The sequence below is a fragment of the uncultured Pedobacter sp. genome (assembly GCF_913776295.1).
In the GTDB taxonomy this organism is placed as follows: Bacteria; Bacteroidota; Bacteroidia; order Sphingobacteriales; family Sphingobacteriaceae; genus Pedobacter.
Genome location: NZ_CAJYOJ010000052.1, coordinates 57672 through 111295, shown reverse-complemented (window position 1 = coordinate 111295; position 53624 = coordinate 57672). Strand labels below are relative to the sequence as shown.

At 38.4% G+C, this 53624-nt stretch carries 44 protein-coding genes (1 of these 44 only partly in view); 15 read left to right on the top strand and 29 right to left on the bottom strand.

The window, feature by feature from the left end:
* The 5 genes from QZ738_RS10850 to proS form a co-directional block, all read right to left on the bottom strand.
* A partial coding sequence (locus QZ738_RS10850; RefSeq protein WP_293787409.1) for a PKD-like domain-containing protein occupies positions 1-4726 on the bottom strand: 4726 nt, incomplete at its 3' end.
* Positions 4727-5187: 461 nt separating this feature from the next.
* Complete coding sequence (locus tag QZ738_RS10845) at positions 5188-5802, bottom strand: Crp/Fnr family transcriptional regulator (protein ID WP_293787407.1); 615 nt, start codon at positions 5800-5802, stop codon at positions 5188-5190.
* 112 nt (positions 5803-5914) lie between these two features.
* Positions 5915-6760 carry a TIGR02757 family protein gene (locus QZ738_RS10840; protein WP_293787405.1) on the bottom strand — a complete coding sequence of 282 codons (846 nt, stop codon included), beginning with the start codon at positions 6758-6760 and terminating at the stop codon, positions 5915-5917.
* A 210-nt stretch (positions 6761-6970) separates the two neighbouring features.
* Positions 6971-8110 (bottom strand): cystathionine gamma-synthase, encoded by a 1140-nt coding sequence (locus QZ738_RS10835; protein ID WP_293787403.1) that lies wholly within the window; start codon positions 8108-8110, stop codon positions 6971-6973.
* Between the two features lie 88 nt (positions 8111-8198).
* A complete protein-coding gene (gene proS, locus QZ738_RS10830; protein WP_293787401.1) occupies positions 8199-9671 on the bottom strand; it encodes a proline--tRNA ligase in 1473 nt (490 codons plus the stop codon).
* A 196-nt stretch (positions 9672-9867) separates the two neighbouring features.
* On the opposite strand from proS, the gene QZ738_RS10825 reads away from it, so the two are divergent.
* Both QZ738_RS10825 and QZ738_RS10820 read left to right on the top strand, forming a co-directional pair.
* On the top strand, positions 9868-10875 hold the full coding sequence (locus QZ738_RS10825) for a hypothetical protein (protein ID WP_293787399.1): 1008 nt from the start codon (positions 9868-9870) through the stop codon (positions 10873-10875).
* A 21-nt stretch (positions 10876-10896) separates the two neighbouring features.
* Entirely contained in the window at positions 10897-12426 is a 1530-nt protein-coding gene (locus QZ738_RS10820) for a hypothetical protein (RefSeq protein WP_293787397.1), read from the top strand.
* Between the two features lie 191 nt (positions 12427-12617).
* Here the strand turns inward: QZ738_RS10820 and QZ738_RS10815 are convergent, their stop codons facing one another.
* The 5 genes from QZ738_RS10815 to QZ738_RS10795 form a co-directional block, all read right to left on the bottom strand.
* Complete coding sequence (locus QZ738_RS10815) at positions 12618-15041, bottom strand: hypothetical protein (RefSeq protein WP_293787395.1); 2424 nt, start codon at positions 15039-15041, stop codon at positions 12618-12620.
* A 114-nt stretch (positions 15042-15155) separates the two neighbouring features.
* Positions 15156-15815, bottom strand: a complete 660-nt coding sequence (locus QZ738_RS10810) for a response regulator transcription factor (protein WP_293787393.1) — start codon at positions 15813-15815, stop codon at positions 15156-15158.
* On the bottom strand, positions 15808-16593 hold the full coding sequence (locus tag QZ738_RS10805; RefSeq protein ID WP_293787391.1) for a sensor histidine kinase: 786 nt from the start codon (positions 16591-16593) through the stop codon (positions 15808-15810). Before QZ738_RS10805 ends, QZ738_RS10810 begins: the two co-directional genes overlap by 8 nt.
* Positions 16557-17213: a hypothetical protein gene (locus QZ738_RS10800; RefSeq protein WP_293787390.1), complete on the bottom strand. Its 657-nt coding sequence runs from the start codon at positions 17211-17213 to the stop codon at positions 16557-16559. Before QZ738_RS10800 ends, QZ738_RS10805 begins: the two co-directional genes overlap by 37 nt.
* 42 nt (positions 17214-17255) lie before the next feature.
* The gene (locus tag QZ738_RS10795) at positions 17256-18077 is read right to left on the bottom strand and encodes a hypothetical protein (RefSeq protein ID WP_293787389.1); all 822 of its coding nucleotides are present in this window, start codon (positions 18075-18077) and stop codon (positions 17256-17258) included.
* A 353-nt stretch (positions 18078-18430) separates the two neighbouring features.
* Between QZ738_RS10795 and QZ738_RS10790 the strand changes: the two genes are divergently transcribed.
* Positions 18431-18904, top strand: coding sequence for a hypothetical protein (locus QZ738_RS10790; protein WP_293787388.1), 474 nt, complete (start codon positions 18431-18433; stop codon positions 18902-18904).
* 82 nt (positions 18905-18986) lie between these two features.
* Here QZ738_RS10790 and QZ738_RS10785 read toward each other — a convergent pair whose 3' ends face one another.
* Positions 18987-20822: a UbiD family decarboxylase gene (locus tag QZ738_RS10785; protein WP_293787387.1), complete on the bottom strand. Its 1836-nt coding sequence runs from the start codon at positions 20820-20822 to the stop codon at positions 18987-18989.
* A gap of 104 nt (positions 20823-20926) precedes the next feature.
* Positions 20927-21406: a DNA starvation/stationary phase protection protein gene (locus QZ738_RS10780; protein WP_293787386.1), complete on the bottom strand. Its 480-nt coding sequence runs from the start codon at positions 21404-21406 to the stop codon at positions 20927-20929.
* Between the two features lie 283 nt (positions 21407-21689).
* On the opposite strand from QZ738_RS10780, the gene QZ738_RS10775 reads away from it, so the two are divergent.
* Together QZ738_RS10775 and QZ738_RS10770 are read left to right on the top strand one after the other, a co-directional pair.
* Positions 21690-23219 carry a LysM peptidoglycan-binding domain-containing protein gene (locus QZ738_RS10775; RefSeq protein WP_293787385.1) on the top strand — a complete coding sequence of 510 codons (1530 nt, stop codon included), beginning with the start codon at positions 21690-21692 and terminating at the stop codon, positions 23217-23219.
* Positions 23216-23866 (top strand): uridine kinase, encoded by a 651-nt coding sequence (locus QZ738_RS10770; RefSeq protein WP_293787383.1) that lies wholly within the window; start codon positions 23216-23218, stop codon positions 23864-23866. Before QZ738_RS10775 ends, QZ738_RS10770 begins: the two co-directional genes overlap by 4 nt.
* 185 nt (positions 23867-24051) lie before the next feature.
* Here QZ738_RS10770 and QZ738_RS10765 read toward each other — a convergent pair whose 3' ends face one another.
* The 5 genes from QZ738_RS10765 to QZ738_RS10745 form a co-directional block, all read right to left on the bottom strand.
* The gene (locus QZ738_RS10765) at positions 24052-24711 is read right to left on the bottom strand and encodes a CoA transferase subunit B (RefSeq protein ID WP_293787381.1); all 660 of its coding nucleotides are present in this window, start codon (positions 24709-24711) and stop codon (positions 24052-24054) included.
* A gap of 115 nt (positions 24712-24826) precedes the next feature.
* Positions 24827-25522, bottom strand: coding sequence for a CoA transferase subunit A (locus QZ738_RS10760; RefSeq protein ID WP_293787379.1), 696 nt, complete (start codon positions 25520-25522; stop codon positions 24827-24829).
* Between the two features lie 293 nt (positions 25523-25815).
* Positions 25816-26904: a sorbosone dehydrogenase family protein gene (locus QZ738_RS10755; protein ID WP_293787377.1), complete on the bottom strand. Its 1089-nt coding sequence runs from the start codon at positions 26902-26904 to the stop codon at positions 25816-25818.
* A gap of 192 nt (positions 26905-27096) precedes the next feature.
* Complete coding sequence (locus tag QZ738_RS10750; protein ID WP_293787375.1) at positions 27097-29475, bottom strand: endonuclease MutS2; 2379 nt, start codon at positions 29473-29475, stop codon at positions 27097-27099.
* Position 29476: 1 nt separating this feature from the next.
* Positions 29477-30010, bottom strand: coding sequence for a DUF4296 domain-containing protein (locus QZ738_RS10745; protein WP_293787373.1), 534 nt, complete (start codon positions 30008-30010; stop codon positions 29477-29479).
* 93 nt (positions 30011-30103) lie between these two features.
* On the opposite strand from QZ738_RS10745, the gene QZ738_RS10740 reads away from it, so the two are divergent.
* The 4 genes from QZ738_RS10740 (at position 30104) to QZ738_RS10725 (ending at position 33818) form a co-directional block, all read left to right on the top strand.
* On the top strand, positions 30104-30805 hold the full coding sequence (locus QZ738_RS10740) for a YggS family pyridoxal phosphate-dependent enzyme (RefSeq protein WP_293787371.1): 702 nt from the start codon (positions 30104-30106) through the stop codon (positions 30803-30805).
* A 1-nt stretch (position 30806) separates the two neighbouring features.
* A complete protein-coding gene (locus QZ738_RS10735; protein ID WP_293787369.1) occupies positions 30807-31274 on the top strand; it encodes a GNAT family N-acetyltransferase in 468 nt (155 codons plus the stop codon).
* Position 31275: 1 nt separating this feature from the next.
* Positions 31276-32550 carry an aspartate kinase gene (locus tag QZ738_RS10730; RefSeq protein WP_293787367.1) on the top strand — a complete coding sequence of 425 codons (1275 nt, stop codon included), beginning with the start codon at positions 31276-31278 and terminating at the stop codon, positions 32548-32550.
* Between the two features lie 80 nt (positions 32551-32630).
* Complete coding sequence (locus QZ738_RS10725) at positions 32631-33818, top strand: hypothetical protein (RefSeq protein ID WP_293787365.1); 1188 nt, start codon at positions 32631-32633, stop codon at positions 33816-33818.
* 210 nt (positions 33819-34028) lie between these two features.
* On the opposite strand, the gene QZ738_RS10720 is transcribed toward QZ738_RS10725, so the two are convergent.
* From QZ738_RS10720 to QZ738_RS10705, 4 genes are all read right to left on the bottom strand, one after another.
* Positions 34029-34226 carry a cold-shock protein gene (locus tag QZ738_RS10720; RefSeq protein WP_293787363.1) on the bottom strand — a complete coding sequence of 66 codons (198 nt, stop codon included), beginning with the start codon at positions 34224-34226 and terminating at the stop codon, positions 34029-34031.
* A gap of 198 nt (positions 34227-34424) precedes the next feature.
* Positions 34425-35060: a peroxiredoxin gene (locus tag QZ738_RS10715; protein ID WP_293787348.1), complete on the bottom strand. Its 636-nt coding sequence runs from the start codon at positions 35058-35060 to the stop codon at positions 34425-34427.
* 162 nt (positions 35061-35222) lie between these two features.
* A complete protein-coding gene (locus QZ738_RS10710) occupies positions 35223-36317 on the bottom strand; it encodes a serine protease (protein WP_293787346.1) in 1095 nt (364 codons plus the stop codon).
* A 6-nt stretch (positions 36318-36323) separates the two neighbouring features.
* A complete protein-coding gene (locus QZ738_RS10705) occupies positions 36324-36890 on the bottom strand; it encodes a sigma-70 family RNA polymerase sigma factor (RefSeq protein ID WP_293787344.1) in 567 nt (188 codons plus the stop codon).
* 202 nt (positions 36891-37092) lie between these two features.
* Between QZ738_RS10705 and QZ738_RS10700 the strand changes: the two genes are divergently transcribed.
* The 5 genes from QZ738_RS10700 (at position 37093) to QZ738_RS10680 (ending at position 40472) form a co-directional block, all read left to right on the top strand.
* The gene (locus QZ738_RS10700) at positions 37093-37311 is read left to right on the top strand and encodes a hypothetical protein (protein WP_025142863.1); all 219 of its coding nucleotides are present in this window, start codon (positions 37093-37095) and stop codon (positions 37309-37311) included.
* Positions 37312-37457: 146 nt separating this feature from the next.
* Positions 37458-37676 (top strand): hypothetical protein, encoded by a 219-nt coding sequence (locus QZ738_RS10695; RefSeq protein ID WP_025142864.1) that lies wholly within the window; start codon positions 37458-37460, stop codon positions 37674-37676.
* A 132-nt stretch (positions 37677-37808) separates the two neighbouring features.
* On the top strand, positions 37809-38030 hold the full coding sequence (locus tag QZ738_RS10690) for a hypothetical protein (protein ID WP_293787341.1): 222 nt from the start codon (positions 37809-37811) through the stop codon (positions 38028-38030).
* Between the two features lie 456 nt (positions 38031-38486).
* Positions 38487-39833 (top strand): adenylosuccinate lyase, encoded by a 1347-nt coding sequence (gene purB / locus QZ738_RS10685; RefSeq protein WP_293787339.1) that lies wholly within the window; start codon positions 38487-38489, stop codon positions 39831-39833.
* 87 nt (positions 39834-39920) lie between these two features.
* Positions 39921-40472, top strand: a complete 552-nt coding sequence (locus QZ738_RS10680; RefSeq protein WP_293787337.1) for a NifU family protein — start codon at positions 39921-39923, stop codon at positions 40470-40472.
* Positions 40473-40672: 200 nt separating this feature from the next.
* Here the strand turns inward: QZ738_RS10680 and QZ738_RS10675 are convergent, their stop codons facing one another.
* The 4 genes from QZ738_RS10675 to QZ738_RS10660 all read right to left on the bottom strand — a co-directional run bounded on the left by QZ738_RS10675 (position 40673) and on the right by QZ738_RS10660 (position 45281).
* Positions 40673-41461, bottom strand: coding sequence for an inositol monophosphatase family protein (locus tag QZ738_RS10675; protein ID WP_293787335.1), 789 nt, complete (start codon positions 41459-41461; stop codon positions 40673-40675).
* A 58-nt stretch (positions 41462-41519) separates the two neighbouring features.
* A complete protein-coding gene (locus tag QZ738_RS10670; RefSeq protein ID WP_293787333.1) occupies positions 41520-42671 on the bottom strand; it encodes a prolipoprotein diacylglyceryl transferase in 1152 nt (383 codons plus the stop codon).
* Positions 42672-43255: 584 nt separating this feature from the next.
* Positions 43256-44578 carry a tRNA (N(6)-L-threonylcarbamoyladenosine(37)-C(2))-methylthiotransferase MtaB gene (gene mtaB, locus QZ738_RS10665; RefSeq protein ID WP_293787331.1) on the bottom strand — a complete coding sequence of 441 codons (1323 nt, stop codon included), beginning with the start codon at positions 44576-44578 and terminating at the stop codon, positions 43256-43258.
* A 133-nt stretch (positions 44579-44711) separates the two neighbouring features.
* Complete coding sequence (locus QZ738_RS10660; protein WP_293787329.1) at positions 44712-45281, bottom strand: UbiX family flavin prenyltransferase; 570 nt, start codon at positions 45279-45281, stop codon at positions 44712-44714.
* Positions 45282-45973: 692 nt separating this feature from the next.
* Here QZ738_RS10660 and QZ738_RS10655 point away from each other — a divergent pair.
* Complete coding sequence (locus tag QZ738_RS10655) at positions 45974-47806, top strand: ATP-binding protein (RefSeq protein WP_293787328.1); 1833 nt, start codon at positions 45974-45976, stop codon at positions 47804-47806.
* Positions 47807-47845: 39 nt separating this feature from the next.
* Here QZ738_RS10655 and QZ738_RS10650 read toward each other — a convergent pair whose 3' ends face one another.
* The 4 genes from QZ738_RS10650 to QZ738_RS10635 all read right to left on the bottom strand — a co-directional run.
* Positions 47846-48073, bottom strand: a complete 228-nt coding sequence (locus QZ738_RS10650) for a hypothetical protein (RefSeq protein ID WP_293787326.1) — start codon at positions 48071-48073, stop codon at positions 47846-47848.
* Between the two features lie 334 nt (positions 48074-48407).
* Positions 48408-49271: an OmpA family protein gene (locus QZ738_RS10645; RefSeq protein ID WP_293787324.1), complete on the bottom strand. Its 864-nt coding sequence runs from the start codon at positions 49269-49271 to the stop codon at positions 48408-48410.
* Between the two features lie 73 nt (positions 49272-49344).
* Positions 49345-51855, bottom strand: a complete 2511-nt coding sequence (locus tag QZ738_RS10640) for a beta-L-arabinofuranosidase domain-containing protein (RefSeq protein ID WP_293787322.1) — start codon at positions 51853-51855, stop codon at positions 49345-49347.
* Positions 51856-52024: 169 nt separating this feature from the next.
* Positions 52025-53624: the 3' portion of a sialate O-acetylesterase gene (locus QZ738_RS10635; RefSeq protein WP_293787320.1), read on the bottom strand. Its footprint extends 383 nt past the window's final position; only the last 1600 of its 1983 coding nucleotides appear in the window; the start codon falls outside the window, past its right edge; its stop codon occupies positions 52025-52027.

Below are 53624 nucleotides of genomic sequence, written 5' to 3'. Positions count from 1 at the left end.
AAGCATCCAGTTTGTCGGTGATCGTATAGGTCAGGGTATAAACGCCTGCAGGCGTGTTCGGAGCGACATTGATTGCACCTGTGGCCGGGTCAAGGCTTACCTTGCCGTTGCTGTCGTTCGTACCGTTGGTGATCGTTACATCTGTTAAAGCTGGTGCAGTGGTGGTGCCGTTATAGTTGTCGTTCGCCAATACGTTCGCGATGGCTGTGCCGCCGGTCACCGAGTTCGCTGTTCCCGCATCGTCCTTCGCCAGGATTGCGCCGGAAGCTACCGTCACTTTTACCGTTGCGGTAGAAACTTTGGAAGCATCCAGTTTATCGGTGATCGTATAGGTCAGGGTGTAAACGCCTGCAGGGGTGTTCGGAGCTACGCTCACCTTGCCCGTCGCCGGGTCAAGGTTTACCTTGCCATTGCTGTCGTTCGTACCGTTGGTGATCGTTACATTAGTTAAATTTGCTTGCAATACTCCCCCATTATAGGTGTCATTAAGCAAAACATTTGCTACCGCTATTCCGCCCGTTGCTGAATTGCCGATACCGTTATCATCTACAGCTAATAAACAAACTGGAACATTTACAGTAACGGTAAAAGGATTGCCAACGCAGCCCCCCGTTATAGTAGCTTTTGGTGTTACCGTGTATATTATGGTTTGCGCTACATTGCTGGTATTAATTAGCGTTTGATTAATCGTATTACCTGATCCACTTGTAGCACCGGTTACATTGCTATTTGAGTTAATAGTCCATGTAAATGAAGCAGAAATAGCATTTCCACCATTTGTGGTATTATTGATATTTGCATTTTGAATGTCATAGCTAAAATTACCTAAACAATTAAGTGTCTTGGTATCATTAAATCCTTTTGGCGTTTGATAAATGGTTACTGTAATTGAAGAGCGGCTTGCACTTTCGCAGCCGTTTACCGTCTGGCTTGCGTAATAAGTACCATTAGTTAGCGCAGTAGTTGAAGCTAAAGCCGTTCCACCGGTTGAGGTACTATACCACTTAACATTGGTGCCTGATGTAGTAACAAGATTCGCAACAGTAGCATTCGCTACTTCACAGAAGGTCTGGTTGCTAACCGTTGGTGCAGGAGTGGCGGTGATGCTTACCGTGATCGCTGCACGATCACTTTCGCAGCCGTTAGCGTTTGTTTGGCTCGCATAATAATTACCGTTTGTCAAGGGAGCGGTAGGTGCCAAAGCCGTTCCACCAGTCAATGTATTATACCATCTAATATTACTTCCTGAGGTAGTAACCAGGTTCGCAACCTTAGCGTTCGAAATCTCGCAGAACGTTTGGTTGCTAGCTGTTGGTGCAGAAATTGCTGTTTTTACAATAACATTGAAACTAAAAGTTGCACCGCTACAGCCATTGTAGATCGGTGTTACAGTGTAACGTACAGTAGCATCAGCTCCGGAAGTATTTGATAAAGTTTGAGAAATTGGCCCGGCTACAGCTGTAGATTGGTCTGAAAAGCCAGAAGCAGTTCCAGTTATCAGCGCAGCTGTCCAAGTGTAGGTTGTTCCATTTACATTGCTATTGGGTGTAACACTAAATGCTGAAGATGAACAAATGGTTGTTCCGGTTGCGGAAGCCGTTAGTGTAGGCACCACATAAACCGTAATAGTAAAAGTATTCCCTGCGCACGAAGCATAGGTTGGGGTGACCGTATAGGTTGCAGTTTGCAACGTTGTACCCGTATTGGTTAAAGTTTGATTTACAGCAGACTGACCCGTGCCAGCTGTTCCGCCAGTAATATTTGATGATGACAGTGAAGGAGCCGACCAGGTGTAAGTTGTTCCGTTCGGCGCATAAACCGGGTTAAAGCTAAAACTACCAGTTTTGCAGATATAATAAGTTTGGTCTGCAATTACCGGCCGCGGCGTTACCGTTACGGTTGCGGTTCCAGAAATGGCGTTGGTACAACCCCCACCAGAAACAATTGCACGGTAAATAGTGGTTGCCTGAATATTGGAGTAACTTAACGTTGTAGTGGTATTAGTAATCGTTGTCCAATTGATATTATCGGTTGAGGATTCCCAACGCACGACAGTTGTAGGCGCACCTGTTAAAGTGAGGGTCCCGTTGGATCCGGAACATACCGTTCCTGATCCAGAAATGGTTCCGGTTGGGTTAATAGTTACTGTATAATTTGCGCTTCTACTTCCACAAGGGCTAGCTGCTACGGCTGTTATGGTTGCCGTACCATTATAGTTGGCAGACCAGGTTACAGTTCCTGTTGCCGCATCGATAACACCCGAATTCGCCGGACTGATACTATAGGTGATACCTGTAGTACTGGTTGCAGTGGCAGTATAACTTTCTACACCAGCCCCCTGGCAACGTGTAGAACTTAAGTTTGCTGCAAATAATGGGGTTGAGGCAGGAGGAATAACCGTTACCGATCCAAGTGTAGTGGTAACGGTAGAGGAAGCATAAGTTGCTTTTATCGTATAATTGTAGGTTCCAGCTGTTGACAGTGTACCACCGTTAATGGTTAAAATGGTATTGCCATTAGAATTACTGGAATTAAAAGTTAAACCCGCAGGTAAACCAGTAACCGATACAGTCGGTGTCCCTGTAATGAGATAGGTAATTGCACTGGAAGTACTGCCTACACAAATCGATTGTGCATCTGTTCCTGCTGCCGATGTTAATGTGATACCAGCCGGAACAACACTCACTGATGCTGTATTGTTCGATAATACGGGATCAGCCTGAGGACCGGTAACCGTAGCTGTATTATTATAATTGCCTGAACTCTTTACAATAGCTTTTATGGTTAATGTTACCATTTGACCAGAAGCCATACTTCCTATTGACCATAAACCTGTTGTTGGATTGTACGTTGTTCCAGCAGTTGTGGTGTTCGAAACATAGGTATATCCTGAAGGCAGAATATCGGTAGCTGAAACACCGATGGCATTACCCGTGCCTGTTACGGCCCCGGAAGCTATATCCGAATTTTTCACTGTAATGGTAAAAGTAACCGTCGACCCTTTTGCAGGTGTTGGATTGTCAACGCTTTTATTCAGTATCAGATCAATATTACACAAAGCAAGTGTTACCGGTAGCGACTGCGAACTCACGCCACATTCCAACATTGAAGTAACGGTGTAAGAGCCAGATAATGGGGCGCGATAGGTTGATGAAGTCTCACCAGGAATTTCAACACCATTAAAATACCATTTGAAAGGAGCAACACTGATCGGATCGGCACTCAATAAAGCAGATGCACAATTTTCTATTATGGATGTCGGTTTTAAAGTTTTCTCCGGAAAGGGCGTCAGAAAGTTCGACATCGAAAAATTGCTACCCGATTGCACCATGGCAACCGTTATCCTGCTGTTGCTGGTAATGAAGTAAGAATTTGGATTACCAATGTTACTATTGTTAAAATTAATGGCATAAGCGCCTGTGCTTCCCAACTGCCTACGCACATTTATTCCACTGATGGTTTCAATATCGGTGTTGGTATAAACCGGATTACCACCAGTGGTCGTGATATAGACTTTATCTGTGGGGCTTTTAGTAACCAAGTAAGCAAAATAAGGCAGGTCTGTCGAGCCATTGGATCTGAATTTTGATGTTTCAGCCTTTAAAGAGCCTCCGCAAGAATTTAAAGGTGACAGTGTAGCAATATCAACCTCACATTGGTCAGCTGTTCCGGAATAAGCCACAACATTTTTTGTAGCTACAATTCTTGATCCCGAAAATGGGTCACCTACCTGAACATTTCCAGTACCATTTCCGGTAGAAATACCATTAGGAAAAGTAATAAAGCTCCCTGCTGCAATGAGGTTATAATTATTGGTTGTTTGAAGAACACCGTTATGGTCAAAATTCATAACCGATACGTTCGTATTAGGCTCAGTGGCAATTACGGTTGTTTGCTCAGCTGTTTTATTACCTCTACCCCTGATTACCACATAATCACTTCCCAGCGAGCTTACCGGTGGAACGGGATTATAGGCACCATCACCACAGGCTTCAGGCGCATCAACATTTATTCCTGTATTCATTACTGCCGGACCAGATGTTTCCACCAAACTACCCATTGCAGCCTGCAAAATATAACTCTGGCCAGCATTCAAGGTCGTAATAGCAGTACCGTTCAGTTTAACCGTAGTATTGTTCTCAATGGCCATTACGCTATAAACCGGCCTAATGGTTGAAACATTAGACGCAACTCCGTTCAAATCACCATCCCTATAATACCCTACTCTAAAGTTATTGCCAATAGCTGCATCTCCAAAACTAAATAGTGAGGCATTTCCTTTAATATACTGGTCATTTACATCATTATAATTTCCTACCGGAATATTATCTGATGCAATGTTTCGCACATTAACAGCGATTGGATTATTCCCTGATACAATAATTCCAGCGGCATCTAAAACAGTATTGATGCTATTTTTTAACAGCCCTATCGGATCTCCAACAAACCTGTAAACTGCCGGATTGCCGGGGGTAGGATTTAAAGTGGTAATCAATGTACCATCACTTTTCTTTACCGTGGCCGTGGTACCAGCAGTATTGGTAGATACAACAATCTCGTTCGCATTACTCCAATACTGCCATGGAGCCGGAGCAATATAATGTGTTTTGTAAGTTTGAGCATGAACTGAAAACGCCGAAAACATCAAAAATAACAATAAGGATGTTAATTTGAGATAGTTTTGTTTGAGGTAACTTGAGTAGAGGAGCTGTGTAAAGTTATTCATTTTCCACTATGGGATATTGGGTAATTATTGCTTAAATTTTTCTTGTTTAGTAGGTAATATATTCACTAAAAAGCAGGGCTTTTAAAACAAATCCCCTGTTTGGATGTTGGCATATCATGTCTGATTCTACTGAAAATGAAAACACTTGTAGGAGGATGTAATTGTCTTAAAAAAACCAGTTTTGGAGATTGAAAACGGATGCTATTTCAAACGTAAAAGCCCAAAAACTGTCTTTTCAATACTACAAAGTAAATGAAAAAAGATAAGATGAAATCATACTTCTGGTCATAGAAGGATGTATGGAAGTGTTTTATTGACAAAAATCAACAGGAACTTTTTAAATGTCTTACTAATAATACATTTTAAAAATGAATTTAACTTCCAAAAATGCGAAAACAGACAAGACAGGACGTCATTTCTGGTGTCTGGATTAGAGTATCTTAAAAGCCTATTGAGGGAGCTTAGATCTTACTCCGGATACGACTCAGTGTTTCTAACCTAATGGCCAGAAAGGAGGCAATATGCTTCAGTGAAACACGATTGATCAAATCCGGAAAAGAATCCAGGAATCGTTTGTATCGTTTTTCTGCAGAAGAAATTCTACACAAATAGGCCCGCTCCTCTGCAGAACGGTAATATAGTTCCATCATTTTTCTGCCCACAATGTTTGCTTCTGTAAAGTTTTCATACAGATATTCTGATAAAACATGCGGAATGGCAATTACGTCAACATCTTCCAATGCCTGCAGATATTCTTCCGATTCGCTCTCAACCCACAAATTACGTATTGTTCCTACTACTTCGTTTTCCTTTGCAATCCAGGTGGTAATTTCGGTGTTTCCATCTTTTATAAACCCCCTAACCACTCCTTTTACGATCAGGAACAGAAATTTATTTCGATCAACCGGCGAAATGAGGTATTTATTTTTTTTATAACTAACCGGAAATGTATGCTGATTGATGCGGCTCTCTATCGCATCATTTAACGGATGAAACTTTTTAAAAATATCGATCAGCGGGGAAAAATTATTGTATTTCTTCCACCTGTCATCATCAGAAAAATTAACTGCGATCATAAAAATTACGGTTGAGATAGACAATTTTCTCTTTTCAAGAGATTACCATGTAATTATAGTAACAATGATGTTAAAAAAGAAGTTTTTATTCAGTTATAATTTTTTAAAAACACTAAAATGTCTTCTCTACACCAAGTCCAAATAAGGCAAAGTCATACTTCACCGGATCCAGTGGGTCGAATTCTTTTAAACGGCCAGTTAACTCTACAGCGGTTAACCAATCTGTTTGCTTTCGGTTAATGAGGCCGAGCAATCGTCCCACCCTGTCTACATGCACATCGCATGGACATATCAAGTCTTTAGGCTTCAGGGTATCCCAGATCCCAAAATCGACACCTCTGTCATCAGCTCTCACCATCCACCTTAAAAACATATTTAAACGCTTGCAGGTTGACTTTTGCTGTGGTGAAGAGATGTGCTTTTTGGTACGATGTGGAAAGTCATCCAACGAAAAGAAATACTTCCTGAAATAATTGAGGCATTGTTCAACAGAAAGCTGTATCTGTCTGGATAAACAGATTTCCGTAGCAGCATCTGTCATTTCATCAGCCACCTCCGGGCAGGCCGTAAGAAATTTGTTCTGCTCAGGTAAAAAAGCCTGTTCTAAACTATCAAAACGGCCGTAATGCATCTTAAAGAACGCAATAAAGTACAGTAAATCCGTATCGTTAAAAGTGCGGTGCTTGAAATCCAGTAAACGCTTTAAATCATTGTCACTATGATTGAGTATAAAATCATGAGGTGCATTATCCATCCGGCTAAGCAACTCGCCGCATTTGCTGATAATCGTTTTCCGCTGCCCCCAAGCCAAAACCGCAGCAAAAAAACCAGCAATTTCGATATCCTGCTTTTTCTCAAAAAGATGCGGAATACAAACCGGATCGTTAGCGATAAAATTTGGCCTGTTATACTGATCAACTTTACTATCAAGGAAATTCTTCAGTTTCAGAAATTGCATACAAGTAATTATTTAAACGAAGATAGCAGCAGAACAGCAACTACCTAAACCGGATTGAAACGGTATCCTTTTTTGTTTTTCAGCTGAATGAATCAAGCATTTTAACAAAAAAGATATAGTGTAAAGCCGGACGAACATCAATATTAGAACTGCCCTTGCTTTTTACAAAAAAAACCGGGCAAATGCTATGCATAATGCCCGATTGAAATTTTAAGCCAATGCCTTTTCGAGATCTTCTAAAAGATCGTCGACATCTTCTACCCCAACACTCAAACGAAGCAGGTTGTCGGTTACCCCAACCTTTTCTCTTTCTTCTTTTGGTATAGAACCATGTGTCATGGTAGCCGGATGATTAATTAGTGATTCAACCCCACCCAACGACTCGGCAAGGGTAAATACTTTAAAATTAGAGGAGATCCTAAAGGTTTCTTCCAAATCTGCCCCTTTCAATGTCATGGAAATCATGCCTCCAAAACCACGCATCTGTTTTCTGGCCACATCATGATTGGGATGATCTTCGAAACCCGGCCAATAGATTTTGTCAACCTTTGGATGTTTTTTTAAATAATGCGCGATACGCTCCCCATTTTCACAATGTGCTTTCATTCGAAGGTGAAGTGTTTTAATACCCCTTAAGACCAAAAAAGCATCTTGCGGACCGGGTGTTGCACCACACGCATTATAAATAAACCAAAGATCTTTATACAATTGTTCGTTGCTGGTTACCAAAGCCCCCATAACTACATCAGAGTGCCCGCCAATATATTTGGTTACCGAATGCATGACAATATCGGCACCCAAATCGATAGGATTTTGCAGATATGGCGATGCAAAAGTATTATCAACGGTTAAGATTAAATTTTTCTCTTTAGTAATCTTTGCTACCCCCTCGATATCAATAATCTGCATGGTTGGGTTGGTAGGGGTTTCTATCCAGACCAATTTTGTCTTATCATTAATGTAAGGCAGCATATTTTCCGGCTTTGAAAGATCGAGAAAATGGAACTTGATTCCGTATTTGGCATAAATTTTAGTAAAAATGCGATATGAGCCACCATAAAGATCATTTCCGGTAATTACCTCATCGCCCGGTTGCAATAATTTTAATACCGCATCAGTAGCGCCCATCCCGCTGGAAAAGGCTAAGCCATATTTGGCATTTTCTAAAGCAGCTAAACAATCTTCCAGGGCTTTACGCGTTGGATTGGTACCTCTTGAATACTCATAACCCTTATTATCTCCGGGAGATTTTTGCCAATAGGTAGAGGTTTGGTATATCGGTGTCATTACCGCACCGGTGGTTGGATCAGGCTCCTGGCCCGCGTGTATGGCTTTAGTGGCGAATTTCATTTTTTTTTAGATTTGAGATTTTAGACAATAGATGTGAGATACAAGACCCGTTTTATCTCGAATCTTATATCTCACATCTAAAATCTACCTAATATGCTCTTGCAAACAATACCCTCTGTGTAGATGCCTTTCCGGAATAGATACAAATACCATCTTCCAGTTTATTGTTTAACGGAATACAGCGTATAGTTGCTTTTGTCTCTTCTTTTATTTTTTGCTCTGTTTCCGGTGTTCCATCCCAGTGTGCCGAAATAAAACCAGCTTTGGTATCTAACAATTCCTTAAATTCTTCGTAACTGTCCGCTTCAGTGATATGCTCATCACGGTAAGCCAATGCTTTATTAAACATGCTTTGCTGGATATCTTCCAATAATTTGGCGATGTAAATGTCCAGGCCTTCCTGTGGTACCGTTTGTTTCACTTTGGTATCTCTACGGGCAATTTCTACCGTTTTGTTTTCCAGATCACGACCGCCAATCGCAATGCGTACCGGCACACCTTTCATTTCATAATCTGCAAATTTAAAGCCCGGACGTTGCGTATCGCGATCATCATATTTAACTGAAATACCCATACCTCTCAAACGTAAACTTAATTCATTAACGTATGCGGAAATTTTGGAAAGATCCTCATCGCTTTTATAAATCGGAACAACAACCACTTGCACCGGTGCCAATTTTGGTGGAATAACCAATCCGGAATCGTCACTGTGCGCCATAATCAGCGCGCCCATTAAACGGGTAGAAACCCCCCATGAGGTAGCCCAAACATGATCGAGTTTTCCATCTTTGCCGGTAAACTTAACATCAAAAGCTTTTGCAAAATTCTGACCTAGAAAGTGTGATGTACCAGCCTGTAAAGCTTTGCCATCCTGCATCAAGGCTTCAATGCAATAAGTATCCAGCGCACCTGCAAAGCGCTCATTTGGCGATTTGCGCCCTCTGATTACCGGAACAGCCAGCCAATTTTCCGCAAAATCAGCATAGATATGCAACATGCGTTCCGTTTCCTCAATTGCTTCTTCTGCAGTAGCATGGGCTGTATGCCCCTCCTGCCATAAAAATTCAGCCGTACGAAGAAACAACCGGGTACGCATTTCCCATCTTACCACATTTGCCCATTGGTTAATCAGTATAGGTAAGTCGCGGTACGATTGAATCCATCCCTTATAGGTATTCCAGATGATCGTTTCTGAAGTCGGACGTACGATTAATTCCTCCTCCAGTTTGGCAGTTTCATCGACCACAATATTGCCATTGCCGTCATTTTTTAGTCGGTAATGTGTTACAACGGCACATTCTGTCGCAAATCCCTCAACATGAGATGCTTCCTTCGAAAAAAATGACTTTGGAATGAATAAAGGAAAATATGCATTTTGATGGCCTGTATCTTTAAACATTTTATCGAGTATGGCCTGCATTTTTTCCCATATGGCATAGCCATTAGGCTTTATCACCATGCAACCACGCACAGCAGAATGCTCAGCCAAATCTGCTTTTAACACAATATCATTATACCACTGGGAGTAATCAGCTTCCCTACTTGTAATTTCTTTGCTCATCTTATGTATTTGGAACGTAATTTGTACGTTAAAAAGTGTAAAATTAGATGGCAAATTTATAAATTTATGCCTACAAACGATTAACAACAACCTGAAATATTTTACAGCTGTTTTTCCATCAAAAAAATAAGCAATAATTAGCTACTTTTGATTTGTTTATTAAAGAAGTAAACGCACACAACTAAATATAAACACAATGAAACCAATTAAATTTTTACCCATTGTCATGATTGCCACCGCAGGAATGGTGGCCTCATGCTCAACATCAAAATTGGCTCAAACTAAGCCGACTGACGATGTGTATAATTCTGTAGCGAAAGCCAGAGAGGTAGAAGTTGTTCTTCCTTCCCCAAATCAACAGGCACAGTATCAAAACAACAATCAGGAAGAATATGACGAATATTATGGAACCAGCAACCCATATTACGACATGGATTATGCTTCCAGGATCAACCGCTTTCACAACGGATATAGTTTCCAGGGTTATTATGATCCCTATTTTGACAACTATTATTACGGAAACAGTTACGGACCTTCCAACTATCTCGGTTTTGGTTTAGGCTGGAGCAGTGGTTATGGTTTAGGCTGGGGCGGTGGCTTCGGTTATGGCGGAGGATGGGGCTTCGGCAGCATCTGGAATAATCCATTCTATTATGGTAACTATGGCTTTGGCTGGAATAATCCTTGGGCATGGAATGCCTGGGGACCTTACTCCTATTACGACCGCTATGGCTGGGGCGGTGGATATTATGGCGGAGGCTGGGGTATTGGAGGCGGATACTATGGTGGTGGCGTGTATACCAATAACAACTTCAGACCAAGACCAGGAAGTAATGACAGAGGTACACCTCGATATGGCAATGGCACCAACATAGGCAGACCCAGCAGAAGTGGAATGGTTAATCAAAACGGTGGAGTATCCTATGCACCAAACAACAATGCTGGCAGACCGGTAAGAAACCAGGGGGGCTACAGCCAAAATGATGGCATGCAAAGTGGCAGACCAACCAGAAATAACAGCTATTCACCTCAAGGTTCACAAAGCAACAGGCCGACGAGAAACGAGGGTTATACTCCTCCCACCCGAACAGAAAGCAGGCCAACTTATTCGCCTCCACCATCATCTTATGGAGGCGGAGGTGGCGGCTCTACCGGTGGTGGAGGCGGCGGTGGTTCAAGACCATCAAGAGCTGGAAGAGGTTAATTATAAAATCTAAACACACAAATGAAAAAAATAATCCTGGCGTCTCTAGTAGCTACAGTAGCTGCTATGGGAACAACATATGCTCAAAGTTATGCACCAGATGCATTCCGTTTCTCTCAAACTAATTATGGTACTTCCGCTCGGTTTAAGGGAATGGGTGGCGCTCAAATTGGTGTTGGTGGCGACATTGGTTCTATTAATGCCAATCCTGCTGGTTTGGGCCTGTTTACCAAATCAGAATTCAGCATCACGCCTGAATTTAATTCCGTATCTAACAATAGTGCATACCTGGGAAATAATACGAAAGCCAATAAAAGCCAGATTAACCTGAACAATATTGGTGTGGTGTTTTATAGCCCCGCGGCTAAAATGAAAGGAGCTGATGTAGACAAAGGTTTAGTTAGTACGGTATTTGGTTTGAGTTATACCCGTAATAATGATTTTTTAAATAATATCAGCTACAACGGTACCAATACAAACAGTTCTATCAGGGATTCTTATGTAGACCAGGCGAATAATTTTGGTATTAGCAACAGTATTGCCGGCGATGCGTACAATAGTTTTCTTATCAATAAAAATACACCGACTTTTCCAAACCAATATTCTGCAGAGCCTTACAATAATGCCAGTTTTAAACAAAACTGGGATGAATCGCGTTTAGGTTCGACTTCAGAATTTAACGTGGCTGGCGCATTAAATTTTGGAAATAAGGTATATATTGGTGCTACTGCAAGTTTTGTTAATGTACGGTACACCAGCGACGCTGCCTTTACTGAATCAGGTATTGTTAATTCCTATAACGACGGAGATACCCCCCCTACTTATAACGGTAATGAAAATTATACCCTTAACCATTTTAGAAACCAGGAAACTAAGGGTGGTGGATTCAATCTAAAATTGGGTGCTATTTTCAGACCGGTTAGCGAATTAAGGATCGGTTTAAATTTTCAGACTCCGACGTGGATGAACATTGAAGATAACACTAGTGAGACCTTACAGGCTACTACTGCGGGAAATGCCAATACCGGACCAACCAAGTCAAACAATCCAACTCAATATTATACTTTCACGTATAATTTACGTACGCCGTTAAAAGCTTCTGCAGGGATCAGTTATGTAATTGCAAATACTGCGTTAATATCTGCTGATGTTGATTACGTAGATTATTCTTCCATGCGCTTTTCTGATTCTAATGGATCTGACCGGACAACCATCAGTGACAATAATGCATTTATTAAAGCATCTTATAAAGAAGCGATTAATTATAGAGTTGGTGCTGAGGTAAAAGTAACTAATGAATTAAGTTTACGTGCAGGTTATGGAGTAAATGGAAATGGTGTTAAAGGTGGAGACAACAATTTCTTTAAAGGTCAATACTACACGGGTGGTATCGGATATCGTATAGATAATTATTATTTCGATGTTGCATATCAAAACTACAAAAATAATTTTTACTCAAGTCCATACGAACTAAACGATGGAACTGAACCCCTCGCAGAGGTAAAAAGTAACAGAAATAATGTATACTTCACTTTTGGGGTGAGGTTTTAATTATAATTTTAATTCACTAAAAGCCATAAGACTTCAGTTTTATGGCTTTTTTTATCGGATCTATATCTCTGGAAATTTATGAACTAAAAAATTGTAAATATTACCTATCAATGCATTTTAACTATTATTGCAGTTAATAGATATTTGATGTAAAATACAAAATCTGTTTCAGCTTAAAAACTGAGAACGTTTTATCTATTCTTTACTTCAATCTCTTGGGCTCCGTAAACCACTCCCCCATCCGTTACCCCTTGTACAACAATTTTAAATACACCGGTTAAATCGCCAGTATTAAAACTAAGGGGTGTTTCACCATTAATCATTACCTGATAATTCCAATAAATGGTTGCGAAATTGATCGGTTCATTTTTATTATTGATATCAGATGTATAAAATTCTTTGGGCAGACTAATTCCTTTTAATATCAGCAGATTCAATTTAGATTCATCATCCATACAGCCCTGGTAAATAACTGAAATACCCTTTCCCCCGTCCAAATATTTCTTTCCTTTAATTGGCTCACGAGCATCATAATCCCCTAAATGATTCGGACAGTTTAAAATATTAAACCTGCACACATAATCGCCGCATCTGTTAACTCCTCTTTTGCCAAAGCTGGTACTGTTATCTTTAGTTTTATTTATAACTACGTCCCTCAGCTTAATGCCTACAGCTGAAGTAATGCTATAGCTATTTTCATTGGCGACTTCAGATTTAGTTACGGGCTGAATAAAGGACTGTTGCCGCAGATAAGTTTTAATATCTTTTTGTGGTTCATTAACCTTCAGCTCAAAATTTTGATAGTCGGGCGTCCCCATACTTAACCACACGTTGGGCTTGGGGTTACTGGTAAGCAGGTTAGCGAAAGGGATACTGAACTTACCACTACTATCGGTACTCAAAATATTAATATTGGTACCGGCAATGGTATTTAAACTCATTGGGACTTTTAATATTTTATTTTTTTTAGTGATGCTCCCGCTATACTCCAAACTTGACAGTAACTGAGACTTTTCAGTTTTTTTTAATTCAACCTCGGGCCAATTATACTTCCGCCAGCCTTTTACCAACAGTATGTCGTTTAAATAATCTTTATCATTAAATTTTAGCCCAAAGCTATTGTTTGGAAAATCGCTGAGCTTGTTTAAATAATAAGCATCGATAATGTTTATATTGTTTGCTAATAGTAACCGGTTTGCCTGTACACAAGCAATCGAAACTAGCCCGGTTACTGGTTTATTACTCTTATCGGTTATTTTCAATTTAAGATTGACCTGATCACGCGTTTGGTATTCAATTTTATCAGGTATAACTTTAACCTGATTAATCTGATCGTAATGTGCAAAGAAGATTCGTTCTGCAAGGGGTTTATAGTTACTATCTAAAACAGTTATGGTATGTAGGCCCACCGGCACTGAATCTAAATTAAACTTAATAGGCTGTATTTTAGCTTGCTTTAACGCGATAGTAGTTTGCAATAAAATAGCAGAAAAATTATGCACAAGTAAGTGTACATTGGTATTGAAATTAGCTTCCAGTTGTATTTTGATTTCATCATTACTGATAGCCGATGGCATACTTAAAGCCACACCTTTATTTAAGATAAATGGTAAAGGGTAGGAAATAGCCTGCTGACCATCCGCCAGCAATTTAACTACATAACGACGTGTTGATTTCGGCATCAGATAAAAGGCACCAATTCCCATCGAACTACTGGAAATGGTATCAACGGCTGTATCATCCTCGTACAACACTCCTCTTGCCTTTACTCCGGCTCCTGCCTTGTCTTTTATTTCAAAGCAGACTTTAATCGTTTGATTGTTAACCAAATAGCCACCTTCCGGATAAAAACTAACCCGATACTTTGGGCTGTGCATAACCGGAAGCTCAAATTTAACATAACGTGTATCGTTTCCTTTCTTAATACAGATGCTCAGCAAATTGTTTTCTGCAGTAATTTTATCAGCAGGATAATCGATCATCAATTCTCCGATTACACTGCTTTTGCCTACCGCCGACTTTAAAACCTGTTTATCGCGGCCAATCTGATATTTAATTTGAGCATCTTCCACAAAGCGGTTTTCACTAGTCAAAACTTTTAATAAAACAGTACCATTACCAGTACGCTCATCAAAAGGCTTGAAAACAGATACTTTATTTATTAAGGGGTTTAACGTCGTAGATTTGATGGTAATCAATTGAATAAATTCGGCATCGGGCTTCCCATTTAACATGATGTTTGTATTCGCGACAAAGCGATAATCTCCACCCTCTAATGAATCGGGTAGGTTAAAAGCGCCATAACAGATACCTTTATCTATTAAAAAATTTCTCTGATATACTACACTGCTATCCCTATTATTAATAAGAGACAAATAAAGCGTATGGTACGCTTCTCTATCGGCTACCGCTTTCAGCAGGTAGGCAGTAAACCATACCTGATCATTATTCGTGTATACATTCTTATCAAAATGTACAAATAGGCTGGATTGCAAATTATTTAAACCATAGTTAGTTAGGTTTATAGCCACACTATCGAGTTGATGATTTTGCGCCTTTGCTGATACCCAAAGTAACGATAATAAAAAAGTAATTAGCCAGGGTTTTAAACGCATTATATAGTATACTAAAAAATCAACTTTTTATTTTAATTATTCAAATAGATTTAAATCGTTTGCATACACAAATTTCTAAATCCTGTCTCAGTAATATGAACCGTGGCAATCTTCCTAAATTTTAACTATTCCATGCTTTACCGCATACAAGGCCAATCCGGTACGGCTTTTAAGCTGCAACTTTTCACACAGCGAATTTCTATACCCATCAATGGTACGCGGGCTTACAAACATCTCGGCTGCAATTTCATTATAAGTTTTTTCAGTACAGGTATATTTCAAAAATTCCATCTCCCGTTCTGTCAATTTTACAAAGTCAGCTATCGTTGAACCAGATGATAATGCACTTAAAGATTGCATAACCTTTCGTGTAACCAGATCGTTGTAAAAGTATCCCTTGCTGATTACTTCATCAAAAGCTCTTTTAAGTTCATCAGGTTCAGCATCTTTTAAAACGTACCCTTTAGCGCCATTGGTAATCATCTTAATAATGGCTGTTTCGGCATCCATCGTACTTAAGGCAAGTATGTTTACTTCCGGATGATTGATATGCAACCACGAAGCTGTGCTATACCCATCCATTTCGGGCATATTGATATCTAACAAGGCAATATCCGGCACACCATATATCGCTAATTGTCTGATAAAATCTCTTCCGTTGGCGGCTTCAAATAAGATATTGTAGCCTTGAAAATAGCTGATCAATGCGGCCAGTCCTTTTCTAAATAATACATGATCATCAACCAAGGCGATCTGTTTAATCTGTTCAGACATAAGGAATAGTTAAGGTAATTTTTGTTCCGTTATTAATCACACTGTCGATTGTCGCTTCTCCCATAATCAATCTGGCACGTTTTACAATATTTAAAAGACCAAGCCCGGTATCAATTTTTGCTTTTTCAACGGTGCTGAATCCAACACCGTTATCCGCAATAGTTATATTTAGCTGTTCAGCAAAATCAAATCCAACCTTAACTTCGGTAGCCCGGGCATGTTTTAAAATATTCTGTAAGCTTTCCTGCACAATTCTGAAAATGATTATTTTCCGTTGTTCAGCAATTTGATGCTCGGTACCATTTAACTTAACTTCGCATACAATATCCCCTGCCCTGTTTATGCGTTGCAGCTCCTGCTCAACAGCCTGCACCAGGCTCAACTCCTGGATACGGCTTGTACTTAAACTTTTCGCAATATCGCGTAAATCGGTCAGGGCATTGCCAACATTTCCCTTAATCTCGGTGATCAACGATTTGTCGTTTACTTCGTTCTTTTCCAACAAACTTAACTGCAGTTTAGCCAAACTTAACAATTGGCCAACATTATCATGTATTTCCTGACTTATGGTATCAAATGTCTGCTCCTGCATTTCCAAACGCGATTGCAGCAATTGCTCGCCATACTGTTTTTCCAGTTCACCTTTTTCTTTTGCATACTGAAATTTTTTTTTCTGAAAATAGAGCATAAAGAAAACAATCGCACTACTTAGTGCGAAAAAAATGATGATGCTGGGAATAATTACGAAGAGTACTTCTCTGTCTTGATCATTTTGCATAAAAAAGCGTAAGCAAACAATGAATACATGATGATATTGGTGATCAGATTTAATTTTTTCAGCTTAACCGCTAACTGCTCATAATTTGCGGTTAAATAATGGAACATTCCCATATATGGTACAACGCAGGTGTAATACACAATTAAACCGATAGCAACCCAAAATTCACCTTCGTTTAAAAGTGAAGTTGTTTCGTTTGAGGTTAATTTCTCGTAACAATAGATAAGTGCAAAGAAAATAATAATTGTTCCGCCAAATACAAAAGAATAGCTACTCCACTGCAATATATTAAAGCAATAAAAACTGAATACGTACCAGAGCACCGGAAATATAAACAAGAACAAGTTTATCGCTTTTAGCACATAAATATTTCTAACGACCTGCCTGAAAAAATAAGCATAAAAAACAAATTCCACCAAAATAAAAAAGTTATACTGTGGTAATACATTTCCGTCATAGCCAAAATTTTGCCTGAATAAAAAAATACTCAATTCCAGAAAAAAAGTATAAGTGCATAACAAAGCAACTGTTTTGAGTTGCTTTGTTATTTTGTTTATCTGGTAAATACCGGTGAAGGCGGAAATACCAAGCGAGATAAGATATAAATATTTTAGATACATAAAATTTAAATATGTAACTAAAATAAGTATTTACTATTGACCTTAAACATCAAGTTTAGCTTTATCATCGGTTGATGGCGGTGGAGTCGGATCTCCGGTATCGAAGGTGTCACCAATAAATTTATCGACAGTTAACTCATACCTAAAATTAAACTCTTGGCTATCAATATCCTCAAGACCAATATCCCTAGTCTTGTTCATAAAGGTGAAACCGATGGTTAAACGCTGTTTTCTATCTTCAGCTCCTGATACCGGTTTTGGAAAAGAATAGGCTATGTTCGTGTATGATACAAAACGGATACCAAAGCCAGTTACCACACTGCCTGTCTTATTTTTTTGGTATATCATTTCATCACGAGTTTGCGTCATCTGCTCTGAACTAAACCAAACGTGCTTTGTCTCATGGATAAAATTAGTTCGATCATAGTCTGATAACGTTTCAAAAAGAATGTTACGTTTTATATTTTGATAATTATGAACCCAAAGCCTGGCTTGATCCTCCTCAATTTTATCGAAGGTTTTTCCATTGAAAGCATAATAAGTCTTATCATCAATGTGATTTACGCCATTAGTTTTGACAAAAATGAGTGTAAGTACGCCACATTTATCTTTATATACATTTCCATCTCTTGATGGAGAGGCAAAATATACTCTCACGCCATCATTCTCTTTAATCCCATCGGTTAACTCGGTAAAAAAATCAATCGCTGCATCTATATTCACGAAATCAATCTTTCTGGTTTCCTGTTCACCTTCCTGCAAAGATGTAATGACGTTGAGTATTGGGTACTTGTAATTATTAAACCATAGTTCTCGATAATTACTTTCCTGCTTCGTAACGAATGTTTTTGGTAAAGGTTTCATAGCTTTTTAATTTAGTTTGGGGTTTATAAAATAATTTATAACTAAATATACATCATCAGGATTTTAAATCTCAAATTCTCAAATCACTGATCAGCGCAGGAAACAACACCCTATTTACCTGAAAACAAGCCTTAAAAGCATTTACAATAACTTTTTATGCTGATCAATCTCTGGATGTTTATTTTAAAATACCGCGATTTTACGGTAGGGCGTTGCGCTTTTCACGCGTATAAATTCTAATGTTTTCACGCTTGATTTGGATATCATCTCCAGGGTACTTTTGAATGAACAATTGATCTAATGGGGAAGCTGAAAACCAAAAAGAGTAGGCACTATAATTAAAAATTAAAAAAATGAGTTTAATTGAAGAATTAAATGAAAAATTTGACTTAGATGCATTATCTGAACAGCTAAAAGCAACCGTTGACTCAAAAGATCCGGTAGGATATATGCGAAGCAACATTAACTGGGAAATTGATAAGGATTTAAACGACAAACCAAATTCGGATAGTATTACAAATATGATGAGCATATCATATTCATCAAATATTGGATACGAAATGTGGAATCCATTTCGAAGATTCCTTGAATGGCTGGGCAGAAATAAAACGGCAAGCCAGATAAAAAAAATTCTTTGTAAAATCTATGCTGAGATACAAAAACTGATTGACGAAGAAGCGGGATTGAAAAAAATACTAGCTGTTGCATTATCGGCAGTGGCTGCCACAATCGGGATCGGCGCTATCAATCCAATGATTGCCACTTTGGTTGTAGGTTTTCTTGCAACAATGATTTTAAAAGGTGCAGCCAATTTTTGTGGTATTTAAGTTTTATTTTATTACATCAATTATAATAAAACGACTCCTAAAAACCACTTCTTATGCTTTCATAAGAAGTGCGATTTTCAGGTTATATAATTCCAAATAACATCCCACCCTCTTCACCCATCTCATCTATCTTAGCCTCTACCGCTGCATCTTTAACCAATTCGGGTGCGTGGTGGGGCTTTTTTCGTGCATCGATAATCATCGGGCCTTTACATCCCCAGTGTTTATTGATTGTAAAATCGTTAATGCCGTAAATATCTGCTGCAGGATTACTTCTGGTAAAAGCTATCCAAACCAGGTTATCGATATTTGCAGCGGTAAATTCAGCATCATCAGCGAGTACAATAAGGGGTAAGCCCGAAAGATCTTGATCAATTAAAGCTATATTTAACTGAGCAATTTCTGCAGCTGTCTTTTCCGCACCAAGGTACTTATCACATTCTATTACTAAAACGCCGGGAATAGCAAGCTGTGATTGATAACAACCATCGCCAAGCTTTATTCCTTTAGGAAGCGCACTCCATAACGTTCGCTTCTTTTCTCCTGCTGCAGCAATAACAACTTTCGATCCACTGTTTAACCTGTCGCCACTGTAATCAAGCGTATCAATGGTGGTATTGGTATGAAAATGGATATCTCTTGTTAAATCTACACGTTCCAGGATATGCATGATAAAATCTTCAATATGATGGGTACTTAAATGCTGATCGTCTTCTTTCGCCGCAATAAAAAGATATTTAGCAAGGCTCAACTGGTTTTTACCTAAAATATGATTGGCAATGGTTAAAATCTCCTGCGGCCTTCTTTCCTTCAAATATGGTGTATAACGTTCGCTGCCTATGGCAAAAAGCAAAGGATGAACACCCGCAGCATCAACGGCATGAACTTCCTTCAAACCATGTATTTCCTGCGGAATGGCCGAACCGGTAATCTCATGGATCAATGCCCCAAAACTGGTATCCTCTTGTGGAGGGCGACCTACTACCGTAAATGACCATATGGCATCCTTTTTATGATAAACATTGTGTACTTTCATTAAAGGAAACGGATGTGTTAAGCTATAATACCCTAAATGATCGCCGAAAGGTCCTTCTGGTTTATTTTCATTTGGATAAACGGTTCCTGTGATGATGAAATCAGCATCTGCAGAAATGCAGAACCCTTCGTCATCATAAAAATAGCGGAAGCGCCTGTCGCCAAGCGCGCCGGCAAAAGTCATTTCAGATAAACCTTCCGGTAAAGGCATCACAGCAGCCAAAGGATGTGAAGGCGGCCCACCTACAAAAATACTCACCTTTAAAGGCTGTCCCAACGCATTCGCTTTAGACTGATGCACACCAATGCCCCTATGGATCTGATAATGTAACCCAATCTCTTTGTCCAGGATATAATCATTGCCCGCGAGTTGAATCCGGTACATACCTAAATTGGCATTCATTACACCAGGCTTGTCTACATCCTCGGTATATACCTGTGGCATGGTCACAAAAGGCCCGCCATCCATAGGCCAGTTTACAATCTGCGGTAACTGACTGACGCTTGTTTTTTGAAACTTATTTTTCGCGGATGGTGTTTTCAGGGGAAGTGCAGATAGAGCCGACATCGCCGTACCGACATATTTTAAAGGATTTTTTAAAGCTTTTATGGGGTCGTTTCTTAACGCAACCAATTGCTGTACTTTAGGTAAGGTATCCCTGAAAATGAACTTTGATCTTTCTAAGGTTCCAAATAAATTCGAAACTGCAGGAAAAGGGCTTCCTTTTACCTTTTCAAACAGGATAGCCGGCCCTCTATTTTCGTAAACCCGTAAATGGATGGCTGCCATTTCTAAATAAGGATCTACTTCTTCTTTTATTCTGATCAGATGACCATGCTTTTCGAGATCTGAAACACATGCCGCTAAACTTTTGTATGCCATGTCCAAAGATAAATAATTAGACTTTCTATGAAACAAAAAAGCCTCATATAAGCAGATTTTACAATAAATCTACCCATACAAGGCCAATAACCTACTATTTGTTACTATCTTTTACCGGCGAAAGAACGCAGCATCCAGGTGTTTTTTTCTTTAAACTGCATAAACTTATTTACCATATCGTTAGTTCCGTCATCACCCGCCTGTTCAGATGCTTCCATTACTTCGCGCTCTAACTCGATCAGCGTAGCCATATCATCTAAAATAGCTTCAACCATATCCAAATCTTTCATACCAATGGTATCCACTTCCTTGATTTTCGATTCTTTGATGTAATCCGCAAAGCGACTGTGCGGTGGTTTGCCCAAGGTTAACACGCGCTCTGCAATCTCATCGATGGTTAACTGCGCATTGGTATATAATTCTTCGAACTTTACATGAAGCGTAAAAAAATTCTGTCCTTTAATGTTCCAGTGACAGCCTCTTAATTTCTGATAATGGATGTGGTAATTAGCCAGGTAATCGTTTAAAAGATCTACAACCGGTTTAACCTCTCTTTCGTTTAAGCTTATTTCTTTAGCGTCCATTTTATTATGATTTATAGTGTTTTTGATGTGAACCTAACAAACAAGAGTTATAAAAGTTTTGCTCAAATTCGTCTTTTGAACAATACGTGATTTATTAAATCGTTTAATAGCTAACAAATAACAAAATGAGGATATTACAAGGTTTTGTAAATGAATAATATAGCAACATAATAAAGTTAAAATCATCATATTTTTACTGACAATCCAATAGTTCAGCGTAACATGTTTAGCAATATTATTCGTATAATTGCGCTCCTTGATTTAGAAATTTATATAAAAATAAATGCATAAAATATATTTATCTGCTGTTGTATTATTTGCCTTGAACGTGGCAAATGCGAAAGCCAATACAGCAAGAGACTCTATCGGTGTAGAAAATAATAATGGCAAAAAACTCATCGTCCACCAAACTGTAGCAAAAGACACTTATTATTCTATAGGGAGAAGATACAATGTATCTCCAAAGGATATTATGGCTTTTAACAACAATAAATATTTACAGGTTGGAGTAATCATCAAAGTGCCTACCAATGTTCCCTTTACAGCTGCCGGATCATCGAATACGGAAACAACTTCAGCTACCGCCAATGTGATTGAGCATACCATTAAGCCAAAAGAAAACTTAAATATGCTGGCCGAAAAATATGGCACCAGCATCAATGAGATTAAGGCGTTAAATCAGTTAAAAAGCAATAATCTAAGCATCGGGCAAGTTTTAAAAATACCGGCAAAAAACGGAATCCAAGCTACAACAGCTGAACAACCTGTTACTCAACCGGCAAAAACCAATACAGAACCAATTACAGGCAATACCCCACCGGCCGATCAAACCATGATCGAACATACTGTAGCGCCAAAAGAGTTTCTAGGAAAAATTGCAGAGAAATACGGAACTACAGTTGAAGAAGTAAAAAAGGCAAATAATCTGTCAGGCAATAACCTTCGGATTGGACAAAAACTTAAAATCCCTGCAACTAAAAATATTGATGAAAACAAGGTAGTAACTGCTGCTGAAGAAAAACCGGTACAGGAAAGCAAATCTGCAGATGCTGCCGGCACACATACTGTTTTAAGGAACGAAACGATCTTTACTATTGCCAAGCAATATGGTGTTACGGCCTACCAAATCAGAAAATTAAACAATCTTCCTGATAATGCCATTAACATTGGCCAGGTTTTAAAGGTGCCTGGAGGACTTGTTACCGATGTGCAAGTGCCTAAGGAAAAACAGGCTGAAACAACAACAACGACAAAGGAAATTCCTGCAGTCAGTAAAGAAGAAAGTTTAATCCATACCGTAGCTACTGGTGAAAACATTTTTTCGATTGCTAAAAAATATAATTTAACTGCTTATCAGATCAGAACGGCTAATAAACTGGATGACAATAACATTAAAGTTGACCAGAAACTAATTATTCCCAAACCCCCACAACCTCGATCGGTAAATGATCTGTCGAAGGAGGAACAGGAAAATGAGCCAGACAGCACCATGATTAAAGATCCCAAACTTCGCCGTGATCCAAGCGTATATGGCTTAAGCCAGATCGAAGAAAAAGGAACAGCGGTGTGGATTACAGACCAGGATTTAGACGGAACAAAAATGTTGGTTTTACACCGAACAGCACCAGTGGGCAGGGTAATCAAGATTACCAACCCGATGACCAACCGCACGACCTTTGCAAAAGTTGTTGGTAAATTTACAGAAAACGAATCTACAAAAGACGTTATCATAGTAATGACAAAAGCAGTAGCCGATTCATTGGGTGCTTTAGACAAACGTTTTTTCTGCAATTTAACCTATAGTGCTCAATGAGTGTAAACAAAAAGCCATTTATAATCGGCATCGCAGGTGGTAGCGGATCAGGTAAAACATTTTTCTTAAACTGCTTTCTTCATCATTTCAAACAGGATGAAGTAACACTCGTATCACAGGATGATTACTACATTCCCGCTGGAGATATGACGCAGGAGGAAAACAAATTATACAACTTTGACTTACCCTCGACCATTGATAGCGAACAGTTTTTGAGAGACATTAAACAACTTATTAACGGTGAGGTTGTTTATAAAAAGGAATACAACTTTAATAACCCACTGGCTGTTGTAAAGATCCTGGAAATTAAATCTGCGCCTATTATTATCGTTGAAGGGCTTTTCATTCTTCACTTTAAAGAAATTGCAGCATTATTGGACCATACTATTTTTGTTGATGCTGATGAGCAAATTGCTTTAGACCGGCGTATTAAACGTGATGGCCTGGAACGTGGTTATCCTGAAGATGACGTACTTTACAAATGGCATAACCATGTGGTACCTGCTTATAAAGAATACCTGCTACCTTACCGCGACGAGTGCAATAAGGTGGTGATGAACAACACCAACGAGCCTGATGAGATTATTGCCATTACGGAAGATATTTCAAATGATCTGAGGAATAGTGTTCTGGTTGATATACAATAAAAACGAAAGAAGTCAAGTTTCAAAAACTTGACTTCTCTTTTTACTAAAGAATCCTAATTTTGAAATGATCAGGAATCGTAATGCCATGATAGGCTTACAGAATGTATTAAGATTCCCACCTGCGAGAGAATGATGATCATTCCATAGAATCAATCGCCTTGATTTGTGTCCCCACAAACCACTGATCAATCCAATCTCATCTCAGGAATTTCTCCTTCAACAACTAATCTTCCAGCGGTAGATTGTTGTATAAATTCGATACTTACACCTGGCGCCCGTTCTAAAAGTTTAAAACCACCTTCAGGTAAAATATCTAAAACGGCCAGTTCGGTTACAATTTTTTTAATGCATTTCACCCCGGTTAGCGGCAAGGTACATTTTGGCAATAATTTACTTTCTCCAGCTTTGTTAATGTGCTGCATGGCTACAATAATATTTTTGGCTGAGGCCACTAAATCCATTGCTCCCCCCATTCCTTTTACCATTTTGCCCGGAATTTTCCAATTGGCAATATCTCCGTTTTCTGATACCTCCATGGCACCCAAAATGGTTAAATCTACCTTTTGCGCACGGATCATCCCAAAACTCATGGCCGAATCGAAAATAGACGATCCTGGCAAAGTGGTAATGGTTTGCTTTCCGGCATTAATTAAGTCGGCATCTTCCTCACCTTCATAGGGAAATGGCCCCATGCCTAATAAGCCATTTTCTGATTGCAATACCACATTAATGCCATTTGGAATATAATTGGCTACCAGCGTAGGTATGCCGATGCCCAGGTTAACATAGTATCCGTCTTTTATTTCTTTAGCAATGCGCTGCGCGATCTCTTCTTTTGAAAACATAATTTTTTAGTGACTGAATGTAAAGTGATAAAATAAGCGACAGATCAAAATCTGTTACCCGACTTTGGCCTTTTCGCTTTGGGCCTCTGACTCCCGACTTCTGACTTAGGACTCCTTACTTCCTCACTGTTAGTTGCTCAATTCTTTTCTCATAGTTTTTACCCTGAAAAATACGGTGAACATAAATACCAGGGGTATGGATCTGATCGGGATCCAGTTCACCTGCCTCTACCAGTTCTTCTACCTCTGCAATCGTAATTTTACCGGCCATAGCCATTACCGGGTTAAAATTCCGGCTGGTGGATCTAAAGATCAGATTTCCTGCGGTATCCCCCTTCCAGGCTTTAACAATAGCGAAATCAGCGTCAAATGCATATTCCATCAAATAATCCTTACCATCAAAATTACGGACTTCCTTACCTTCTGCCACTTCAGTACCCACACCTGCAGGCGTAAAAATTGCAGGCATACCATAGCCGGCTGCTAGGCAACGAGTGGCCAAAGTACCTTGTGGAATAAGCTCCACCTCAAGCTCACCGCTTAACAATTGCCGTTCAAATTCAGCATTTTCACCTACATATGAAGAAATCATCTTTTTGACCTGGCGTTGTTTCAGCATTAAACCAATACCAAAATCATCAACACCAGCATTATTGGATATACAGGTTAGGTTTTTAACTTGCTTCGCTACCAGGGCATTTATGCAATTTTCCGGAATCCCACAAAGCCCGAAACCGCCTAACATCACGCATGCACCATCTGATATATCTTTGATAGCCTCTTCAGCTCCAGATACCACTTTATTTATCATCTTACGAATTTTTGGTTAGTTCGCTAAATTACAAATTGCCTTTAAATTTGTAGTATCTAAAATTTTAAATCTAGCAGGAATGTGAATTGATTGGAATTAATCTAAATAACTCTTAACTTTGTGTTGTAATGATTTACGAGAGAGAAGAAAGCATATTCCTACTGCCCACCGATCCTGAATTTCAAAAAGGTATGGGTTTTATTTTCAGTTGTACAGCTGAACACAAAAAATGTTGCGAGAAATTCAAAAAGGGCAAACGCTGTAAAAAGTGTCCCGGGCGGAAAAAATAACCGCTATTTTGCTATCTCTACAATTTTATCATCGTTTCCATTACTGGTACAGATGTAAATTTTGCCTTCCGGCGATTGGCAAACAGCTCTCACCCTGCCATAAGTATTTACATAAAAATCTTTTGTTCCGGTAATTTTGGTTTGGGTATCGTCTAATTTCAATTGCATCAACTTTGTTCCCTTCAACACGGCTAACAATAAAGAATTTCTAAACTGCGGGATATAGTTATTGTTATAATAGGCTAAACCACTCGGTGCAATCGTTGGTGTCCAGTTGATGAGTGGTTCTGCTACGTTGTTTGCGTTGCAAAAAGACTGCTCTCCGCTTTCATTGCAGAAACCTTTGATATTTGGCCATCCATAATTTCTTCCTTTTTCAATCACATTAATCTCATCATCCGAATCAGGTCCATGCTCTGAAGAGAAAATTTTATTGCCCACCAGGGTCAAACCCTGTGGATTGCGATGCCCTAAAGACCAAACGGGATTGTTTGGATAAGGATTATCGGAAGGGATAGAGCCATCTAAATTTATTCTTAAAATTTTACCAGCCAAAGAATTAACATTTTGAGGAAGATTGGTATCAGAAGCATCGCCAGTACTGATAAACAGTTTACCACCGCTGATTAACAAGCGAGAACCATTATGAATGGAGGCAGCTGGAATCTGATCTAATAAAATGAATGGACTGGTTAAATTTCCTCCTGCGTAAGTGTAGCGAACTACCTTAGCTTTATAGGTACTTCCATAACCATACACTACATAGACATAAGGATTGCTGGTAAAATCGGGATGTAGTGCCATTCCAAGCAAGCCACCCTCACCATTGGTGCGTACCTCGGTTATGGTTAACAAGGAAGTTACCTGACCTGTAGCAGGATTTAGCCTGCTGATTTTACCAGCTTTTTCCGTAAACCAGATAAAATCATCAGGCCCATACACCATTTCCCAGGGCAGGCTCAACCCGGATACCACTACCTTTGATTTTAATTCCACATCTGGCAGGTTACCCGGTTCTTCATTACCATTGTCAGTTTTTTTGCAAGTTGTGGTAAACAGTACCACAAAAAGGCAGAGTAATACTTTTTTCATAATCGTAACGTTTTAAAAATAACACAGTTACAGTTATAAAGTTTGATTTACTGCCAGATGTTTCCATCTGAAAGGCTAAATGCTGCGCTTGCGCTCGTTTTTAACGAGTGCATAAATAGAGCTGCGATTTTATCTTAAAAAATATTGTTTAAAGCATCGGATGGTAACATCCGACACCACTGGAATCTCACATCAATTCAGATACACATAAGTGATGCCATCGCCGCCCCTATCGGCATGTTCATCTTCCATCCTGTTTATCTGACTATACTTGCGTAAATATTCCCTGATCATTTTCCTTAAAATACCGTCGCCTTTACCGTGAATCAGTTTAATGGATGGAAAACCGAGCATAATTGCCTTGTCTAAATACTTTTCCACTTCGAACAACGCATCTTCCGTACGTTTTCCACGAAGGTCAAGCTCTGCCCTGAAGTCAGAAACCGCGTCGTTCATCCGCCCGGCGAAAGAATTGGCACTACTTTGAATCACTTTTTTGGCTTCGCGGTTACTCACCTTCTGTACGCGGTTCTTTTTAACCGTTGATCTTAAATCGCCAATAGCTAAAATCAGTTCATTGCGGTTAATTTCTAAAACCTGACCAATGGTTTCACTATCATTGAATTTCACCAAATCGCCAATTTCAATTTCGCCGCCAACCACTACAGGCATCGGTTTAGGGCGGTCTTTTGGCACCGTATTTTTAACAAGTTCTTTTTGCAAATTCTGACGAAGTTCTTTCGTTACCTCTTTATTAGCTTGCTTTTCCTTGATCTCGGCGATTGTATTTTCTACCAGCTTATTGGCGTTTTTAATAATGTTTTGTGCCTCTTGTTTGGCCTCTCTAATCAAGACCTTTCTATTTTCTTCTAAAAAACTTTTTAGCTTTTCATTTTCGGCAACCAAATTTTTTGCCTTATTCTGCTGGTTGGCCAAACTTACTTTGGCATCATAAATATTTTTCTTTTCGCGCTCCAGATCAACAAGCATCGTATCTACCCTATTCTGGTTAGAACCTGTTTTTTCTTTGGCAAGCTGAATAACCTCTTTTGGCAAACCAATATTCTGTGCGATTTCAAATGCATAAGAACTCCCTGGTTTACCCATTTCTAACACATACAGTGGTTTCATTTTCGCATTATCAAAAAGCATGGAAGCATTTTCCAAACCCGCTGTATTACCTGCAAATAATTTTAAATTGGAATAGTGTGTGGTGATTACCCCTCTTACTTTTTTATTATTCAACACTTCCAAAACAGCTTCAGCCATTGGTCCGCCAAACTGCGGGTCGGTGCCCGTACCAAATTCATCAATCAGCACCATTGTTTTTGGCGAAGCATGTTCTACAAAATAGCGCATCTTCTTTAAATGTGCACTATAAGTACTTAGATCACTTTCTATCGATTGATCATCGCCGATATCGGCAAAAATGTTTTCAAAAATGCCCACTTCACTATTGGCATCAACCGGAATCAACAGTCCGGTTTGTAACATAATCTGCAAAAGACCAACCGTTTTCATACAAACCGATTTGCCACCCGCATTTGGTCCGGAAACCAATACCAAACGGGTCTCGGCATCTATATGGATGTTTAACGGTGTAACACTTTTCTTTTCTACGGCGAATGAGATGGCTAATAAGGGGTGTCTTGCGTTAATCAGCCTGGTTTTAGGCTCTTTTAGCAAACCTGGCATTTCAGCTTCAATATCCATCGCAAATAATGCTTTGGCACGCACAAAATCCAGTTTAGTTAAGAAACCATGGTAAGAAAGCAATAATGGAGAATATGGTCGAAGATCATCCGTTAAGGCGATTAAAATTTTGATAATTTCACGGCGTTTGTCAAATTCTAAATCGCGCAACTTATTATTTAAAGTAAAAACTTCTTCTGGTTCAATATAAACCGTTTGGCCGGTTGCCGACTCATCGTGTACAAACCCCTTCAGTTTGCGTTTATTCTCTGCCAACACCGGAATACACATCCTTCCATCGCGAATGGTTAAACTACCATCCGCGACCCAATTATTGGCTATAGCCTGTTTATAAATAGCATCCATGCGTTTTCGCACATCTTGCTCTGTTTTCGATATAGCAGCAGTTATTTCCTGCAATTCTTTTGATGCATTAGGTTTAATCTTTCCTTTGGCATCAATTACGTTTTCGATCTTCCGTAAGATGTTCTTTTCAATTGGCAGGTGTTCAAATAAAGCTTCCAAAGTAGGATATACTTCTGCACGTTCCTCAAAAAAACGAAGTACAGAAAAAACAGTTTGCAACGATGTATATACCTGAAACCATTCCTCTTCCAAAAGGTAAGTGCCCTCTACCCTGATTTTTTCAACCAGTGATTTGATATCGAAAAAAGTATTGATCTGTAAAGGCTCCTGATTTTGCAGGATGCTTTTAAATTCGTTGGTTTGACGTAGAAATTTATCTATCTGATCAAAACGGTTCATCACCTGCATCTTTTCCACCATGGCCTGGCCCATGGGGCTCAAACAATGTTTGCTGATCAGTTGCCTGATCTCTACAAAACCTAAACGTTCTAAACAATTATCGGGATATAACATATTATGGTACTGCAACTGGTGTGGGCACTGTACTTACCGCCCCAGCTTTTTTTATATTAATGAGTGAATCGGCCTCTTTTTTCTTCTTGGCAATTGCTGCCACAGCTTTAACTTTTGATAAAGAATCAGGTTTCATTTTTTTTCTAATCGCAAGAGAATCGGCCTTAAATTTCTTTGCTATCACCAACGAATCTGCTTTAAACTGTTTTTTCTTGATCATTAAATCGGCTAACGCTGTTCCTTTTTTTTGTTTGTCCAGCATTTTCTGTACGTTTTTATACACTGCTTCCAGTTGCACCGGATTGGTATTATACCAAAGCAAACTTTTATTGTACTGGGCGGAGTCTGTCCCAAACTTTTTATAAATTCCCCTATAATAAGCTGAAGCTACCTTCTTCGCTGAATCTACTACATAAATGCTGGAAAGATATCCGTCTACAATGTGCATATCATATAAAATCTTTTCCATTTGATCAGGTTTGATAATGTCATCCGGTATGCCAGGCTTGCAGCCTAACCATAATATAGCTGTCATTAAAACCCATATTAATCTCTTCATCCTTAATTTAAATATTATTTTTTGCCCAAATTGCGGCAAGGTTATTAATTTTACCAAAAATAGTTATAAATGAGCATAGCTGATAATCTTAAACAATATAAAAGCGAAGTTGAATCAGACGGGGTTAAACTCATCGCGGTTTCAAAAACACAACCTATAGAATCAATTTTAGAAGCATACAACGCCGGACAACGTATTTTTGGGGAAAACCATGTACAGGAAATGGTTGAAAAAGAGGCGCAACTTCCTAAAGATATCGAATGGCATTTAATTGGTCATTTACAGAGCAATAAGGTAAAATATATTGCTCCCTTTGTTAAACTGATCCATGGTGTAGATAGCCTGAAATTACTGCAGGAGATCAACAAGCAGGCGGCGAAAAACAAACGAATCATTGATTGTTTATTACAGGTTTACATTGCAGATGAAGATACTAAATTTGGACTTGGCTTTGATGAAGTAGTTGAACTCTTACGCGCAGAAGAGTTATCCGAATTGAAAAACATCCGTATTGTAGGTTTAATGGGAATAGCAACCAATACCAGGAACGAAAAACAGATTACCACAGAGTTTAACGAGTTAAAGGTATTTTTTGAGGGGATTAAAGTGAGCTTTTTCCGCAAAGATGATGCTTTTAAAGAAATATCAACCGGAATGAGTGCTGATTATAAAATTGCGATTGAAGAAGGAAGTACGATGGTACGCATTGGTAGCAGCATTTTTGGCAAAAGGGTAATCAAACATTTTAAAAACGACATTTCGGCCAACTAATATGGATTTCAATATCAGATTTGCAACTGCAGAAGATTGTCCAAGAATATTGGAATTAATTAATGAACTTGCCATTTATGAGCGTGCGCCAGAGGAAGTTACCGTTACTTTAGATCATTTCATTGATGCTGGTTTTGGCAAAAATCCAGTATGGAAAGCTTACGTAGCAGAAGTAAATGATACTATTGTCGGATTTGCATTATATTATACACGCTATTCTACCTGGAAAGGATGCAGATTATACCTTGAAGATTTTATCGTAACGGAAGAATTCAGAGGGAAGGGCCTGGGCAAAATATTATTTGAAAAAGTGATAGAAGAGGTTAAAAACGGCAACTATAGTGGTATGGTTTGGCAGGTGTTAGACTGGAACGAGCCGGCAATTAACTTCTATAATAAATATAAAGCACATTTAGAAAGCGGATGGTTAAACGCATCACTATCTAAAGAGCAGATCAAGGCATTTTAATATGGATATTTTTAAATTTGGAGGTGCCTCGGTAAAAGATGCAGCAGGCGTAAAAAATCTGGCAAATATTGTACGAGACTACAAAAAAGGAAATCTGCTGATCGTTATTTCTGCAATGGGCAAAATTACCAATAGATTAGAGGATCTTACCTACGCATTTCTCTCCGAAAATGACGAAGCCTATGCCATTCTTGAAGAAATTAAACATTTTCATTTCAGCATTATAGATGAACTATTTCAGGGAAAACACCATCCTGTTTACGATGAGGTAGCCAATACCTTTGTTGAAATTGATTGGTTGATTGAAGATGAGCCTGATCACAATACGGATTATATTTATGATCAGATTGTATCTATCGGTGAGATCGTTTCCACTAAAATTGTAGCGGCGTGGTTGAATGAAACGGGCAATAAAACCCTATGGGCTGACGCGCGTAACTATATCCATACCGACAATACCTATAAAGAAGGAAAAGTGGACTGGGTAAAGACTAATCAGAACATACAGAAAGATCTAAAACCACTTTTAAAAGAGCACATCATTGTAACGCAAGGATTTATTGGCGGTACGAGTGAAAATTATACTACCACATTAGGGCGTGAAGGTTCTGATTATTCGGCAGCAATATTTGCTTCCTGTTTTGATGCTGATGCCTTAACCATCTGGAAAGACGTTCCCGGGGTATTAAATGCAGATCCGAAATGGTTTGATGAAACAGAACTGATTGCCCAACTTTCTTATCACGATGCGATAGAACTTACGTATTATGGTGCAACGGTAATACACCCAAAAACCATAAAACCCCTTCAAAACAAAGGAATACCGCTTTTTGTCAGATCGTTTATCCAGCCGGAAGGTTCAGGAACAGCAATTACCAAAGAAAACAACCCAATACCTGTCCCATCTTTCATTTTTAAGATAAACCAGGCATTGATTTCTATTTTCCCAAAAGACTATTCTTTTATTATTGAAGAAAACCTGAGCAACATTTTCGAGCTTTTCCATACGCATCGGATCAAAATCAATACAATGCTGAACTCTGCTATCAGCTTTTCGGTGAGTGTGGATGATCATCCTGTTCAGATTGCAAAACTGATCAACGATTTATCGGAAGAATTTACCATTAAATATAATAAAGGACTTGAACTGGTAACCATTCGTTATTACAATCAACAAACCATTGATCGGGTAACCGTTGATAAGGATATTTTATTGGAAGTGAAGAGCCGGCACACTTGCCAGATGGTAATGAAGAATAAAATTACTGACAAGTAATTAGTATCAAGAATCAAGATTGAATACTCCCCTTGATACCTGCTATACTCGCTACCTGATACTTGATACTATGATAAACAATGAACAATAAACTTTTAGCTAAAGCCGTACAAGATTACATCAATGCAAATGTAAATGCCGATGTAAATCAGATTGCTTTGGCAAAAAGTATGTTTGAAGGGATTAGTCCCGCAGAGCTGGCTACACAAATTGCCGCAAAAAAGAAATCTGAGAAGAAGTTGCCTACCTGGTTCCATACAGAAAACATTTATTACCCCCCGATGTTATCCATCGAACAGACCTCTTCTGAACTCACTGCAAAATACAAATCAAAACTGGCTAAAGGTGATACCCTGATTGATATTACCGGGGGCTTCGGAATTGACAGTTATTACTTTTCACAAAAGGTAAAAAAAGTAACGCATTGCGAAATCAATAATGAACTATCTGCAATAGCCCGGCATAATGCAAAGGCTTTACAGGCAACAAACATAAAATTTGAAGCCGAAGATGGCATTGCCTATATCAAAACCAATGATAAAACTTTCGATACCGTTTATGTTGATCCTGCGCGGAGAGCCGAAAAGGGCAAAGTTTTTATGCTCAAAGATTGTACACCGGATGTGGTAGGCAATCTGGATATATTATTGGAAAAGTCGTCAAGAATAATCATTAAAACTGCCCCATTACTGGATATCGCTGCTGGCTTATCAGAACTGAAACAGGTGAACGAAATCCATATTGTGAGTGTGAAAAATGAATGTAAAGAACTGCTATGGGTAATCGATAAAGGTTATGAAAACGACACCAGAATTAAGGCCGTAACTTTAAACAGCGGTATAGAAAAGGATTTTTCTTTCTACAGATCATCATCCAATGCTTCCGTGCACTTTACAAACCATTTGAACGTTGGTGAGTATCTGTACGAGCCTGATGCCGCATTATTAAAATCTGGTGCATTTAATTTGATTGGTGCAACTTATGGTCTCTTAAAGTTACATCCTCAAACGCAATTGTTTAGTGCCGACCATGTAGAAACAGATTTTCCAGGCCGTATCTTCAAAATAGAGTCGATACTGAATACTGGGGAACTGAAGCGAGATATTAATATAAAAGGTAATGTAATTGTACGCAACTATCCTGCAAAATCAGAAGATTTGGTGAAGAAATACAAAATTAAAGCCGATCAGGATCAGTTTTTGATTTTTACAAAGATTGCCAATGGAGAGAATGTGATTTTGAAAGCGTCGATTATACAGTATTATTAATACGGGTTCGTTTCATAATGTGCGCTTAAAAAATATTCTTCAGATACCAGATCAGCATAACCATGAAAATAGTACAACTATTAAGGGTAAAATAAACCCAACAGATAGCGTAATCCCGATTTGGTTATTATTTTATCTTGAGCGGATTTCAAGTACAAAAGCCCTTCTCTCGAAAGGCTTTGTAGAATGAAAAAATATGATAACTAATGCTTAAACTTTCTTAACGTTCACCGCTTGCAGACCCTTTCTGCCTTCTGCCACTTCAAATTCTACCTTATCGTTTTCCTTCAAGCTTTCAATTCCGCCTAAAACATCTTTAAAATGCACAAATAAGTCTTTATTGTCTTCCTGCACAATAAACCCGAAGCCTTTTTGCGTATTAAACCATTTAACTTTTCCGATTGCCATAAAAAAAATAAATATTGTATAAATAAAATAAACCGTTACGCCTTGATCAGCATTTATTTTAAACAATTGCGCATTAATTTAAACAAAACAACCAGTTTAAGCATGAATATTGAAACAAAACTAACTAAATATAATAATTTTCACCTATAACGCAAGTTATCGCACCTTGTTAAACAAGAATGTTGCGCTAAAACCGAATTATTTATTTGGCTGAGGTGTTGTGCGTAGATAAGGTTTAATGACCTGGTGTCCTTTCGGAAATTTGGCCGGGATATCTTCTGTCTTAATGCTATTTACCACAATTACATCTTCGCCATCTTTCCAATCGGCCGGAGTAGCTACGCTATAATTAGCGGTAAGCTGCAAAGAGTCAATCACACGCAATACTTCGTTAAAATTTCTTCCTGTAGATGCCGGATAAGTAATCATCAATTTCACCTTTTTATCGGGACTGATGACGAACAAAGACCTAACAGTTAAGGTTTCTGAGGCATTCGGGTGAATCATATCATAAAGGTTAGCCACTGTTTTATCCGGGTCGGCAATGATCGGAAATTCTACAGTAGTATTTTGGGTTTCGTTGATATCACTGATCCATCCTTTATGCGAATCGGCAGAATCAACGCTTAGGGCTAAAACTTTAACGTTTCTTTTATCAAATTCACCTTTTAAAGCTGCTGTTCTACCCAATTCAGTGGTACACACAGGTGTATAATCAGCAGGGTGCGAAAACAACACGCCCCAGCTATCGCCTAAATAATCGTAAAAATCTATTTCGCCAATAGAGGTATCGGCCTTGAAATTCGGTGCGGTATCGCCTAATCTTATACTCATGATCTTATTAATTTAATTTTGATGATAACAAATCTAAACAATAGTATAGTAAATACATAGATTTAATATTAATTAAAGACTTCCAAATTACAATTCCACAAAAAAACCCTGACGAATAGATCCACAGGGTTTAAGAATATTAATTTGTTTGGGGTATTGCTTTTAATATGCTTTGATCATAAATACGTAATCCTGTATTTTTTCGATCTGTTTGGTACGTTTTAAACCAGAAAGCAAGCTTTTTTTATTGGCAGTAAGTTTGTTTACGCCCAGCGAATCCTGAGGAATAGCCCTCATCGCCTCCAAAATATACTTTGATTTAATAGCAAAAGCTGCGCCTTCAGTTTGATCTGGCTTACCGCTAATGATACCAACTAAATTTCCATTGTTATCTAACACAGGGCCACCACTATTACCTGGGTTGACCGAAATGGCTACCTGATACTGGGTAGTATCACCTACAAAACCATTTTTGGAACTTACATAACCTTCTCCAAGCACCGCATCATCTTTCGGATAACCTAAAGTATACACCATTTCGCCAATGTTACTGGTATTTCTTTTGATGGTATAAGGAATAGAAGATAAATTATTAAAATGTTTATCGCTTATTTTAAGAATGGCAATATCATTCTGAGGATCTGTGTAAACCGATTTTACTTTAAACGATTCTCCTTTGCTATTTTGTACGTATAACGAATCAGCACCATTAATAATGTGCAGGTTGGTTAGGATGTAACCATTTGTAGAAATGGCAAACCCCGTACCACCAAAACTATTTTGATTATTTGGCTTATCAGAAGTGGCGTTATTGTGCTTTATATTTCTGATTAAGCTATTTTGTGTTTTAATGGCATTGTTTACCCGGTTACTTAACTGCCTGTAGCGCTCGGCCTGTTGAGTGCTGTGCTGAATAGAGTAGATAGAGACCAAAGAAAGTACGACAAAAGATGCGGCAACGGCAATGGCAGATTTATGTTTCCGCCATAACTGAACCACACGCGAAGGATGAGGTCTCAGTGTAGCAGCCAAACTTTCCACATCAATTTCGGAATGGATATGATTCAACTGTTCCTTTAAACGTAACTGTTCTGCAAATTCATCCATAGAAGCTAAGAAGAACTTGTGCGATACTACCTTGTGATCTACTGTAGCATCGTTAAGACGTAACTTTTCAAAAGCATCTACTTCCTGCGCATTAAGTTTACCTAACAGATAATCTTCAATAATTGCATCTAACTCCAAATCGTTTCTCATTTCAAATTATGGTTGAAAAAATATTTTCTTTAACCTTTGCAAACATTTATATTTCTGCGTTTTTGCATTATCCGTATTGGTATAACCGAACTTTTCGCAGATATCCTGCATGGATAAATTATGAATATAAAAATCCTGAATAATGGTTTTACAGGGTTCACCAAGATGATCAAGTGCTGATTGCATTTTTTCAAATGAAGCATCTTTTTCTTCGTGGTGTTCCAAATCCTCTTCTACAGCAAAAACATCCTCATAATCAGTAATACTGCCCGTCTTTTTACTATTTAAGCTGAGCTTTTTTAGCCAAATACGCCGGCAAACTGAATAGATATAAGTTTTCAGCTTGCTGCTAAGTTCAAAATTACCTGCCTTAATTTTGTTATATAAAACGATTATGCCTTCCTGATAAACATCTTTTGCATCATCTTCATCACCGTTATTATTCAGGATAAACTGCAAAACCATCGCGTAATAAGCTTTGTATAACTTGTTAAGTGTATCTTCTGAGTTATTTAGAATACCTAAAATAACCTCTCTATCTGTTGGAACTGAACTCTTTAAACCGTTATTCACTAGTTAATACATTTTTCTGTAAATAGTAACCCAATATTAGACAAAAAAATTTATAGCCACTATTTTTGTTTAATACAAAGATCAGACAAACGGTAACCCAAATTCCGCCAAAAAAAATATTTTAACTTTCCTTCAAATTTTCGGGTTACCTTTTTACCTTTGCGGCATTAATAAGAAATTAAATACTTAAAAAAATTCAAAAATGAAAAATGCATTCAAATTAGGCTTTTTAGCTTTAGCTTTATCTTTATCAGTTGTTGCTTGTAATTCAGAGAAAAAAGCTGAAGGTGCTGATACTACTTTAACTGACTCTTCTACTATCGTTACTGATACTACTGCAAAAGATACTACAGTTAAAGATTCTACAGTTAAAGATACTACTGTAAAAGCTACTACAACTACAACTGAAGTTAAACACTAGTTTAACTTTACCATATAAAAAAGTGCGTAGAATTTAAATTCTACGCACTTTTTTATTTTTATTCATTTTTTTTATTTTTTTTGGGTTACCTTTTTAATTAAGTGGTATTAACAGGTAAATTAATTAATTACTTAAAAATATTCAAAATGAAAAATGCATTCAAATTAGGCTTCTTAGCTTTAGCTTTATCTTTATCAGTTGTTGCTTGTAATTCAGAGAAAAAAGCTGAAGGTGCTGACACTACAGCTACTGACTCTTCAACTGTAATTACTGATACTACTAAAAAAGATACGGTAGTAAAAGATTCTACAGTAAAAGATACATCTGTAAAAACTACTACAGAAAAAACTGAAGTTAAACACTAGTCTAACTTACTTATAAAAAAGGCCTTTGAAATTCATGTTTCAAAGGCTTTTTTATTTTAGCAGAAAAAAACAGGTTACCTTTTTAAATTCCCGGTATTAAAGATATACATTAACCCTAAAACATATATCAAGATGAAAAATGCATTCAAATTAGGTTTTTTAGCCTTGGCTTTATCGCTAACAGTAGCTGCTTGTGGCGAGTCAACCAAAAAATCAGATGGCGCTGATACAACAATTACAGATTCTTCTACCATTATTACCGATACCACAAAAGTTGATACCGTAGTAAAAGATTCTACCGTAAAAGACACTTCGGTTAAAGCTACGACAGAAAAAACTGAAGTTAAACACTAATAAAATTTGCTTATTGCAGTGAGAAAAGGTCAGGATTTTAAATCCCGACCTTTTTTATTTAATAAATCCGGGTTACTTTTCAATCTTTTTTTGGTATTAGCAGTTAATTAATTTTTGAACAAAACCAATCAAACAAGATGAGAAAGGCATTCAAAACAGGCTTTTTAGCATCAGCCTTAAGTTAATCAGTTGCAGCTTGTAAATCGGAGAACAAAGATAGCGGAACCGAGTCATCTAAAGTTGATTCTGCCATTCTTGATACTGCAATTAAGGATATTACTGCAAAAGATACAACTATTAAAGAAACGCTGGTTAAATTGATACCACTGCCATAAAAAACAGGGCAATTAAAGCTTTTGAAAAAGACTTAGGTGAGCTCAGGCTTTTTTATTTAGGCATCTAGGCCTTAAAATCCATCAATTGTAGTAAATTTGCGGCAAAAATATAATCCGCATAATGAATTTAACATCGCTACAAGCTATTTCACCTGTTGATGGCCGTTACAGAAAAACTACAGAAAGTTTAGCCGCTTACTTTTCTGAAGAAGCCTTAATTAAATACCGGGTTTTTGTAGAAATCGAATACTTTATCGCACTTTGCGAAATCAACTTGCCGGGCTTAGCAAATTTCGATCGAAATCTTTATGCTGAATTACGCAAAATCCACCAAAATTTCTCAGAAGCTGATGCTTTAGAAATTAAGGAAACCGAAAAAGTAACCAATCATGATGTGAAAGCGGTCGAATATTTTATCAAAAGTAAATTCGATTCATTATCACTTCAAAACTATAAAGAATTTATCCATTTTGGATTGACCTCTCAGGATATCAACAATACTGCCATTCCTTATTCCATTAAACTGGCCTTAAATGAAAGTTATTATCCGGCTATTAATGCCTTAATAGAAAAAATAAATGCCCTGGCAACGGAATGGAAAGATATCCCGATGCTGGCACATACCCACGGTCAACCAGCCTCCCCTACCAAACTGGGTAAAGAGTTTTTGGTTTTTGCGGAGCGTTTGGCTATTCAGGTAGAAAGTTTAAAAAAAATTCCGAATAGCGCAAAATTCGGTGGAGCAACCGGAAACTTCAATGCACACCATATTGCTTATCCTGAAGTAAACTGGGTTGATTTTTCGAATCAATTTGTCAACGAAACCTTAGGTTTATCACGGTCGCAACACACTACACAGATTGAGCATTACGATCAGTTTGCTGCGCAATGTGATACATTAAAACGCATTAACAATATTATTATCGATTTGGACCGGGATATCTGGACTTATATTTCCAAAAACTATTTCAAACAGAAAATCAAAGCCGGAGAGATCGGCTCATCAGCAATGCCCCATAAGGTAAACCCGATCGATTTTGAAAACGCCGAAGGGAACGCAGGTATTGCAAATGCACTTTTTGAATTCTTTGCGGCTAAATTACCCATTTCGCGTTTGCAGCGGGATCTAACGGATTCCACTGTTTTAAGGAATGTTGGCGTGCCTTTCGGACATACATTAATTGCCATTAACGCTACATTGCGCGGATTAAACAAGATTTTATTAAATGAAACTGCTTTACATGCAGATCTGGATGAAAACTGGGCAGTTGTTGCTGAGGCCATTCAAACCGTTTTAAGAAGAGAGAACTACCCTAATCCTTACGAAGCGCTAAAAGAACTAACCAGAACAAATGCTAAAATCGATGCAGCAAGCATTGCAGAATTTATTGAAGGTTTAGCCGTTTCGGAAGCAATAAAGGCGCAACTCAGAACCATTTCACCTTTTAATTACACCGGCGTTTTTTAGTTCAATTAAATTGACGTTGAGCAGACAGCCAGCAAAGGTTTTATTAACAAGTAATTGTTAATTTTGTCTATTCAAATTGATTAAGACATGACGATTAACGTATATACAGAACAGACTCCAAATCCAGCTACCATGAAATTCATGGTAAACAAGCTGTTAATAAATGGCAGTGAGGATTTTGCGACTAAAGAGAGTGCCGAACATTCGCCTTTTGCTAAAGAATTATTTAAATTCAACTTTGTTTCCGGTGTTTTTTTCGCCAGTAATTTTGTGACCATTACTAAAACAGATGATGCAGAATGGGCAGATATTGAAGCCATTTTAAAGGAATTTGTTAAAGGTGCGGTAGAATCTGAATTAAAAATCAAAGAATCGGCTGCTGAAGAAGCGCCTACATTTGAAGGTACGGAAACTGAGATTAAAATCCAGCAGATTTTACACGATTATGTACGCCCTGCCGTTGAACAGGATGGTGGTGCAATTACTTATAAATCTTTTGATGAAGGTGTAGTTACGGTAGAATTACGTGGCTCTTGCAGTGGTTGTCCGTCTTCTACCATCACACTTAAATCAGGAATACAAAATTTATTGCAGAGAATGGTGCCAGAAGTTACGGAAGTAGTTTCTGAAGCAGTTTAAAAATGAGCATTTTTCATAGTATATATAGTGAAAAGGTCGCGATGGGAATCGCGACCTTTTTTTTGCTATCTTCTGCTCTCGTCATGCTGATCCGATAGTTATCGGCTTTACTTCAGCATCTTTCCTGATAAGCCAGGCCGTGAAATAAATTTACTACGTATCTTCCCGCTGCGCTACAGGTCAGGGTGACGTTACGATTATTAAAAATACTTTTTAATTGCTTCCAGCATTTCAGCTGTAAGTTTGCCATTGGTAGCCAATATTTCCCTTTTTTCAAAGTAATTATCGCCCCCGCCAAAATCATGCACCTCTCCGCCAGCCTGCTGCACAATAAAACAGCCAGCCGCAAAATCCCATTGTTGCAGATTATATTCAAAAAAGGCGTCAAAACGTCCACAGGCTGTGTATACCAAATCGATCGCCGCAGCACCAATTCTACGTACGCCATGACTTTTCTGCATCATTTCGGCTAACAATTTTAAGTACCGCTCTTGTTTATCAAACTGATAATATGGGAAACCTGTAGCCAGCAGGCTTGATTTTAAATCAGGATTAACAGAAACTTTAATCTCTTTTTTATTCATCAGAGCAAGTCCACCTTTATACGAATAAAACATTTCTCCCCTATTTAATTCATAAACCACACCAATTACAGGAAGTCCATCCTCATAAAGCGCTACACTAATGCCATAGGCCGGAATACCATGAATAAAATTGGTTGTACCATCTAGAGGATCGATAATCCAGGTGTAGGTTTTTCCCGTGCGGTTAATGGTTTTTTCTTCTGTGATAAAACCTGCATCAGGAATTAACTTTTCAAGATTTTGAACAAGTTTCTGCTCTGCTGTTTTATCAACATAAGAAACCATATCATTTAATCCCTTATATTCTATTTTCTGAACATCAAACTGCATGGCTTCCTTACGGATGAAATTTCCGGTAAGCTTAACAATTGAGATCACTTTATTGCATAGTAATTCGTAATTCATAACTATTTAAACAACAGAATAAGGCTGTTGTTGGATTTTAAATAAACTTATAAGGTTCTTACCGGGCAAGCTGGTTCTTATTTCTTAAAGCATAAGCACTTAGCGCAATCCCCCCAACAACTAAAAAAGTAGAAATCATTTCTGCCTGTGTAAAAGATAAACCAAAAACATGGTATTTAGAGTTTACCCGGATCAACTCTATACAAAAACGTTCCACACCATTTAAGATCATATAAATGCCGAACATTAAACCAGGTGCTTTTATTTTATCTCTGATGCTCCACAAAAAGGCGAAAAGGATTAAACAGATAATTACTTCATAAAGTGGTGTAGGGTATACACCTTGAGCCAATTCGTTACAGAACTTACCCGTACAACCCGGAATAGGGATCCCCTCGCCTACCACGTTATTTGGGTATTTGTAAGACCACAACCAATCTGGCAACCACGAAAAGGGTTTTGGGTTAGGGTTCACGATTCCCCAGTCGCCATCACCCGCCATATGGCAACCAATACGGCCAACAGCATAAGCCAGCATCATGCCCGGCCCGCCTACATCAAGCATATGCAGGGGCTTAATGTCATTTCTCCTGGCAATAATCAACACCGCTGCGCCACCACAGATTAAGCCACCATAAAAGGTTAAACCGCTGAACGATAATAAGCGTTCTATAGGGTGTTGAACAAAATCATCCCAATATTCCAAATTATCAAAAAATTTTGCACCTAAAAATCCCCATATCGCGGCCCACACAATCAGATTACTCATAATCTGGTACGGATGGACGTTTACCTGTGTTTCTTTTGGTTTATCCAGTTTATGTTTGTTCTTTTCAGTATAATCCCAATACACAAATAAACCGGCAAAAAATAAACCACCTATAATATTTCCCTGGGTCGACATTAAAACCGACTGTGCATCATTTACAAAAAGTTTGTAGTTTAATAATGCGTACACCAGTTTGTAACCGATAACAAAGCCAAAAAGGCCATTCATGATCAATTCTGATGTAGTAGCAGGTTTTCCAACTATGATTGTCTTTTTGATGGGATGGAGTATTCCTAACGCTTCTTTACGTTTAAGCTCTTTGGTAAAAGCCCAGTAACCGGCAACAAATGCAAGCGCTACAAAAACACCGAATGTATTAAAGGGGAGCGGTAAATTAATGCCGAACAGGTATTCTAAAAAATGTGAAACGGTAGGAAACATAGAAATATTTTGTTGCGAAGATAGGAAAGAAAGACTAAAGACCAAAGTGGAAAGACGGAGGTCCGAAAGTCAGATGTCTGAAGACTAAATGCAAATGGCCAAAGTGAAAAGACGGAGGTCCGAAAGTCAGATGTCCGAAGACTAAATGCAAATGGCCAAAGTGAAAAGACGGAGGTCACGAAAGTCAGATGTCCGAAGACTAAATGCAAATGGCCAAAGCAGAAAGACGGAGGTCCGAAAGTCAGATGTCCGAAGACTAAATGCAAATGGCCAAAGTGGAAAGACGGAGGTCCGAAGACTAAATGCAAATGGCCAAAGTGGAAAGACGGAGGTCCGAAGACTAAATGCAAATGGCCAAAGTGGAAAGACGGAGGTCCGAAAGTCAGATGTCTGAAGACCAAATGCAAATGGCCAAAGTGGAAAGACTAATCTATGAAATATTTCGTATCTCTCCCATCACCCGATTTATACCTGCCCTTTAAAAGATTCTTCACTGCGTTCAGAATGACAGTAAAAGATGTCTGATTGAACTAAGGACTTAGGACTGAGAACTGAAGACTAAGGACTTATAACCAAGGACTAAACTAATGATGGGCGTAAGTAGTTTCCAGCTCAGCCACTTCCACTTCTCCATCCGCTGTAATTTCCAAAAGCTTTACGGCTTTCAGTTCATTTACCAAAACCGGATCGTATTTGGCACGTACTTTTACATAGTTTTTGGTAAAGCCGTGCATATAACCAGATTTCTGATCCGCTTCAAAAAGTACTTCTCCAGCAGTACCAATTTGCGATTCATAAAAAGCCCTCCGTTTCTTATCAGATAAGATATGAAGCATTTTACTGCGCTCATTCCGTTCACTTCCTGCTACAACGCCTTTCATTTCGGCTGCCGCCGTTAATTCGCGTTCAGAGTAAGTGAATACATGTAAATAAGAGATGTCCAGCTGGTTTAAAAATTGATAGGTATCCAGAAAATCTTCTTTCGTTTCGCCTGGGAAGCCTACAATTACATCTACGCCGATACAACAGTCTGGCATGATCTCCTTAATTTTAGCTACACGCTCGACATACAAATTACTCCGGTAACGTCGGCGCATTAACCCCAAAATTTTATCAGAGCCAGATTGTAAGGGAATATGAAAATGTGGGACAAACCTTTTTGAAGTGGCCACAAACTCTATAATTTCATTGCTTAACAGATTAGGTTCTATAGAAGATATCCGGATTCTTTCAATTCCTTCTACTTCATCCAATGCTTTAACCAGGTCGAAAAACTTGTCTTCCCGCTGTCCGTTTCTGATTCCGAAATCACCAAGATTTACGCCCGTTAATACAATTTCCTTAACACCGCTCTCAGCAATCATTTTTGCACGGTTTACCACATTTTCGATGGTATCGCTACGGCTTGCACCACGTGCCAGAGGAATGGTGCAGTACGTACAGGGATAATCGCAACCATCCTGTACTTTCAAAAAAGTACGTGTTCTATCACCAATAGAATAAGATGCAATAAAGTTGTGGTTAACTTTTTCGATATTTTGCTGATGAACAAGTGTTTTTGGCTGTTTTGTCAAATCGGTGATATACTCAACAATTCTGAATTTTTCTGCTGCGCCTAAAACCATATCAACACCTTCTATTTCGGCAATTTCCTGTGGTTTTAACTGGGCATAACAACCTACAATGGTTATAAAGGCATTTGGCGAATACTTTAAGGCTTCTTTAACAACTTTACGACATTTTTTATCGGCATGCTCGGTAACAGAGCAGGTGTTAATGACGTAAACATCAGCCTGGTCCTGAAATTCTACAACGGCATAACCGGCATCGGTAAATAACCGACCAATAGTGGAGGTTTCGGAGAAATTGAGTTTACAACCTAATGTATAAAATGCGACTTTTTTCATTGAAGCTGCAAAGATAGGAAATTAGATTTGAGTATAGAGATATGGATTTGGAGATTAAATGTAAATTACAGTCTATTAACAAACCCGTTGGCAGTTTTAAGTTGATTAGAAACTGTGAATTGCAAGCCGAAAACTATTTCTCCTGCCACCGGTAACTTTCCTGCTCAAAACCTGCCAGGTCCAATACCCTGCTTACCACCGTTCCGGCCACTTCTTCTATGTTTTGGGGTAAACTATAAAACGATGGGTTGGCTGGACAAATGATCCCTCCGGCCTCAGTAACTATTTTCATATTGTTTATGTGAATCAGGCTAAATGGGGTATCTCTCACTACGGCTATCAATTTTCTGCGTTCTTTTAACACCACATCTGCTGCTCTGGAAATTAAATCATTAGATATTCCCTGCGCTACCCTACCCAAGGTACCCATTGAACAAGGGATGATAATCATGGTATCGTATCTGGCAGATCCTGATGCAAAAGGTGCATTAAAATCGTTTTTGTTATAAAAGGTAAATTCTTTAAAATGGTTATAATCCTGATTCCCCAGCTCGAATTGCCAAACTGCTTTTGCATTATCGCTCATCACTATGCCAACGGCTTCAATCTGGTCTTTCAATTTCAATAACTGATCAAACAAAACCTTTGCATATATCGCACCACTGGCACCTGTAACCGCAACAACCACTTTCTTTTTTTTCATAACCACAAAAATAGCTTATCTAAATCTATTAAAGCAAAAAAGGGCCAGAACAATGTTCTGACCCTACATCTACCTATGAAAAACATACCCTCGAAAGGGTAAGAACAAATATATATAATTTTTTAAAAAAATATAAATGAGAAACATTAAATCGCTTAAATCAAACAATTTAGCTAAAATTTAAACACATAACACTGATTATCAGATCAATAATTTTTAAAATAAATAGTAAAAAACTTTCTACAAACCTAAAAAGACATTATTTTCAGTTAAAAACCGATCTATTTGGTATGATAAATCAGTCAGGTTGACCAAATAAAGTCAATTATAAGGAAGTCATTTATATCAAATGTCTTTAAAATTACATTTTTTGATGTTACCTCACCACCATCTTATAAAGGGTAGTTAAGTTTCCCTCTGCCATCATCCGGAAATAAACTTTTGACATGTTGTGCGAAATGAAAATTACAATCACGTTGCTAAGCCTGCCTATGTTTTAATGATCTGTACATGCATTTATTTTAAACGTTTTGTTGATGGTTTGCCGAGCGTCTCAGTGATAGCTATCCAAAAAGAAACCATTTATCATATAATTCTGACCATATCGTATGATAAATATGATGAATTCATCATAAATCAATTGGAATTCATTGTTTAACGGTTATATTTGAGAAAGTGTCATCTCAGATTTTATGATAGATTTAGCTTCTCCATTTTTAAAGGCATTATTAAAACATTCTACTAGCCCGGTAGTCATTTTTAAAATAAAGCCAATATTGGTGGTGGTAGAATATAACGACGCTTACCAGGCTCTAATCACACGTTCAGGCGGAAAATCAAAATTCTATGATATTGATATTATTCCCAATCTTTTATCTGATGATGAAAAAATTACGCTGATTAAAACAGTTCAAAAAGTAAGTGAATCCAAAACTAAGCAGGCACTGATTATTCATCCTATTTATTCAAACTCTCCAAACGTAAATTGGGAACTGGAATTCTCGCCGGTATTGCAAAGCGATCGCCCGGTTGAGTACCTCATTTGTTCTCTAAAGGAAGTTCTAAATGATGAGCATGAGCTTTCGCATATTTTATTTGAGCTTTCAGAAAGTGAAGCACGTTTCAGGGGCTTTTTTGAACAGGCCCCTTTGGGCATGTGCGTTTTAAAAGGCATAGAATTGATTACAGAATATGCAAACGATAACATATTAAAACTTTGGGGCAAAAACAGAAAAGAAGTTATCGGGTTACCGTTGGAAAAAGCAAGGCCTGAACTCGAAATGCAGCAGTCGCTTATAAAAGATATTTTCAAAAATAAACAGCCAATAACCATTAATGAACTTAAACTCTCTACACCAGTTTCAGATGGCTATTTTATCGCTCTTTACGAGCCTTTAAAAAATGACAAAAACGAAGTAACCAGAATTCTGGTGATTATTAAAGATATTACCGAGCAGGTTAACTTTAAAAAGGAGCTTCTGAAAGCGAAAGACATTTTAAAAATAGCTATGGATGCCTCTGAAATGGGTTCGTGGAATATCGACCTGTCGCAAAAGCAAATACTTTTATCTGAAAGAGCACAACACATTTATGAACTTGAGCACAACAGGTTAAATATAGACGAAGCCAAATCTATGATCCGCGCTGAAGATATGGCAAAGCTTACCAGAGGTATTACACGTGCCCTACACAATCGCGACGCTTTTAACATAGAATACCAGATTAACCTGAAAGGTATCAATGCAAAGCGTAAATGGATAAGAACTGCGGGAAAGGCCTATTATAACGAAGAAGGGAAACCGATTTACATAGCCGGAGCCATTCTGGATATCACAGAAAACAAACATGATGAAATCAGAAAAAATGATTTTATCAGTATGGTAAGTCATGAGCTTAAAACCCCTTTAACATCGTTAAGCGCCTATGTACAGCTTTTACAACATAAATTTAAAGAGATAGATAACGTTTTCCCTGCGCAGATCCTTGAAAAGATAAATGTTCAGTTAAAAAAAATGGCGTTAATGATTGATGGTTTTCTGAACGTTTCCTTATTAGAATCTGGAAAAATACTATTGAACAAAACAAACTTTAACCTTATTGAACTGATTAAGACCATTACAGAAGAAACCAAAATGGTTTCGCCAAGTCATTTTATTCAGGTAATTGGTCCGGAAAAAATATTCGTAAATGCCGACATGGACAAAATCGGTAATGTAATTAATAACCTGATTGGTAATGCCATAAAATACTCAAAAAAGGAATCGCTAATTGCAATCAAATGCGAGATAAAAAATAATTATCTGGTGGTAAGTGTAGAAGATGAAGGTATAGGCATCAGAGAAAATGATATCACCCGACTTTTTGACCGTTTTTACCGGGTAGAGAGCCCTGATACCAAAACCATTGCTGGATTTGGAGTAGGCCTGTATATCTGCGCTGAAGTAATTGAAAGACATCAAGGAAAAATATGGGTGGAAAGTAGATTAGGAAAAGGTTCTACTTTTTATTTCAGCCTACCGCTTTAAATGAGCAATGATTCCACAACATTCTTATTGTTTAAGTCTTTAACTAAATGTGTTAACCCTCATTCCTCCCAAAGCTAATTTAACATTAACTGCCACCAAACCGCACGCCTGCAGTTCAATTTCAAAAACTATTTTTGAATTTAAAGTAATCTGATCAGATACATGATCTAATTGAAAATGAATATCCTGGTCGTTTTCATCAGTAATGATTCCTTGTCCGTATTCTAAATCAATTTTTGTAACATATCCCTTTCTTAACTCGCCCATTACAGATATTGTTTTATAAATAATGCGCAATTATAGCTAATTTAAGTATTATTAAAAATACATAAAACATATTTTATGAACAATTAATGATAATAATTGATATAATTTTACTTACTAAAACGAATTAATAGACTGAAATGAAAGATTCTGATATTATACGATATAAAATAAATTTTATACATTACAGTGCGTTCAATGATCTTAAAGCTAACCACTTAAGTGTGAACGCTGACTTCAAACCTGTAAATGATATCAAAAGAAAAGAATTTTTTTGCATAAAAAAGGGCTGGAATTAATCTTCCAACCCATTATATAAACAATACCTGATGTTTATTTATTTTTGAGATTGCTCAGGCGCTTTGCCAATCAAATCCATAAACTGATCTAACTTAGGTGTTATGATGATCTGTGTACGTCTGTTTTTCGCTTTTCCACCGGCGGTTGCATTATCTGCAATTGGGTTAAACTCCCCACGTCCACCGGCGGTTAAACGTTTAGGATCTACAGCATATTTGTTTTGTAATACCTGCACCACAGATGAAGCACGTAAGGCACTTAAATCCCAGTTATTACGGATATTTGGTTGAGAAATAGGTACATTATCGGTGTTACCTTCTATCAGTACATCATACGTATCATAATCTTTAATAATCTTGGCAATCTTGCTTAATGTTTCACCAGCTTTATCTGATACTTCATAGCTGCCGGATTTATACAGCATGTTATCCGCTAAAGAGATGTACACCACACCTTTTAGCACTTGCACATCAACATCACCCAATTCTTCCCGGCTTAATGAACGTGTTAAATTATTAGTTAGCACCATATTAAGCGAGTCACTTTTATTTTTGGCGTTAATCAGTTGTTTGATGTACTTGTTCGAACTATTAATCTCGTCAACCAGCTTAGAAATATTCACGTTACCCTGGCTGCTGGAATTTAAACATTTATTTAACGCATCCTGTAATGCTACAACATTGGCTTTTTCTGATGCAATCTGCTCTTCTAAACTTTTAACCCTGCTGGTACTTCCGGTAAGTTCGCGTTGACTATCCTGATATTTATTGCTAAGCTCCTGATTTCTTTCTCTTAACTTTGCATAAGTATCCTGAAGTTCGGCATATTTTTTATTGCTTACACAGCCTGCAGCAAGTGTAAGGGCAAAGAGCATTATGGGAATTGATCTGTATAATTTCATAATATTACTTTATTTGTTATTACAGCATCAGCAAATTCCTTGCCGTAAAGTTTCAGATAGCCAGATACTGATGTTAAAAGGTGTTAACTTTTACCGAATCGAAGCTTGCCAGTGCCTTATATGTTCTTAATCCTATACTCCCTGAATGATATTGATTATCTGAAGCCGAAAGCACAGGATTGGCTGATCCGTTTATAAATACATCAAATTTATCACCCTTAGCTGCTACCTTTAAGGTATATATCCTATTCATTTCAACGGGAAATTTTTCTGAACTGATTACCGTCCATTTTTGTCCGTTAGCTTTTCCAAACACTATGGTTCCATTAAGTTGATCTAAGCCTACATAGTAGCCCTGATAAGCATCAGGCCCTATGGCAGGTTTAATTGCCCTGAACATTAAACCAGCATCGCCTTCAGTGTTGATTTTGACATCCGCCTGGTAAATAAAATCCTTAAAGTCTGTACCATTGGCTACATATTTAGATCCATTTATACCATAACCACCAGACCCCGGATTTGAAGAAACATGCATCTGACCATCTTTCCAAAACCAGCCACCGCCATAAAAAACCCAGTTGCCGGCCATTCCCTGATCAAAATTTTCTACCAAAGATTTATTGATCATTTTCGGTTCACCGATTACAGGGAAACAGCTTAAACGAATATTTTCGGATCCGTATGGCACCAATGTAATTTCTTCAGGCACTTCTGCTGATGCAATTGGACCGTATGGTACATCAAAAGCGGCAACCCTGCTGTAATCTAAGCCCCATGATGGAATCTTTTTAGCCAGGGCCTTTATTTTTAGTGGCGCATCAGCTGCTATGAACGGGTTCTCCGGCATCTCCGATCGAAGTAAACTGGCAGTACTTAAACCACTTTTATCAACTATTAAACCGTAATTCCATGCCGATTGCGGATGGATTTCAAAATCGGTAAAACCTGCAACAGTGTGTGTGTTTGTTACTCTTTTTGAAGCCTTGATTTCCAGCGCGTAAACGATAGGGCCACGTTCTACGCTTACAGAATTGTTTACCTGCTTTTCCGTAGTAACTACCATCGGAAAATCCAACTGCAATTGATCCTGATTTTGCCATTTTCGGGCTATAGTGAACATTTCTCCAGCCTTTACGCCCTTTAAAATTACTCCGTTTAACTTAATTTCGGGCTTTACACTCCAGGCCGGGACCCTTACAATCAGTGGAAAAGATGTAGGATTAGCAAGGCCAACTTTTAATCTGATCTGTTCTTCGAAGGGATAGTTGGTTTCTTCTGTGATTTTTACTTTTTGGTTTTCGGCAACTGTAGTTTCTATCTCCATTGGGCCATAGCTAATTACAGCCAAACCTTTCTCTGGGGTGGCCACGACACTATTTTTTACATAATAGGGCCAGCCCATGTGCATGTTATAACGGCAACAGCCAAAGCCCGAATATGGACTGGAAACAATACCAGTAGCATAATCCTGATTAAAGCCATGTTCGCCATAGATACTCTGCACCTGATTGGGCAATGTATAATAAGAATGGTTTTTAAAATCCCGGCTAAACTGAGCGGGCAAGGCATTGAAAGCCACTTTTTCTAACTGATCGCCGATTTTTGCATCATGGATAACCCTGGCAGCCGTTTCCAAACTCTGCATCCACTCTACTACGGTACAGGTTTCTACTCCTTCTATGCTGCTGGTACCGGCCAGAAATTCAGTTCCGGAACCTAAACCTTCTGGCTGACCATGGTCGTGCATAATATGATTAATGCCCCTGGAAAACGCCTGAATGTTAACAGGAAGATCTTGAAGTTGCGCATAAACTATCGGAAACTTTAAAGCCTGGGCCACATTAACCATATGTTTTGGCTGAAAATCGTCGCCAAAAAAGTAAAATCCGTTGTTGGTATAAATATCAATCCATGGGTAGGCCTGTTGTTTTAACTTTTCTACAAGCGTTAACAGATACTTTTCTCCGGTTTTATTATAAAGCCAAATGGCTATTTCCATGTTATCACCTGCTCTCGCTTTGGCCCACTCACTTAAAGGTTCAGCATCAAGGTGATCTAATTCATATTTAAAGTATTTAGAGAGGAAAGGAATAACTCTTTTATCATTTGTGGCCTCATAATAACTTTGCAGCGCATACATCATTGGCATACGCGGCCACCAGTCTCTCATTTTAGGCGGACCAAATAATCCGTTAGCTTGTTGGTGATTCAATGTCCAGTCAATATACTTTTGCGCCTTCGCTTTTAGCATTGCATCATCTAAAGTATACGCCAGTGCAACCAGGCCTTTCACATAATAAGGTACACGCTCCCAACTGCTGCCTTCTCCACCTAGCCAATCGGTATTTTTACCCAGATTATCTTTTTCCGGGTATAGCGCTTCGGCCATGCCTGTTGCTCCATCTCTTTGTTGTTCCAGCTGCTTTAACAACCAGCCCCTGGCTTTGATACTGCCAATAGGCAACTGGACATAAACATGCTGTTTTAAAGGGCTTTTATTAAATTCAGTTAAACTTTGGGCCCTTGCATATTTAATGGATAAACCGGACAGCATTAAACATAATAGGATTGTGATTTTCTTCATAAAGAATATTGGTTAGATGCTTATTGAAGTAAAAATAACAAATATATTCGGCTCATAAAACGATTTAGTTAAATATCGAAAACCAATTAACTGCTATCAGTCAGATAAAAATGATCCTACCAATCGTAGCAGATAAATTGTTGGGAGGTCGGATATTTTTTTTTAGGATCTATTTCTTTCCAAAGGTAATGCCCTGCCAGGTATCCGTCCTAAATGGAGAAGCTGGTAAGCCATCATTACTCATCAGGTTACCTACCGGATTGTTTCCCCATGCATAACGAACGGCAACGGGGTTTGCCACCATATCGCTACTCACAATAATCTGATTTCCTTTGATCAGTGCTTTGGCCCAATAAAATTTCTGGTCTGCCCCGGCAATGGCAAAACCCGTAGGTACTGCCCCATCTGCGGTTTTTAATCCGTTTTGGCTATTGCCAAAAGTTAATACAATCTGTTTTCCTTCAATTTTATTCGATTGATAAATGGGACCGGAATAATTTATGTTTTGTCCATATGTTTTAGCTAAAGCAATCAATGCCAATCTTCTACCTACTTCCTGTTTATTTTTAGGGTGGATATCTTTTGCATCGCCGATATCAATAATAGTGGCCATACCTGTATTTGGTAATGCAAGTGTTTTTTGCTGTGCCTCTCTTAATTCTGCCCATGCTGACGCTGTAGGAGTATTATCGATCTGCATAAAATTAGCCAGTTGCACAAAATAGAAAGGAAAATCGCCCTGCCCCCATTTCTGGCGCCAATCTTTGATCATGGCAGGAAATAATACACGGTATTGATAAGCTCTGTCGGCATTAGATTCTCCCTGATACCAGATGGCCCCTTTGATGGAGAATTGCTGGTAAGGATGAATCATGGCGTTGTACAAAACCGTTGGCCGGTTGGGGCCATTTTCTTCGTAGGGCTTAGGTTCGATGTTTTTAAAGTTTATACCTATTTTGTATTTCCATTCTCCTGCTAACGAAATTTTACCGGTTCCATTTGCTAAATTTAAATCGTTGGCATTACCGTATATCCCACCGCCACCGCCGCTATCAAAAACCCTAACCGTAATGATATTTTCTCCCACTTTAAGCAAATCATCAGGAATAGCATATGTTCTTCCAACATTGTATCCTGTTGTTTTACCAATTTTTACACCGTTGATAAAAGTAATGTCGTTATCATCAATAGTACCCAAATTAAGTTTTGTTCCATTTATCTTCCAATTTTCAGGGATTACAACCTTTTTTGTAAACCAAACCACCCCATCAAAATCTTTAAGTGCTGCATCTTCCCATAAGGTTGGCAGTGCCATGCTTCTCCAGTTATCACTCTGTGGTAATGCCCATTTAAAAGTTCCATGCTGATTACCTGAGTCTTTATCAGTAGTGATCTTCACCCAATTCAACAATTTTTCTTCGTAAGAAATTGATGGTGGATTCTTAGCACTTTTCTGTATCTGATCAACAGCTGCCGTGAAATCGGCTAACTTTTTTAGCGATTCGGCACTTGTCCAGGCTTCAGCAATTGTACCTCCCCAGGAGGTATGGATTAAACCGATGGGGATTTTAGTTTTTTCATACACTTCTCGGGCAAAGAAGTACGCGGTGGATGAAAATTCAGCAATATACTCAGGGCTACACTGCTGCCAGCCCCCGTTAGCCACTTTCGCATCGTTAAGCGGAACGTTACTGGCAATATGGTTAGCTTGCAATAAGCGGATATTGGGATAATTAGCCATTGCAACTTCTTTTTCGCTATTGAGGATT

Excerpts from the sequence above, each read along its gene's own strand:
- QZ738_RS10825 (WP_293787399.1), top strand. The coding sequence starts at position 9,868 with ATGAAACCAATTAAATTTTTACCCATTGTCATGATTGCCACCGCAGGA.
- QZ738_RS10840 (WP_293787405.1), bottom strand. The coding sequence starts at position 6,760 with ATGCAATTTCTGAAACTGAAGAATTTCCTTGATAGTAAAGTTGATCAG.
- QZ738_RS10680 (WP_293787337.1), top strand. The coding sequence starts at position 39,921 with ATGACGATTAACGTATATACAGAACAGACTCCAAATCCAGCTACCATG.
- QZ738_RS10790 (WP_293787388.1), top strand. The coding sequence starts at position 18,431 with ATGAGTTTAATTGAAGAATTAAATGAAAAATTTGACTTAGATGCATTA.
- QZ738_RS10765 (WP_293787381.1), bottom strand. The coding sequence starts at position 24,711 with ATGTTTTCAAAAGAAGAGATCGCGCAGCGCATTGCTAAAGAAATAAAA.
- proS (WP_293787401.1), bottom strand. The coding sequence starts at position 9,671 with ATGAGCAAAGAAATTACAAGTAGGGAAGCTGATTACTCCCAGTGGTAT.
- QZ738_RS10745 (WP_293787373.1), bottom strand. The coding sequence starts at position 30,010 with ATGACAGCTATATTATGGTTAGGCTGCAAGCCTGGCATACCGGATGAC.
- QZ738_RS10670 (WP_293787333.1), bottom strand. The coding sequence starts at position 42,671 with ATGTTTCCTACCGTTTCACATTTTTTAGAATACCTGTTCGGCATTAAT.
- QZ738_RS10835 (WP_293787403.1), bottom strand. The coding sequence starts at position 8,110 with ATGAAATTCGCCACTAAAGCCATACACGCGGGCCAGGAGCCTGATCCA.
- QZ738_RS10640 (WP_293787322.1), bottom strand. The coding sequence starts at position 51,855 with ATGAAGAAAATCACAATCCTATTATGTTTAATGCTGTCCGGTTTATCC.
- purB (WP_293787339.1), top strand. The coding sequence starts at position 38,487 with ATGAATTTAACATCGCTACAAGCTATTTCACCTGTTGATGGCCGTTAC.
- QZ738_RS10730 (WP_293787367.1), top strand. The coding sequence starts at position 31,276 with ATGGATATTTTTAAATTTGGAGGTGCCTCGGTAAAAGATGCAGCAGGC.
- mtaB (WP_293787331.1), bottom strand. The coding sequence starts at position 44,578 with ATGAAAAAAGTCGCATTTTATACATTAGGTTGTAAACTCAATTTCTCC.
- QZ738_RS10795 (WP_293787389.1), bottom strand. The coding sequence starts at position 18,077 with ATGAAACCTTTACCAAAAACATTCGTTACGAAGCAGGAAAGTAATTAT.
- QZ738_RS10695 (WP_025142864.1), top strand. The coding sequence starts at position 37,458 with ATGAAAAATGCATTCAAATTAGGCTTCTTAGCTTTAGCTTTATCTTTA.
- QZ738_RS10690 (WP_293787341.1), top strand. The coding sequence starts at position 37,809 with ATGAAAAATGCATTCAAATTAGGTTTTTTAGCCTTGGCTTTATCGCTA.
- QZ738_RS10775 (WP_293787385.1), top strand. The coding sequence starts at position 21,690 with ATGCATAAAATATATTTATCTGCTGTTGTATTATTTGCCTTGAACGTG.
- QZ738_RS10755 (WP_293787377.1), bottom strand. The coding sequence starts at position 26,904 with ATGAAAAAAGTATTACTCTGCCTTTTTGTGGTACTGTTTACCACAACT.
- QZ738_RS10820 (WP_293787397.1), top strand. The coding sequence starts at position 10,897 with ATGAAAAAAATAATCCTGGCGTCTCTAGTAGCTACAGTAGCTGCTATG.
- QZ738_RS10845 (WP_293787407.1), bottom strand. The coding sequence starts at position 5,802 with ATGATCGCAGTTAATTTTTCTGATGATGACAGGTGGAAGAAATACAAT.
- QZ738_RS10740 (WP_293787371.1), top strand. The coding sequence starts at position 30,104 with ATGAGCATAGCTGATAATCTTAAACAATATAAAAGCGAAGTTGAATCA.
- QZ738_RS10675 (WP_293787335.1), bottom strand. The coding sequence starts at position 41,461 with ATGAATTACGAATTACTATGCAATAAAGTGATCTCAATTGTTAAGCTT.
- QZ738_RS10720 (WP_293787363.1), bottom strand. The coding sequence starts at position 34,226 with ATGGCAATCGGAAAAGTTAAATGGTTTAATACGCAAAAAGGCTTCGGG.
- QZ738_RS10780 (WP_293787386.1), bottom strand. The coding sequence starts at position 21,406 with ATGGACGCTAAAGAAATAAGCTTAAACGAAAGAGAGGTTAAACCGGTT.
- QZ738_RS10750 (WP_293787375.1), bottom strand. The coding sequence starts at position 29,475 with ATGTTATATCCCGATAATTGTTTAGAACGTTTAGGTTTTGTAGAGATC.
- QZ738_RS10810 (WP_293787393.1), bottom strand. The coding sequence starts at position 15,815 with ATGTCTGAACAGATTAAACAGATCGCCTTGGTTGATGATCATGTATTA.
- QZ738_RS10760 (WP_293787379.1), bottom strand. The coding sequence starts at position 25,522 with ATGATAAATAAAGTGGTATCTGGAGCTGAAGAGGCTATCAAAGATATA.
- QZ738_RS10770 (WP_293787383.1), top strand. The coding sequence starts at position 23,216 with ATGAGTGTAAACAAAAAGCCATTTATAATCGGCATCGCAGGTGGTAGC.
- QZ738_RS10650 (WP_293787326.1), bottom strand. The coding sequence starts at position 48,073 with ATGGGCGAGTTAAGAAAGGGATATGTTACAAAAATTGATTTAGAATAC.
- QZ738_RS10660 (WP_293787329.1), bottom strand. The coding sequence starts at position 45,281 with ATGAAAAAAAAGAAAGTGGTTGTTGCGGTTACAGGTGCCAGTGGTGCG.
- QZ738_RS10710 (WP_293787346.1), bottom strand. The coding sequence starts at position 36,317 with ATGAGAAACGATTTGGAGTTAGATGCAATTATTGAAGATTATCTGTTA.
- QZ738_RS10725 (WP_293787365.1), top strand. The coding sequence starts at position 32,631 with ATGAACAATAAACTTTTAGCTAAAGCCGTACAAGATTACATCAATGCA.
- QZ738_RS10645 (WP_293787324.1), bottom strand. The coding sequence starts at position 49,271 with ATGAAATTATACAGATCAATTCCCATAATGCTCTTTGCCCTTACACTT.
- QZ738_RS10700 (WP_025142863.1), top strand. The coding sequence starts at position 37,093 with ATGAAAAATGCATTCAAATTAGGCTTTTTAGCTTTAGCTTTATCTTTA.
- QZ738_RS10815 (WP_293787395.1), bottom strand. The coding sequence starts at position 15,041 with ATGCGTTTAAAACCCTGGCTAATTACTTTTTTATTATCGTTACTTTGG.
- QZ738_RS10800 (WP_293787390.1), bottom strand. The coding sequence starts at position 17,213 with ATGTATCTAAAATATTTATATCTTATCTCGCTTGGTATTTCCGCCTTC.
- QZ738_RS10715 (WP_293787348.1), bottom strand. The coding sequence starts at position 35,060 with ATGAGTATAAGATTAGGCGATACCGCACCGAATTTCAAGGCCGATACC.
- QZ738_RS10805 (WP_293787391.1), bottom strand. The coding sequence starts at position 16,593 with ATGCAAAATGATCAAGACAGAGAAGTACTCTTCGTAATTATTCCCAGC.
- QZ738_RS10735 (WP_293787369.1), top strand. The coding sequence starts at position 30,807 with ATGGATTTCAATATCAGATTTGCAACTGCAGAAGATTGTCCAAGAATA.
- QZ738_RS10655 (WP_293787328.1), top strand. The coding sequence starts at position 45,974 with ATGATAGATTTAGCTTCTCCATTTTTAAAGGCATTATTAAAACATTCT.
- QZ738_RS10785 (WP_293787387.1), bottom strand. The coding sequence starts at position 20,822 with ATGGCATACAAAAGTTTAGCGGCATGTGTTTCAGATCTCGAAAAGCAT.